Here is a 54,558-nt window from a genome sequence, read left to right as displayed (position 1 = left end):
GGATGCGGGTCACGGACGGCGTGCTCGCCCTCGACGGGCAGGAGTTCCCGCTGCGCGCGGGCACCGAGGACCTTCCACCGGACGAGCTCCTGGACGCCCAGTGGTACCGGCTCTCCTGGTGGCGCCTGGCCCGCACCGAGCTCAACTACCGCCGCTTCTTCACCATTTCCGACCTCATCGGCGTGCGGGTCGAGGACCCGGAGGTGTTCGCCGCGACCCACGCGAAGATCGTCGAACTGGTGGCGGACGGCGTCGTCGACGGACTGCGCATCGACCACCCGGACGGGCTCGCCGATCCGGAGGGCTATCTGGAGCGGCTCGACCAGGCCACCGGCGGGCGGTGCTGGATCGTGGTGGAGAAGATCCTCACCGGCACCGAACCGCTGCCCGCCTCCTGGCCCGTGGCCGGCACCACCGGCTACGACGCGCTCCGCCACATCGACGGGCTCTTCACCGACGCGCCAGGAGCGGACGAACTCGCCGACATCTACCGCGAGTTTGCCGGGCGGGCCGGCGACAGGGGCGGCTACTGGGAGGCGACCGCGCGCCGCGCCGCGTACAAGGTGGTCACCCACGAACTGGCCGCCGAGACCGCCGCGCTGACCCGGCTCGCCGACCGCATCTGCACCGCCGACCCACGGCTGCGCGACCACGCGCCCTGGGCGCTGCACACCGCCATCCGTGAACTCCTCGTCCGCGTCCCGGTCTACCGGACCTACCGCACCGGCGGCGAACAGGTCCTCACTCCCGAGGCGGCGCGCGGCGCGAAGGCGGCGTTCGCCGTGCCGGAGGAGGCGACGGCGGTCGACGTGGTCCGCGACCTCGCCCTCGGCACACTCGGCGACGGCCCCGAACACCGGGCGTTCCAGGCACGGTTCGCGCAGACCTCGTCCGCACTTCGCGCCAAGTCCGTGGAGGACACGGCCTTCTACCGCTACACCCCGCTGCTCTCGGCGAACGAGGTCGGCGGCGACCCGGGCCGGCCCGCGGTCACACCCGACGAGTTCCACGCGTTCTGCGCCCGGCTCGCCCGCGACTGGCCCGCCACCGGCACCGTCCTCACCACCCACGACACCAAGCGCAGCGCGGACGTACGGGCCGGGATCGCCGTCCTGTCCCAGTGCCCACGGCGCTGGGCGGAGCTCCTGGAGGAGGTCGCCGGAGTCCCCGCGCCCGATCCGCACCTGGCGTGGACGGCCTGGCAGACCGCCTTCGGCTTCGGCACGCCGGACCCGGACCGGCTCGGCCCCGCCGTCCTCAAGTCCGTGCGCGAGGCGGGGCTGCACACCTCCTGGACCGAGCCGGACCCGGCCTACGAGCGGGCGGTGACCGAGTTCGTGGCGGCGGGCCCGGGCCGGATCCCGCTGCGCACCGCCTCCGAGTCGGCCTTCGCCCTGGAGCCGCACATCCGCGCCCATGCCCTCGGCGCCGCGCTCGTCCAGCTGACCATGCCGGGCGTGCCCGAGCTGTACCAGAACACCGAGCGGGAGTACCGCGCGCTCGTCGACCCGGACAACCGCGCGCCGTTCGCGCGGGGCCCGGACGACGACAAGACCGCTCTGGTACGGGCCGCGCTGCGGCTGCGCCGCGAGCACCCGGACGCGTTCGGACCCGGCGGCGGCTACCACCCGCTCGCGGCGACCGGCCCGGCCGCCCCGCACTGCCTGGCCTTCCGCCGCGCGGACCGGGTCCTGACGGCGGTGACCCGGCTGCCGCTGCGCCTCGCGGAGGCGGGCGGCTGGCAGGACACGGCGCTCGCGCTGCCGGACGGCCGCTGGCTCGACGTGCTGGACGGAGTACGGGAGTTCACCGGCGGCGCGGACACGCCGGTCAAGCTGGCCGAGCTCTTCGAGGCGCGGCCGGTGGCCCTGCTGGCGAGGGCCTGAAGACGCCCGGTGGCGGCCGGAGGCGGCCCGGGGAAAGAGAGGGTGGGGCGAGGAAAGCGAACGGACTAAGGACGATAGTAATTCGTTTGAGAAGGAAGCCCGTTCATGGCCTCGCCCCGGGAAGAACCTAACACTCAGGCCGGGATCAGGTCGCGCAGATTTTCCGGCGTGATCACCCGAGAGCCGGCGGGCAGCCCCTCCGGCCGCTCCAGACCGATGAAGGTGACCGGTCCGGTGACCGGCTCCTCCGGCGCCGTCCGGCCGTCCCACGTCTCGGTGCGCGCCCCGGCCTGCGCCATCAGCTCCGTGAGGTGCCGGACGGTCAGCGGCGTGCGCTCGACCAGGCCGCGGACCAGGACCGCGAAGGTCACCAGGTTGTCCTCGACCCGGTTCTCCGCCGGCTCGCCCCTGAGGTACAGGTGCAGCCAGCGGGCGTGCCAGCGGCCCTCGTCGTCGCGCTGGAACGCGAGCGGCAGGGCGACCCGGCCGGGCCCGCGCAGGTCGGACTTCATGCGCACGGTGCGCGGTTCGAAGGGCCGGCCGCGCTGGTCGGCCTCGCGCAGCATGAAGCCGAAGAACGACTCCTCGACCGAGTCGAAGTTCTCTCCGCTGTAGACGTGCACCTGCGGCACGATGAAGTCGCCGCGCACCGCGCCGAGCCGCAGGTCGATGAACTCGGAGGCACCGTCGGGCGCTGAGGTGACGTCGCCGGAGTGACAGCCTTCGACGTCGTTGAGCGACGTGTACGACAGCCAGGTGACGGCGTCGTAGCCGGCGTCCATGACGAGCGCGGACAGGTCGTGGTCCGTGGACTCGCGCCGCTCCTTCCAGTAGGTGAAGAAGCGCAGCAGTTCGCCCTCGACCGGCGAGACGGAGCCGCGCGGCAGGACGCCGAGACCGGCCGAGGCGGCCCGTCCGCTCAGCGGCAGCGCCACGTCCAGGACGGCGGGGTCGACGAGCAGCCGCTCGGGCACGGTGAGCCGGCGCCGGGTCTCGGCGTCGAGCAGCGCGACGAGCCGCTCGCGGACGGCGGGCGGCAACGGCCGCCGCACGTCCTCGGTGACCCAGGCACCGCCGCTACGGTTCACGAACACGCGGCGCGGCTCGCCCTGGCTGGTACGGGGCTGATGTGCGGGGGCCTGGTCGGTGGGGGCTTGCTCCGCGCAGTCCTGCGCCGTGCCGGCCTGCTCCTGGCGGCCCTGATCCGTACGGCCCTGCTCCGTGCGGCCCTGCTCGGTACGGCCCTGATCCGCGCGGGCCGGCTCCGTCTCGTTGCCCTCCGTGCGGTTCTGGAAGTGCTCCCGCACGGAGAGCACGACGCGGCCGGAGACGCGGGGCGCGGCCCGCTCGGCGGCGGCGAGGACGGCGTCGGCCTCCTCGCCCTCCTTCGCCGTGCGCAGCAGCCGGTCCAGGGAGCGGAACAGCGCGCCGGGCGCGGCGCCGGCCAGCAGATCGGCCGCCCCGGAGACGTCGCCGTCGCCGAGCAGCTCCTCCACGCGCCGGGCGAGCGACGGCGCCTTCCGCTCGCCGCGGGCGACGGCGAACACCTCGGCCGCGTGCGGCCACTGCGGGTACTCGTGCGGGTGCAGCCGCTCGCCGAGCCGCTTCCAGGCCTCCCGGTGCCGGGGCACGTCGGCGAGCTTGGCCGGGCTGTCGGCGACGACCGCGTCGAGGGCGGCGAGCAGGGCCCGGCGGTGCGGCCGGGACGGCGCACGGAACCGGGTGGACTCGCGCAGGCCCACGTCGCCGCCCGAGAGGGCGCAGGCGAGGCGCAGGACGTCGGTGACGGTGTCGATCAGGAGCCCGGCGCCGGCCCGGAGGCGGGCCCGGTTGATCACGGCGCGGTTCTCCCGGACCGGGATGCTCTCGGGCTGCGGACCGTCGGCGCGGTGCTCGGCGAGCACGCCGAGGTCGGCCAGGTGCTCCTCGCCGAGCGGGGTGCGGCTGCCGGCCAGGGCCAGGTAGAGGGCGGTGACCTCGTCGTCCAGGGGGCCGCCGAGGTGCAGCAGCGTGGTGCGGTCGCCGACCGAGGCGATCAGCTCGTCGTGCGCGGCGAGCAGCTCCTCGTAGGAGTGCTGGTAGCGGCCGTACGCGGGCAGGGTGAGGAGGTCGAGGACGCCCTCGCCGAGGCGCGCGAGCACCGCGGGACGCGCCGCCTCGTCCGCGAGTGCCTTGACGAGGCACTCGGCCCAGAACGCGGCGGTGTCGGGCACGTTGGCGGGGAAGTCGACGAAGTACGTGTTGTGGCGGACGTGGTCGCCGACGAGTTCGCGGACGGTGTCCAGGGTGCGGGCGGCGAGTTCGGCGACGGTCTTCTCGTCGTACGACGAGAGCGCGGCGAACAGTTCGGCCGAGAGCTTGAACCCGACGGACATCAGGGCCACGTCGAACTGCCGTGCGGCGGCGGCACCTTGGGCTCCCGTTCCGCCGGAGGCGGCGGGCTGTGCGGGGACGCGGAGGGTGTGGCGTACGACCAGGCGTTCGAGAGTGTGGACCATACGCGCATGTTCCCAGGGGCCGGCGACGCGGCGCACACGGATTTCGCCGGGCTTCGGTCGGACGCGCATGGGTTGGGCGACAGCGGTTACGCGGACAGGAGGCACACAGCGCAGTCGACGAGAGGAGAGCGACATGTCCGAGCCGCGACGCCGGAACGAGGACGGGCGGGCCGGGTCCGCGACCGATCCCACGGTCGCCCCGTGGCGGACGACGGGCCGCAGGGTGCATGCCGACCTGGAGTTCCCGATCGAGGTGGAGTTCTCCTACGATCCCGGCGACCCGTGGGCGGTCCTGGTCACGTTCGGCCAGTCCGACCACGCGGTCGACTGGACCCTGTCCCGCGAGCTGCTGCACCGCGGCACCCGTACGCCGTGCGGTGAGGGCGACGTCCAGCTGTGGCCGCTGCGGCAGGGCGGCCGGAACGGCCGGCTGCGGATCCGCCTCGGCGGCACGGGAGTTCCGGTCCTCGTCGACGTCGACCGCACGGCGTTCCGCGCCTGGCTTTCGACGACCTTCGAGGCGGTCCCGGCCGGGACGGAGGCGACCCGCATCGACTGGGCGACGGAGGCGGTGCACATAGGGCCGGGCGTGGCGCCGGGCCGGGCGGAGGGGGCGTAGGGCGGGCGGTGGAGTCGACCCAGGCGGAGGGGCCGTAGGGGCGGGCGTGGAGTCGGGCCGGAGGACGGCGCGTGGGGCGGGCCCGCCCGGTCAGCCCTGATCACGACCGGACCACCGCCGATCAGCCGGGCGGCAGCGCCTAGCCGCCGGGCCGGACGATCAGAGTGCGCGGGGCGCGGGTGATGACGCCCGTGCGCTCCGGCCGGAATCCGTTGGCGAGGCGGAGGCGGGGCATGGCGCGGAAGAGGGCGCGCAGGGCGTATTCGGCCTCCAGGGCGGCGAGCGTGACGGCGGGGCACGGGCCGGGGCCGTAGGTGAGCTGGTCCGGGTCCTCGCGGAGGAGGTCGAAGCGGTCGGGGTTGCGGAACCGGTCCGGGTCGCGGCCCGCGGCGCCGACGAGCAGGGCGACCGGGGCACCGGCCGGGAGGACGCCGCCACTGACGTGGATCTCGCCGCGGGTGCGGCGCATCATGATCTGGACCGGCGGCTCACGGCGCAGCGACTCGGCCCAGGCGCGGGCGACGAGCCCGGAGGGCGCGTCGCGCAGGGCCTCGACGAGGTCGGGATCCACGAGCACGTCGGCGAGGAAGCCGGCCAGGGCCTTCTCGCGCACCGCGATCTGCCCCGTGCACTGCCCGGCCAGCGCGGAGGCGGCCCGGCCGCGCACGAGCCGCATCATGTCCCGGTACGGCACGCCCACGGCGGCGGCGACGGTGCCGGCGGGCAGCCAGTGGCAGAAGTCGGCGACGAGGTCGGCGAGCGGCCGTTCGGCGATCCGGCGGGCGAGGACGAACGCGGTGCGTTCGGCGACGGCCCGCAGTTCGGCCTCGTCGACGTCGGTGTGGGTCTCGGCGCACGGCGGGTCGCCGGGCCGGTGGCCGTGGGTGAAGCGCGCGTCGGCGAGGGCGCTCGCCACGTCCGCGTACCGGCTGAGCACCCAGGCCCGCAGCAGCGGGTCGTGGGTGAGCGGGAACTCCTCGCGCAGGACACGGTAGGTGCGGTACGGGTCCCGGGTCGCGCCGGGCTCCAGCGGGCTGGGAGCGACGCGGCGCGCCGGACGCTCGTTGGCGGCGGTGGCGGCCACGGAGCCGGCGGGCGCCATCGCGGGCAACGCGCCCCACTGGCCGCGCCGGGGCGCCCGCGCGGGAGTCGCGTGGACCGGCTCGGGCTTCGTCGGCGGGTGCCCCTTCGGATCCTCGCTCTTCGGCCCGTGGCCCGTCGGACCGTGGCTCGTGGTCTCGTGGGCCTTCGGCCCGTGGCTCGCCGGCCCGTGCCCCTTCGGACCCTCGCTCTTCGGCCCGTGGCTCGCCAGCCCGTCGCCGTCCCGCCGGCCGCTCCTCGGCTCGCTGTCCTGCGGCTCGTCGCTCATCTGGCCCCCTCGTCGGTCGGCGGCGCGCATCACCTCAGCCCACCACCTGGAGGACCAGGTCGCAGCACGTACACCGCCGAACGGGTGATTCGGGGTGCGAGGGCGCAGGGGCCGGAAGGGACCGGTCGAGACCGGGCTGGACGGAACCGGGCCGGACGGGACCGGGCTGGACGGGCGGGACCGGCCGGACGGGCGGGACCGGACAGGCCCCTCCCCGTCCCACCCCCTCCCGTCCCCTCCCCGCCGCTCAGTTCAGCGACAGCCGGAACGACATCTGGCCGAAGCCCACCGCGTCCCCGGCGCGGACCACCACCGCGCCCGTGACGCGGCGCCCGTTGACCGTGGTGCCGTTCGTGGAGCCGAGGTCGCGCAGGATCCACGTGCCGTCCTGCGAGGAGAGTTCGGCGTGCAGCCGGGAGACCGTCTCGTGGCTGAGCCGCAGCCCGTTCACCGGGTCCCGCCCGATCCGCAGCGGATACGGCCCCGGGTGCGGCAGCAGCAGCTTCGGCAGCCGCTCGGCCTGCCAGGCCCGGCCGATCCTGGCCGTGAACGCCGACATCTTCTCGACCGCGCCCACCACCCGCCTGGTCCAGGTCGACTCGGTCGCGAGATCGGCGGTGAGCAGGGCGAGTTCGTCGGAGCGGCGGGCGACCAGCGCCCGCTCCATGCGGAAGAGGAACGTGTCGTGCGACAGACGTCCCTGCGCCGCGCCCTCGCGGAGCACCGCGAGCGCGCGCTCCCGCTCGGCGTCGGTGAGCCGAGGGGTGTCCGGCGGTCCGGCCGGCAGCTCGTAAGGGGTCGTCACATACGTGATTGTCCGCCGCGAGGCCCCGGAGTGTCCAGAAGGGTCCCGCGCCCGCACCCACCACCACCGCCCCGCCACCGCCCGGCACCCTCCTCGCCTCCGCCTCGCCTCCGCCTCGCCCCACGCCACGCGGACCGGAGGCGGGGCGCCGCCGGACAACTCGGGTGCCCCGGGCCCCGATCGTTGCTACGGTCGGCCGCCGAATCGACCACCCTTGGGGGACCCCGTACATGACGCATGACCCTGCGACGCTCGTCGTCCGGCCGCTCGCCGGACCGCAGGAGCTCGACCTCTTCGACCGCCTCGACTACGTGCTCGACCACGAGCTCGCCGACGACCTCGCCACCGGCCGCCGCCGCCCCGAGTGGATGTGGGTGGCCCTGCGCGGTGACCGGCTCGTCGGCCGGATCGGCTGGTGGACCGGACGGCCCGGCACCGGGCCGCAGGCCCTGGACTTCTTCGACCTGGCTCCGGACCTGACGCCCGAGGACGCCGCGACGACCGGGCTGCGCCTGCTGCGCACGGCGAGCGCCGCCGTCCTCCAGGGCGGGGCGCGGCCCGAGTACGGGCGGTTCATGCCGGCGGACTGGCGCGAGGTGCCGGAGACCCGGGCGTATCTGGAGACGCTGTTCGGCGTCCTCGAGGCGAGCGGCGCCCGCCCGCTCGTGGAGCGGCTGCGCCTGGAGTGGCGGCGGGGCACGCCCGTGCCCGAGCCGACGGACCGCCTGGTCTTCCGGCCGGTCCGGGACCGAGAGGACCTGCTCGCGCTGATGACTCCGGTGATGGAGGGCACCCTCGACGCGCACGGGCAGGCGGACCTGGCCTCGGGGCTCTCGCCGCGCGAGGCGGCCGCACTGCACTACGACGAGGAGCTCGCGCACTACGCCACGCCACGCGAGTGGTGGCGGATCGCCGAGCTGCCGGGGACCGGTGAGCCGGTCGGCTTCGTCGTCCCCGCGCGCAACAACTACCACCCGATCATCGCGTACATCGGCGTGCTGCCCGCCCACCGCGGCCGCGGCCACATCGACGAGCTCCTCGCCGAGGGCACCAGGGTGCTCGCCGCCCAGGACGGCGTGGAGCGGATCCGGGCGGCCACCGACGTCGGCAACGTGCCGATGGCGAAGTCCTTCGCCCGGGCGGGGTACGTGAACTTCGAGCGCTCGATCAACTTCGTGTGGGACGCGCCGGGCACGGCGGGCGACTGACTGCCAGGATGGGTCCCGTAGCTGTACGTCCGTAACTGTACGTTCGTGGCCGTACGTCCGTGACCGTGCGTTCGTGGCGTGCGTTCGTGACCGTGCGTTCGTGGCTGTACGTCCGCCCGTACACCCGTCCGTACGCCCGAGCGTGCGCCCGGCCGCGCGAACGGCCGTACGCGCCCGACCGTACGTCCGTCGTCGACGAGGGGACCGTCGCGTGCTGTTCGAGGTGTGGGCGCCCAGCGCCCGTGGCCGGGTGACGCTGGAGCTGAACGGCATCCGGCATCCGCTGGAGCGGGACGCCGAGCGGCCCGACTGGTGGACCGGGGTCGTCCCGGCCGCCGACGGCGACCGCTACGGCTTCGCGCTCGACGACGGCCCCCTTCTGCCCGATCCGCGGGCCCGGCGCCTCCCGGACGGCCCGGACGGGCTCGCGGCGGTCGTCGACCACGACACGTACGCCTGGCGGCACGACACGCCGAAGCTGCGGATGCGCAGTGGCGTCCTGTACGAGCTGCACGTCGGCACCTTCACGCCGGAGGGCACCCTCGACGCGGCGGCCGAGCGGCTCGGGGAGCTGGCGGGCCTCGGCATCACCCATGTGGAGCTGATGCCGCTGTGCCCGTTCCCCGGCGTGAACGGCTGGGGTTACGACGGGGTGGCGCCGTGGGCCGTGCACGAGCCGTACGGCGGGCCGGAGGCGCTCAAGCGTTTCGTGGACGCCGCACACGGGCTCGGCCTCGGCGTGGTCCTGGACGTGGTGCACAACCACCTGGGCCCGTCCGGCAACCATCTGCCGTCCTTCGGGCCGTACTTCACCGACACCCACCACACGCCGTGGGGCGCGGCGGTGAACCTGGACGCGCCGGGCTCGGACGAGGTCAGGGCGTACTTCCTGGGCAGCGCGCTCGCGTGGCTGAGGGACTACCGGATCGACGGCCTGCGGCTCGACGCGGTGCACGCGCTCGCCGACACCCGGGCGCTGACGTTCCTGGAGGAGCTGTCGGCGGCGGTGGACGAGCTGGCCAGGGAGCAGGGCCGGCAGCACTTCCTGATCGCCGAGTCGGACCTGGCCGACCCGCGGATGACCACACCGCGCACGGTCGGCGGGATCGGCATCCACGCGCAGTGGAACGACGACTTCCACCACGCCCTGCACACGGCGCTGACCGGCGAGTCGCAGGGCTACTACGCGGACTTCGCGCGCGCCCCGATGGCCGCGCTGGCCAAGACGCTGACCCGGGTCTTCTTCCACGACGGCACGTACTCGTCCTTCCGCGGCCGGCACCACGGCCGCCCGGTCGACCGGGAGCGTACGCCGGCGCACCGTTTCCTCGGCTACGCGCAGACCCACGACCAGATCGGCAACCGCGCGACGGGCGACCGCCTTTCGGCCTCCTGCTCCCCCGGGCTCCTGGCCTGCGCGGCGGCCCTGGTCCTGACCGGCCCGGCGGTCCCGATGCTGTTCATGGGCGAGGAGTGGGGCGCGACGACGCCGTGGATGTACTTCACGGACCACACCGATCCGGAGCTCGCGGAGGCGGTACGGCGCGGCCGGCGCCGTGAGTTCGCGGCGCACGGCTGGGCGGAGGAGGACGTGCCCGACCCGCAGGAGCAGGCGACGCGCGACCGCTCGGTCCTGGACCGCTCCGAACGCGAACGCGAGCCCCACAAGCGCCTGCTCGCCTGGCACCGCGAACTGATCGCCCTCCGCCGCACCCTCCCGGACCTCACCGACCCGGACCTGGCGGGCGTGAAGGTGGCGTACGACGAGGAGGCCCGCTGGCTGGTGTTCCGCCGCGGCGACATCAGGGTCGCGGTGAACCTGGGCGACCAACCGGCGGACATCGCCCTCGGCTCCAACGGCCGCGACCGCGTCCTCGCCGCCTGGGACCCCACGAAACCCCCGGGCCGAGACGGCCTGCTGACCTTGCCGCCGGAGTCGGCGGTCATCCTGACGGACGGCTGAACACGGCGCGCGCGGCAACCCATCGCTGGAGCTAGAAGCAGACGTCGGCGGTACGGAACCGTCTGCGCCCGCCAGGGCGAAGGTCCCAGAGGCGGAGGTGGCCGCCTATGGGCGCGTCAGTGCACGATCGCCATCTCGTGGGGGGTGTTGTTGAAGCGGTGGCCCGTGCCGGTTTCCGTCAGGGTGACGATGTCTTCGATGCGGACGCCGAAGCGGCCCGGGAGGTAGATGCCCGGTTCGATGGAGAAGCACATGCCGGGGACGATGGGGCGGGTCTCGCCCTCGATCATGTACGGGGGTTCGTGGGTGGTGACGCCGATGCCGTGGCCGGTGCGGTGGATGAAGTACTCGCCGTAGCCCGCGTCCGTGATGACCTTGCGGGCCGCGCGGTCCACGTCCTGGCAGGCGGCCCCGGTGCGGACGGCCTCGAAGCCGGCCTGCTGGGCCTCGCGGACGAGGTCGTGGACGCGGCGCTCCTCGTCCGTCGGCTCGCCGACGTGGACGGTGCGGGTGGTGTCGGAGCCGTAACCGTGCTTGAGGCCGCCGAAGTCGAGGACCACCATGTCGCCGTCCTCGATCGTGCGGTCACCGGCCTCGTGGTGCGGGTTGGCGCCGTTGGGGCCGGATCCGACGACGGTGAAGTCGACCTGGGAGTGGCCGAAGTCCAGAAGCAGCGCGGCCAGGTCGGCGGCCACCTCGGTCTCCTTGCGGCCGGCGAAGCGGACCTTCAGGATCTCGGCGTACGCCTGGTCGGCGGCGGCTCCCGCGGCGGCGATCCGGGCCAGTTCGTGCTCGTCCTTGACGGCCCGCAGCATCGGCAGCGCCTCGGTGAGCGAGACGTACGAGGTGCCGGGCAGGGTCTGCTGGAGGCCGAGCAGGTGAAGGGCCCAGGCGTTGTCGCTGACGCCGAAACGACCGTCCACGTCGAGCAGCGGGGCGGTGACGGCGTACGGGTCCTTGCCGTCGGTCCAGTCGCGCAGGGTGAGCGCCGCGGCGCCCGCGGCCTTCTCCGCGTCCGGTGCCTCCAGGGTGGGGACGACGAGGACCGGCTCCTGGCCGGGGGCGATCACGAGCACGGTGAGCCGCTCGGTGATCGCGGTGGGCTGGTAGCCCGTGAGGTAGACCAGGTCGGGGCCGGGCGCGACCAGGACGCCGGCGAGCCCGGCCTCTGCGGCGGAGTCGGCCGCCCGGGCCATCCGGGCACGGTAGTCCTCGGTGGTGAAGGCGGCGGGCGTGGCGCTCTGGGACATGGTGGTCTCCTCCTCGACGTACAGCATCCTGCCGGGCACGGGCACGGGCCGCGACCTGCCCGCCCTCTCAGCCCTGGTCCGGGTTCCGGACGATCAGGCGTTCGAGCAGGGCCTGGAACTCGTCGCCGACGACGATCCGCAGCTGGCCGTCCTCCTCGGCGTGCTCGCTGAGCTGGGTGAGCGTGCCGGCCCGCCACCAGAACACGTACGGGCTGATGGCGCCCGGCGTGTCCTCGTAGCCGGACGCGGCGAACGACGCCATCGCACCGAGCGCGGGCACGATCGTGGTGTCCCGGATGGCGTGGAAGGCGAGCTGGTGCCGGAACGGCATGGCGACGAGGGCGCCGTCCTCGGTGAGCGGGCGTCCGGTGACGCGGCGCACGACGGCGTCGAGGTCGAGGACCCGGCTCGCCGTGTAGAACGAGTCGCCGAGGATGACCTCGAAGCGCATGCCGTCGGCGTCCTTGACGGTCTCGTGGCCCTCCACGGGCAGCCCGCGCAGGTTGTCGATGGCCCGCTCCCGCAGTCGTACGGGGTCGCCGAGCCGTTCCAGCGCCTCGTCGGTGAGCGTCATCACGCTTTCCGGCAGGTCGAGGGCGAGGACCTCGTAGAGGCCCGGCGCGACGGTCCGCGCGTAACCGAACGTGCCGGGGTCGATGCCCTCGCCGCTCACGACCCGCGGGTAGAGCTGGGCCCGGATCTGCTCGGGCGGCAGGGTGTCCAGGGCGGAGGGCCCCTCCAGGGCCCGGACCACGAGCCGCACGTGACGGTCGATCAGCCGCGGCCAGATACGGGTGCCGCGCGGGTCCTGGTGGCAGACGGCGGCGAGGTTGCCGAGTCCGAAGCGGCGTCCGGCGTCGTCGGTCACGGAGTCGGCGTAGACGGTGACCTCGAGGCCGAGCTCGGCGAAGGCCTCGCGGACCTGCCTGCGGAAGAGCGCGGCCTCGCGCTCGGAGAAGTACGTGAACTCGGGGTCCCGCGGCGCGTCCTCGTGGTCGCGCCTGGGCCCTCGCCGGAACCACCCCACGTCGTCCCGCCTTTCGTCGCCGTTCCCGCCGTTTCGGTCCCTGGTGGCCAGATTAGCGACCGGCCGCCGTACGGGTGCCGAGTCGCCGGGCCAACTCCGCTGCGGGCCCGGCCGGTTCGCGCCCGCCGTGCAGCAGCTCGGTGCGGTGGACCAGGCGTGGCGCGGCGAGCGGGAGGAAGGCGGCGCCGGGGACCCCGAGGCCCGCGGCGGAGGCGGGCAGCAGGGCGAGGCCGTGCCCCGCGGCGGCCAGCGCGGTGAGGGTACGGGCGTCGGTGCCCTCGTAGCGCAGTGCGGTGCGGAAGCCGCGCCCGGCGGGGCCGCCGTGGGCGGCGCGCAGCCGGTCGAGCGGGAAGGCGTCGGGTGCGTCGAGCCAGCGGGCGTCGACGAGGTCGGCCAGGTCGAGGCCGGGGAGGGCGCGGTCGGGGAGGGCACGATCGGGGAGGCCGCGGCCGGGGATGTCGAGGTCGTCGCCGCCTGCGTGGGTCGCGCGGGTCGCGCGGGCCGCGAGTGGATGGTCCGCGGGCAGGACCACCACCAACTGCTCCTCGGCGACCGGGCGGGCCGTGAGCGGGGCGACGTCCGGGAGCCGTAGCGGGTCGCTGGGCGCGGTGAGGCCGTCGACCAGGCCCAGGTCGGCGGCGCCGGTGGCGACGGCGGCCGGCACCTCGTCGCGCGGCAGGGTGCGCACGGTGACGCCGGTGGCGGGCAGGGCGTCGAGGATCCACGGGTGGAGCGCGAGCGGCGCGGCGGCGAGGGTGAGCGTCTCGCGCGGCGGCGCGGCGAAGCGGGCGAGGTCGGCGCGGGCCGCGTCGAGCCGCAGCAGCAGCGAACCGGCGTGTTCGAGCAGCCGCTCGCCGGCCGGAGTGGGCGCGACGGGCCGGCGGCTGAGCAGCGGCATGCCGAGGTCCGCCTCGAGCGCGGCGACGTGCTGGGAGACGGCCGACTGGGTGTAGCCGAGTTCCCGGGCCGCCGCGGAGAAGGAGGCGAGCCGGGCCACGGAGACGTACGTACGGAGCAGGTGCGGGTCCACCGGTGGAGTCAGGCCTTCTCAGGAGCCCTGTCGGGTCTTCAGCAGGTCCTTGGCGTAGAAGGCGAGGGACCGGTTGTAGCGGGGCAGCAGCGGGGCGAGGGCGCCGAGCGCGAGGGAGGCGGCTTCGCGCTCGCGGCCGGTGTCGGCGAGGGCGAGGGCGAGGAAGGCGTCGACGGCGGCGGTCAGGGCGGTCTCGTCGGCGTCCAGCCTGTCGGCGGGGATCGCCCGCTCCTCGGTGAGGAGTTCGACGCTGACGTCGGGCCGGCCCAGGTTGCGCAGGCTGCTGGCGAGCTGGATGACGGCGCGGCGGCGGCGCAGCCCGGTGAGGCCGCCGTCGAGGGCGCGCCGGTAGAGGCGTACGGCCTGCTCGGGCTCTCCGGTGGAGTCGTGGGCGGCGCCCTGCTCGAAGAGGGCGACGGGGTCGTCGTCGGGGCGTTCGGCGGCGAGCTCCGCGATCCGGGTGCGGAAGCCGGCGGGGTCGTTCTCGTAGGCGTCGAGCTCGGCCCAGGCGGCGGCGAGCCGCAGTTCCCAGTCACTGCTGCTGTCGCCGCCGTTGTCGCCTCTGTTGTCGCGGCCGTCGTCGCCGCTGGCGTCGCTGCTGATGTCTCCGCTGATGTCGCTGCTGCTCATGGCGGCACCCTACCTCCGTAGCTCATAAGCATTCGCGATGGAGAGTCCATGAATCATCGTTGGACGTGAACGGCCGGGGCTGCCCAGGATGGTCGGCATGAACACGCACCTCCACATCCCCCGGATCGCCCTGGTCGGCGACCGTTCCCCGCACGTGAAGTCCCATGTCCGCATCCCGATGCTGCTCGACGCGCTGGCGGAGCGGGACGGGCTCGTCCTCGACGCGTACTGGATCCCCAGCGGCGACGCGGAGGCGCCGGACGCGGTCAAGGGCTTCGACGCGGTGTGGCTGCTGCCGGGCAGCCCGTACGCGAGCGAGGCGGGCGCGCTGGCCGCGATCCGTACGGCGCGCGAGGACGGGATCCCGTTCCTCGGGACCTGCGCGGGCTTCCAGCACGCGCTGCTCGAGTTCGCGCGGGACGTCTGCGGCCTGGAGCGTGCGGCGCACGCCGAGAACGACCCGGAGGCCGACGAGGCCGACCTGCTGCTCGCGCCGCTGGCCTGCTCGCTGGTGGGACACGAGGGCGGGGTACGGGTGACGCCGGGCTCCCTCGCGGAGTCGGTCCTGGGCGCCGAGCTGACGACCGAGCGCTACCACTGCAACTACGGCCCCGACAGCCGCCATCTGGACACGCTGGAGGCGCATGGCCTGCGGTTCACGGGCGTGGACGAGGACGGCCAGGTACGGATCGCGGAACTGCCGGGGCACCCCTTCTTCCTGGCCACTCTCTTCCAGCCGGAACTCGCGGGCGACGGCACCCGCCCGCACCCGATCGTCCGCGCCCTGGCGCGGGCGGCGGTCACGCGGGCGGACGCCACGCGGACGGCGGAGGTCGCGTAGCCGGCGGCGGAGGTCACGCGGACGGCGGACGTCACGTAGCCGGCGGCGGAGGTCACGCGGACGGCGGACGTCACGTAGCCGGCGGCGGAGGTCACGCGGACGGCGGACGTCACGTAGCCGGCGGCGGGCCGAAGTCCACGTCGGCGCCCGCCAGTACGCGGATGCTGCGGCCGGGGAAGTCCAGGTTGCGGAAGATCTCGTTGTGGTGGGCGACGGACGCGTCGGGCTCGGCGTAGGGGCCGCCGCCCGCCTCCCGTACGGACGTGGTGTGACCGTCGGCGACGAGGACGAGGTCGTAGCGGCGGCTGAGGGCCTGGCGGGCGGTGGTGTCGACGCAGATCTCGGTGGCGAAGCCGGTGACGAGGACCTCGGTGGTGCCGAGGGCGGTGAGAGCGGCGTCGAGGCCGGTGTCGAGGAAGCTGTCGGCGCTGGTCTTCGCGATGACGTACTCGCCTTCCCCTGGGGCGAGTTCGGGTACGACACGCCAGCCGTCGGTGCCGGGTTCGAGTCCGTTGCCGTGGTGCTGGACGGTGATGACGGGAACGCCGGCGGCGCGGGCGCGGGCCTGGAGCCCGGCGATGACGGCGACGGTCTCGCGGGCCCGGTGCGCGAGGGCGGCGAGGGCGTTCTGCATGTCGATGACGAGGAGCGCCGGCGCGTGATTCATGGCGCACACGCTAGCCGTCCCGCGTCCGGCGGCGCGTGTCAGTCCATCCGTACGACGAGATGGGCGCGGTCCCGGCCGAGCGCCACGAGACGGGCGTTGGCCTCGTCGGACTCGGCGACCCAGCGCTCGGCGTGGTCCTGCTCCTTGCCGAAGCGGACGTGCCGCGCGACGAGCCGGGGCACGCGGCTCCGGTCGTCGAGGTCCAGGTACCAGGCCTCGTCGAGGAGCGGGCGGACGGCGGCCCACGGGCCCTCGTCGTGGAGCAGGTAGTTGCCCTCGGTGATCACGAGCGGGACCTCGGGCGGTACGGGTATCGCGCCGGCGACCGGCTCCTCAAGGGCGCGGTCGAAGGCGGGCGCGTAGACGGTGACGCCGGGTTCGGCGGCGCGCAGCCGCGCGAGCAGGGCGGTGTAGCCGGCGGCGTCGAAGGTGTCGGGCGCGCCTTTCCGCGCGGCGAGCCCGAGCCGTTCCAGCTCGGCCTGCGCCAGGTGGAAGCCGTCCATGGGGACGAGCGCGGCGAGCCCGTCGAGCCGCGCGACGAGCCGCGCGGCCAGCGTCGACTTCCCGGCTCCGGGCGGCCCGGCGATCCCGAGCACGCGCCGCCGCCCGTCCGCCACGAGCCCCCGCGCCCGCCCGACGAGCCGCTCCACTTCCCGCGCGTCCATGCGAGGCATTCTCCCCCACCGCACCGCACCGCACCGCCGAGCCGAGCTCGGCGGCGGGACCCCTCTTCGTTCTCGGCTGCGCCGTCTTCGCGTTCCCCTTCACATGCTGGGTGGCCTCCCCGCCGCCCGAACGTCGAAAGTCTCCCTCGTTCCCGGGGCGGGGATCTTCGGGCCCGGGATCGAAGGCATGTATCCCATGGAGCGCCGCATGGCGTTGGCGACGTCCGTGGCCAATGCGGCGATGTTCGTTCCGCTGGGCGTCTTCTGGTGGAAGCGCCGTGCCGCGGTCACCCGAGCGCGGTGAGGACCAGCCGCCGACGCCCCTCGGCGACTCCGTTGGCGCCGCTCCATCATACGTATTACGTTGCTCCCATGTCCGCCACTCCCCCGCCCGGTCCGCAGACCGGGCCCCAGCCCACCGCACCCGCGACCGCACTCCCCGCGCTCGCGCTCGTCACCCTCGTCGTGCGTGACTACGACGAGGCCGTCGACTTCTACACCCGCGCCCTCGGCTTCGAGCTCGTCGAGGACACCGACCGGGGCGACGGCAGTCGCTGGGTGGTCGTGCGGCCGCGGGGCGGGCAGGGCGGCACCGGGTTGCTGCTCGCTCGCGCCAAGGGAGAGGCGCAGGTGGCGGCCGTCGGGGCGCAGACCGGCGGGCGGGTCGGGTTCTTCCTGCACACCGACGACTTCGCGCGCGACCACGCCCGGATGACCGCCGCCGGCGTGCGCTTCCTGGAGGAGCCGCGCCACGAGCCGTACGGCTCGGTCGCCGTCTTCGAGGACCTGTACGGCAACCGCTGGGACCTGCTCCAGCCCGCGTGAAAACCCCTGGCCCCGGACTCGGGGCCACCGATACGGTCACGGCTCCACCCTCCGACCTCACGGCAAGAGAGAGCGAAGCCATGACCAGCCGCCGCGCGACCACCACCCTCTGGCGACCCACCGGTCCCGAGGAGCTGGAGCTCGTGCGCGCGTCGGAGTGGCGGGCGTGGCCGCCGCGACTGCCGGAGCAGCCGATCTTCTACCCGGTCCTCAACGAGGACTACGCGATCCGGATCGCCCGCGACTGGAACGTGAAGCACAGCGGCGTCGGCTACGTGACCCGCTTCGAGGTCGACACGGCCTTCCTGGCCCGCTATCCGGTCCAGCAGGCCGGCGGCAGGACGATCCTGGAGCTGTGGGTGCCCGCCGAGGAGCTGGACGAGTTCAACGCCCACATCGTCGGCACGATCGACGTCGTCCACGAGTTCCGCTAGGGCCTGTTGCGAAAGTGGATCTTGTTCGTTGATGATCACGTCTTGCGGGACGTGGGGATCTGACGAACGGCCAGTGGACCCGGCTTGAGCCGCTGCTGCCGATAGGCATCCAGCCGGGCCGGCCGCAGGTGTGGACGCGGCGGCAGCTGATAGACGGAACACGGTGGCGGACCCGGACCGGTGCTCCGCGGCGGGATGTGCCCGAGCGTCATGGGCCGTGGGACCGGGTCTATGAGCTGTTCCGGCGCTGGCAGCGAGACGGCACCTGGGCCCGCATCCTGACCCAGTTCCAGGCCGAGGCAGACGCGAAGGGTCTGATCACCTGGGACGTGAATGTCGACTCCACCGTCTGCCGGGCCCATCAGCACGCTGCCGGAGCGGCGAAAAAGGGAATCTCCAGAAGGAACCGCCCGGCGGGATCTTCGTCGAGCCGGCCGACCACGGCCTCGGCCGGTCCCGTGGCGGACTGACCAGCAAGATCCACCTCGCGGTCGAGCAGGGACAGAAGCCCTTGTCCGTGGTGATCACGGCCGGGCAGCGGGGCGACTCCCCGCAGTTCGAGCCGGTCCTGGAAGCCATCCGGGTTGCCCAGCTGGGTCTCGGCAGACCACGCTAGCGTCCTGACCGAGTCCGGGCCGACAAGGCGCACGACGCCCGCGGGAATGGCTCCTACCTGCGCAGACGCGGGATCAAGGCCACCATCCCAGTGCCGGCGGACCGGGTCCGCAACCGCCTCAAGCGCGGATCGCGTGGCGGGCGGCCGCCGGCGTTCGACAAGGACGACTACGAGCAGCGAGACGCGGTCGAGCGCGGCATCAACCGACTCAAGCGCCACCGCGCGGTCGCCACCAGATACGACAAGCTTGCCATCCGCTACGAGGCGACCGTGCTGGTCGCAGTCCTTGACGAGTGGTTGTGACAGGCGCCCTGCTGAGACCATGCGCCGGTGAATTCAGGACTCCCCGCTGGATGGACGATCGAACGCGTGCGCGCTCTCTCCGGAGATCCAAGCGCCGTCGCGCTCTCCTGTGATCGGCTCGTAGTCGTCGAGGCGGCCGGCCACGACGACTACGAGCCGCTCCGGCCCGATGCGATTCTCGCGTTCCACGAGTTGTGTCTCGTGAGAGACGACGGCGAGTGGTTCATGGGGCAGCTCGACGACAACGGCTCCGTGATCTGCTGGGCTTCCTACGGATCCGACCTGACCGAGGCCATCCACAGTCTCTGAACGCCACCCTGCATCTCCAGCCACTTTCGCAACAGGCCCTAGCGCCGGAGCGCCGGAGCGCCTGTGGTTGGTGGTGGTCACGGCGCGTGCCGCACATCGATCACGACTCGACGCGCGCCGCGGAAGCCGTGCCGGCCTCGTGCGGCGCGCTCTCGCGGCGCCTGGCGCGCCGGGCTCCGGCGAGCAGCAGGCCGGCCGCGACCAGGAGGACCAGCAAGGGCGAGGGCCCGTCGACCACGAAGCCCACGACGACCCACGCCGCCACGGCCCACGGGATGAACAGAGGCGGCGTCACACCTCGGCGCTCCAGCCACAGCACGGTCAGGCCGATCAGGAGGAGCGGCGGTCCGAAGCTGTACATCGAATACCACCAGGCGACGGTGGCGTCGCTCATCTCCGGGTATGCCCCCGAGTTCCAGAGGCCGTCGAACCATGTTCCCGCGTGGTCCGGGGCTGCCTGGAGGAGGCTGCCCAGCGTGTGCCCGATTCCGGCGAGGGTGATCATCCAACCTGCCCACTTGACCATCGGATTTCCCCGTTCTCACGTCGAACTCGGCCCAGCGATCTGAGGGTTATACAGTCATGTACAAGCAGAGGCTAGGCCGGTTATACAGACATGTACAACCGGTCGGAACGCGAAGTGGATCACAACGATGGGCAGTCTGCGCACACCGCGCGGCATGTGGGTCGAAGAGGGACTGCGGGCGCTGGCCACGGGCGGCGTGGACGCGGTGCGCGTCGACGCCCTGGCCAAGGCACTGGGCGTCACCAGGGGTGGGTTCTACGGCTACTTCGCCAGCCGTGACGCGCTGCTGAGCGAGATGCTCGACGTCTGGGAGCGGGAGAGCGTCGACGACGTCCTCGACAGGATCGAGCACGAGCGCGGCGACGCTCTGGACAAGGTCCGGCTGGCGGGGCAACTCACCTTCTCCGGCGACCGCCTGCTGCCCATCGACCTGGCCGTCCGCGACTGGGCCCGCCGCGACCGGACGGTCGCCGACCGCCTGCGCCGTGTGGACAACCGGCGCATGCAGCTGCTCCGTGACGCCTTCAGCACCCTCTGCGCGGACCCCGACGAGGTCGAGGCCCGCAGCCTGCTCGCCTTCTGCATGGCCATCGGCAGCCACTTCCTCGCCGCCGACCACCCCGGCCGCACCCGGGCCCAGGTACGCGCCCTCGCCGGCGACTTCCTCGTCGACCGCCCGCTGGTCCGCACTCCCCGAACGGATAAGCCGGTTGCCCGGGCTGCCGGCCCGTCCGCAGACTCGCGATCATGATGTCTCACGCACGCGGTCCGGTCCTCGAGCACTTCCGCTGGATCGGCGGCCAGGCCGACGTCTGGCAGATCTTCCGCGACCCCGGGGCTCTCGCCGCGGTGGTCCGCGGACTGGCCGGACCGTTCAGGGACGACGGCGTCACGGCCGTCTGCGGCATCGAGTCGCGGGGATTCCTGCTCGGCGCGGCGGTGGCCGTCGAGCTCGGCGTCGGCTTCGTCGCGGTACGCAAGGGCGAGGGGATCTTCCCGGGGGAGAAGGTCACCCGGCGCAGCGACCCCGACTACCGGGGCACCCACCAGGAGCTGCGTCTGCAGCGGGCGGCGGTGGGCCCCGGGGAGCGGGTGCTGCTGGTCGACGACTGGATCGAGACGGGCAGCCGGGCGTCGGCCGTGCGGTCGATGGTCGAGGAGTGCGGGGGGCAGTGGGCCGGCTGCTCCGTCGTCGTTGACGAGACGGCCCCGGCCCGGCGGGCGGACCTGGGCGTCCGTGGCCTCGTCACCGCTGCCGAACTTCCGGCGTGGGGCGGGCAGTCCTGACGCGTGCCGGCCTGGCAACCGGCTGAAGCCGGTGGCGCGGCCCGGACTCGCGGCGGACGGACGGGCTCGCGGCGGACGGACCGGCCCGCCATCGCCTGCCGGGCCGGACAGGGCCGGACCGGACCGGACCGGGCCGCGCCGGCCGCACCGGGCCGCGCCGGCCGCACCGGGCCACACCACAAGGCCCTATGCGGGCTTCCGCGGGCGGAAGCCCGGGCGGTTCGCCAGGAAGTCCTCGAACGAGGTGCGGCCCACCGCCCGTTCCGGTGTCAGGTGGCCGCCCTCGCGGAAGGCCGCGAAGGTCTTGCCCGGGAGGCGTACGGGCAGGAGGGTGCGGCGGCGGCCGGTCGTGGTCAGGTAGGTGCGGGTCAGGTCGTTGAAGGTGCGGATCTCGGGGCCGCCCATGTCCGGGACCCGGCCCGCGGGCCCGCCGGTGGCCAGTTCGCGGAGGCGGTCGGCGACCTCCGCCACGTCGATCGGCTGGTCGGAGATCCCGGCCGGGACCGGCATCAGCGGGACCTTCGCCAGGGTCTCCAGGATCTGGACGACCAGGTCGTGGAACTGGGTGGTGCGCAGGATCGTCCAGCCGAGGCCCGACTCCTCGACGATCCGCTCGACCGCGAGCTTCGTCCGGTAGTACGGGAGCGGCACCCGGTCGACGCCGACGATCGAGATGTACACCAGGTGCCCAACCCCGGCCCGGCGGGCCGCGTCGACGAGCACGCGCGCCGCCTTCTCGTCCCCTCCGGTCGGCGTGGACGCGCAGTGCACGACCGTGTCCACGCCGTCCATCGCCGCGTCCAGCACCCGCCCGCCCTTTCGCAGGTCGACCGCGTACGGCTGGGTGCGCCTGCTCAGCACCCGCACCTGGTGCCCGTCCCCGCGCAGTCGCTCGGTGACGAGCCGGCCGAGGGTGCCGGTGCCGCCGGTCACCAGGATCGTGCTCGTGGTCGTGGTCATCGTTGGGATCGCCCCTTTCCTTCTCTCGCGGCGTCGGGCCGCCAAGAAGGGACGGACGCGAGGACCCGGACTGTGACATCGCCACGGGCGACCCCCGGATCTTCGTGGCTTCTGCCAGTACGGGCGGCCGCCGCGACCCGTAGAGACTGCCGACACGAGTCGGACACGACCCGACGACCGAACACGGGGAGGCGGCACCATGAGCGTGCAGCAGTACGACGAGATCGGTGAGGCGTTCGAGGGCTTCAAGTCCCTGCCACTGACACAGTACGGGGAGGTGCCGAGCTTCCTCGCGATGGTCGGGGACGTGCGCGGCAAGTCCGTGCTGGACCTGGCGTCCGGCACCGGCTTCTACAGCCGGGAGTTCAGGCGGCGCGGCGCCACGGAGGTGTTCGGCGTCGACATCTCCGGTGAAATGGTCGCCGTGGCAAGGGCGTTCGAAGAGAACGAGCCGCTGGGCATCACCTACGAGGTGGGTGACGTCGCCGAACTGCCCACCCTCGACCGGGCCTTCGACATCGCCCTCGCCGTCCAGTGTCTCAACTACGCGCCGGACGTCGCCGCCATGGAGCGGATGTGCCGCAACGTGTACAAGAACCTGAAGCCCGGCGGCGAGTTCTTCGTCTTCGCCCAGTCGCCCGACTTCCGTTTCGACGGGCCGCCGCTGGACAAGTACGGCTTCCGCTGCGAGCCGACCGGCGAGGCGATCGAGACCGGTCCGCGCGTGCGGATCACGGCGCTCCTCGACCCGCCGATCTCGTTCGTCGGCGCGGCGCCCCGCCGCGAGGTGTACGAGCAGAGCCTGCGTACGGCCGGGTTCACCGACCTGACCTGGGTCCCGCTGACGATCTCCGAGGCCGGCGTGCGCGCGTACGGCGAGGAGTTCTGGGCGGACTTCCACGGCAACCCGCCGCTGGAGATGCTCCGCTGCCGCCGCGCCACCGCCTGACGAACCGCCGGCCCGGCCGGGAGCCCCGGCCGGGCCGCCTGGGCGGCGAGGGGCCCGGCCGGCGGTGGCCGTTCCCCGCCGTCGTGTCGGAGCCTGCCGATAGCGTGCCCCCATGCCTTTTGACGTGCCCTCTGACGTGTCTTCTGACGTGTCTTCTGACGTGTCTTGTGACGTGCCCTCTGACGGCGATCTGACCGCCCGCATGGCAGAGCCGGACTTCTGGCCTCTGTACTTCTTCGACGACCAGGCGCTGGAGGCGTACGAGGAGGCGCAGGAGGACGAGGAGGACGAGGAGGCGGAGGAAGAGGTCTTCCGGGCGGACTTCTTCCTGGATCGCGGTCTCGGTCTGCGGCTCGCGTTCGAGCCGGGCGTCAGCTACGTCGACCTGGCCGTCCTGTCGCCGGAGTCCACGGAGGCCGAGACCGTGGGCTGGGACGACCTGGCGCACTTCCACCCGCACGTCATGCCCTGGCGGGAACTCGACCTGCTGTGCCGCGCGGCGGCCCTGCACGACCCGGCGCTGCGCCATCCCGGCCCGATGCTGGCGTTGCTGCTGCGCTTCGCCTTCCTGTCCGAGGACGAGGACCTGGACGCGATCGGCCCGGCGGTGGACGCGGCCTTCGCCGCGGTACGGCCCGCGAAGGCCTGCGGCGGTGCGGTCTCCGGTGCGGTGGGTGTGCGGGAGGAGACGCGGGACTGGTTCGACCTGCGGGATCTTCGCGGCGCGGGGATCGAGTGGACGGTTCGGCCCGACGGCTGCCGGGCAGTGACGCAGCACGATCCGGACGGGGCTCCGCTGTACTCCCTGCGGGACCCCGCATCGGACGAGTTCCCGTTCACGGCGTGGGCCCGGCTGCTGGCTCGCGCTGCGGAACTGCTGGACGCCGTACGGGCGGATCCCGCCGTCCGCACCGCCGAGGTGCGGGCGGCACTCGCCCGCTGCACCGGGCCGGACGGTCACCGGCACCTCGGCCCGCTCTCCGAGGCGCTGTCCCGGGCGGGCTTCACCCGGACCGGGCTGCTCCGCGCCGTGTCCGAGCCGGTCACGAAGGCGGAGGCGGCCTGGGCCGTGGAGACCCTGGCGGGGCTGGAGCAAGGCAGTCTGGCAGCCGCCTGGTTCGGCCGCAGCCCGCTGGCCGGCAGCCGCTCGTGGCAGCTGTCCCTGACCCTGCCCGCCGCCGGGCGCCCACGGCGCTTCGGGCAGGAGTTCGCCGGGGAACTCTCCACCGCGCTCCAGGAAGCCGGCCTGGGCCGGGCGGAGGTCGACGGCAGCACGTCCGTGCGGGGCGAAGACGGCGGTTACGTCCACCACGCCGACCACCTGGACGTGCTGATCCGTGACGATCTGCCGGGCGGCGTGCGCGTGATCTCGGAGCTGCTGCACCGCCACCAGGCGGCGGCGACGGCCGAACTCAAGCACGCCGAGAAGCCGTACGACCACATCCCTCTCGACGGTCCTCCCGTCGGTCCTCCCGTCGGTCCGTCGACCTGACGCCACGCCCCGGACGCGGGGGCGGCCCGGCGACCAGCACCGCCCCGCCCCTCACCGCTCCTCCCCGCCGCCCGCAGTCGGTCTCACGCCACGAAGGACTCCGGCCCGAAGCGGCCCCACGCCACGAACACCAGCAGCACCAGGTACGCCACGTCCACCACGACCAGCTTGTACTCACGCCGCCGCAGACGTACGACCGCCGCCCCCACCATCACCAGGGCGAGGCCGGTCGCCGCCACCGGTACGAGGCCCGGGGCGATGTCGAGGACGGCGGGGAGGATCAGGCCCAGCGCGCCCAGTACCTCCAGGGCGCCGATGCCCTTGATGCTCGCCGCGGCGAAATCCTCGACCCACGCCGCGGAAGGCCCCTGGGCGGCTATCTTCTCCTTCGTCATGATCAGCTTCAGACCGCCGCCGAAGAAGAAGGCGGTGGCGAGCAGTCCGGTCACGATCCACAGCGCGATGTTCATGGGAGTCCACTCTCTTCCGGAGCCGTTGTCGCCCTTACAGACAGAGCAGCCCCGCGCGTTGTGACAGATCGAGCCCCGAGACGAGGAAAAAGTGATGGAGACGAAGAACGACACGGCCGTGGCGGCGGCCGCCGGCTACCGGCCGCTGCTGTTCTCCCTCGCCTACGGCATGACCGGCTCGGTCGGCGACGCCGAGGACATCGTCCAGGACGCCTTCCTCGGCATGACCCGCGCCCACAACGCCGGCACGGCCATCACCGCGCCCAAGGCGTATCTGACGACGGCCGTGACCCGCCTCGGCATCAACCACCTCGGCTCGGCCCGCGTCCGCCGCGAGACGTACGTCGGCGACTGGCTGCCCGAGCCGGTCGTGGTGCCCGCCGACGGCACCGCCGGCGGCCAGGGACCGGCCGAGCACGCCGAGTTGGCCGACTCGCTCTCCATGGCCTTCCTCGTGCTCCTCGAAGCGCTTTCGCCCGTCGAACGGGCCGTGTTCGTGCTGCGCGAGGTCTTCGGCCACGACTACGCGGACATCGCCCGCATCACCGACAAGTCCGAGGCGAACTGCCGCCAGATCTTCGCCCGTGCCCGCCGCCGCATCCCCGCCGGCGCCGAGGCCCGCGCCCGGGCCGGGGAGGGCGCGGCACTCCCCCGCGAGCGCAGGGCCGAGGGCGCCGAACTCGCCCGCCGCTTCTTCACCGCCGCCCAGGGCGGCGACCTGGACGCGCTGCTCGGCATGCTCGCCCCCGACGTCGTCTTCCACGGCGACGGCGGGGGCAAGGCGCAGGCCATGAGCCGTACGGTGCGCGAGGCCGAGCAGGCCGCCCGGCTGCTGCTCGGCGGCTTCCGCCGCATCCGCTCGCTCGGCGCGAGCCTCCGGCCCGCGTGGGTCAACGGCAACCCCGGCGCGGTCCTCCACGACACCGAGGACCGCGTCCTCAGCGTCATCGAACTCCACGTCGTGGACGGCGAGATCCGGACGATCCACTCCCTCACCAACCCCGACAAGCTGGCGCACCTGGGCCCGGTCTCCGACCAGGGCCTGCTGCCGGGCCGCAGGGCGTGAGCCCTGGCTCTCCCGCCATGGCCGGCCCGGCGGCGCCGGCCGCCTGGGGCCTGTCCGGCGGGACCCGGCCGTGATCCGCCGGACAGGCCCTGGGGGGTGTCCCGCCCCCTAGGACCGCACCCCGAACCACTGGTCGGCGCCGTACTCCTCGAACCTGTCCGCCTCCGCGAACCCCAGCCTCGCCGCGAGCCGCATCGCGCGGTCGTTGGCGAGCTGGGTGGTCAACACCACGGGCTCGCCGGGCCGCGCGGCCGCGAACCAGTCGAGCGCGGCCGCGCACGCCTCCGCGGCGTAGCCGTGTCCCCACGCCTCCGGCAGGAACATGTAACCGAGTTCTGCCTCGCCACCCTCCGGCCGGACGTGCCCCCGACGCCCGGCGTCCCGCCGGTCGAGCGTGATCATGCCGATCATCGCTCCGTCGAGTTCGACCACGAAGAGGCCGGGGCGCCGCCCGGGCACCTCGGGCATCGCGCGTTCGACCTCGTCACGCGGCCGCGCGCCACCGACGTAGGCGCCCACCTCCGGCGAGGCGAACAGCGCGACGAACGCCGCGCGGTCGCGGGCCTCGGACTCGCGCAGCACGAGCCGTTCGGTCTTCAGCGGAGCGGGAGGCCATACGTCGGGGCCGAGTTCGGTCATGGCGGGCAACCTATCCCCTCACCTGGACATGATGAAGTCCAGGGCCGCGCCCTCCGCGGTCGTCCAGTACGTGACGAGCTGGCCGTCGTCCGCGTACAGCGTCGCGACGGGCATGGGCACGTCGATCGGCTTGCTTGCCCTGGTGCCGGGCTTGCGGCCCTGGAGGGTGAGCGTGAGGCTTCGCGCCTCGTACTCGTCCCGCTTGCCGCCGGCGACGAGGAGAGCGGCGTACGCCTCCTCGCCCGGAGCGATCGTGACGGGCCTGCCCGGGTCCGGGTCGCTGTCCTTGATGACCGGAGCCGTGGCCTGGGCGTCCGCGCCGACCAGCACGTACGGGAAGTTCCAGAGGTTGCACTTCTTGTCGCCGGCGTTCTGGACCGTGATCAGGAGGTGCCTGGACTCCTTGCTGTCCGCCGGCTCCTTCACGGCGGAGACCCCGAGGTCGGCGGCAGTGCAGTCGGCCACGGTGTTCGGCTTCGACGACGCCGTCGCGCCCGGCTTCGACGAGGGCGTGGCGCTCGGCGCGTACGACTCGGACGGCGACCCGGACGGCGTCGCGGACGGCGAGCCCGTCGTCGGCACCGACGTCGGCGCCGTCGTGGGCGTGCCCTCGCCCGCTCCCTCGTCGCCGCTCGGCCCGCACGCCGTGGACGTGAGCAGCGCGCCGACCACCGCGGCGCCGGCCATGTAGGACTTCCAGCCAGTGTTCATGAATGTTTCCCCCGTCAACTCTTGCCCTCGGGCAGAGTGTGCACCGCGAACTCCCCTGGAATTCCTGCCGTACGGAGCTGTTACGGAGCAGGTACAGGGAACAGTCGATTCCGGCCGCCGACGCGCGACGGCCGCCGTTGTGCGGGGCTTCTAGAGGTCGATCTCCGCCCGGACCGTCTTGCCCACGGGCAGGCGGTCCACGACGTCCCAGCGGCTCGCGAGCGCGTCCACCAGGAGCAGCCCGCGACCGGTGTCGGAGAGCGGGGCGGTCGGCGGTACGAAGGCGGGGCGGCGTTCGGTACGGGTGTCGGCGACGTCGATGCGGAGGCGGCCCTCCGGCTCGTACGCGAGCGTCAGCTCGAAGTCCCGGCCGGGCACGCGGCCGTGGGTGACGGCGTTCGCGGCGAGCTCGGCGACGATCTGGGCGACCGTGTCGGCGAGCTCGCTGCCGTACGTCGCGAGGCCCCAGCGTTCGAGCTGGTGCAGGGCGAGCCGGCGGGCCAGGCGCGCGCCGCGCGGCGTCGAGCTGAAGCGCTGGGTGAACACACGTACGGTGACCGGCGCTTGGCGGGTCTGAGGGGGAGTCATGGGGCCAATGTGGCGAGCCCGAGGGCCGGTTCCCAGGTCGGGAACTCGTACGCTCCGTAAGCGTACGAGCTCGGAGGGTGGACAGTACTCATCACGGCCCGTGACGATGTGCGCACGAACCACGAGGAAGGTGCGCGATGACAGACGGCGACGCGGAGCCGGAGATCTCGGACAGCCTGAAGGCCTTCGGAGAGGTGGTCAAGGCATTCCGCAAACGGGCGGGGCTCACCCAGGAGCAGTTCGCCCCGCAGGTGGGGTACTCGGTGGAGACGGTTTCGTCCGTCGAACAGGGACGGCGGTTCCCGTCGCCGAAGTTCGTGGACCGGTCGGAGGAGTTCTTCGACGCCTTCGGGGCGATCAAGGGTCCGGCGAAGCACCTGTCGCGGGAGCCCGTGGCCAACTGGTTCCGCCGCTGGGCGGCGCTGGAGGCGAAGGCGCTGTGCCTCTACACGTACGAGAACCGCCTGATCCCCGGTCTGCTCCAGATCGAGGCGTACCAACGCGTCCTCTTTGAGGAGCAGTTGCCGCCGTTGGGCGACGCTGAGATCGAGGAGAACATCGCCTTTCGCGTGAAGCGGCAGAAGTTGCTCACCGAGCGGGTCAACACCGCGTACAGCTTCATCATCGAGGAGCACGTGCTGCGGAGGGAGACGGGCGGCCCGGAGGTCCACCAGGCACAGATCGAGCACATCCTGCGGATGTCCGAGCGGCGCAGCATCGAGATCCAAGTGATGGAGCAGCGGCGGGGCAACCACGCGGGGCTCGCCGGATCCATGCAGTTACTGGAAACCCCCGACAACCGCTGGTACGGGTACGTCGAGGCACAGCGAGCCGGCCTACTCATCTCCGACGCAAAGGAAGTCGGCATCCTCCAGATGCGGTATGCCAGGATGCGGTCACAGGCTCTTACGCTGGAAGACTCCCAGAGCCTGTTGCGGCAGATGCGAGGAGCGACATGAGCACCACTGACCTGGCCTGGTTCAAGAGCAGCTACAGCAGCAGCGGCGACGGCGACTGCGTCGAAGTCGCCGCCTGTCCCACCACCGTCCACGTCCGCGACTCCAAGCGGCCCGAGGACGCCCGGCTCGCGCTCGCGCCCGCCGCCTGGAGCGCGTTCGTCGCCGGCTGCGAGCAGCTGTAATGGCCTACCTGGACGATCTGTTCTCCCTCGCCGGGCGCAACGCCCTCGTCACCGGCGGAAGTTCGGGCATCGGCAAGGCCATCGCCCGTGCGCTCGCCCGGGCCGGTGCGTCCGTGGTCGTCGTCGCGCGGCGCGAGGCGGAGTTGAAGGAGACGGTCGACGAGCTGACCGGGTTCGGCGCCACGGCCGCCTGGGTGAGCGGGGATCTGTCCACCCGGGACGGCGTACGGGCGGCTGCCGAGGGAGCCGTTCAGGCGTTCGGCGGCGCCGAGCCGGACATCCTCGTCAACTCGGCCGGGATCAACCTGCGTCCGCCGATGTCCGAGCTCACGGACGACGTGTGGGACCGGACGATGGCGGTGAACCTGGAGGCGCCGTTCCTGCTCGGGCAGCGCTTCGGGCCCGGGATGGCCGAGCGGGGCTTCGGGCGGATCATCCACGTGAGCTCCCAGCAGGCGCACCGTGCGTTCGTGCAGTCGGGGGCGTACGGGGTGTCGAAGGGCGGCCTGGAGTCGCTGGCGCGGTCGCAGGCCGAGGCCTGGTCGCCGTACGGCGTGACCGCGAACACCCTCGTGCCCGGCTTCGTGATGACGCCGCTCAACGAGCGGCTGTCCTCGGATCCCGCCAGGGTCGCCGAGCTCGCCGCCCGCACGATGGTCGGGCGGAACGGGCTCGCCGAGGACTTCGAGGGCGCGGCCGTCTTCCTGGCGAGCCGCGCCTCGGCGTACGTCACGGGGCAGGCGGTCTTCGTGGACGGCGGCCTGTCCGTCCACTGACGGCCCCCGGAGGGGCCGGTGGTGCTACTGCCCCGGCTCCCCCGGCGCCGTGCCGCCCGAGAACCACTGCTCGCCCGACGCGTCCGCGGCCTCGTGGGCGGCGTCCTGGGCGGGCGTCGCCTCGACCGGCATCTCCTGGGGCGGGACGGCCTGCGGGGGCACGCCCGCCGGCGCGGCGAGCCGGGCCTTGAGGGCCGTGTTCTCGGCCTCCAGGTTCGCTATGCGCTTGCGGGCGAAGTAGAGCTCGACGACCGCGTCCTGGAACTCGGCGATCAATTCGTCCGGGGTGAGCTGCACCATCTGTGCGGTTTTCCTCTCCTATGCGGGGGCGATACGGGTGGGGGTTCCGGCGCCGCCGCGCCACCACAGTTCGCCGTTCACGGCGTACAGGGTGCCACCCCCGGCCGCGGACACCGTCTCGGTGGGTGGGGTGGCGGTGTTGCCGATCTCGACGGTGCCGTCGACGAGGAGGCCGGGCTTGGCGGTGCGCTGCACGATGTGGACCTGGCCGCGCGGGGTGGCGCCGCGGTCGATGCCGATGCCGATGAGGCCGGTGCCCTTCACCGTGAGGTCTTCCAGGCCCGCGTTGTTGCGCAGGACGAGCAGGGCGCCGGAGGTCGGGCCCTGCGTCGCGGTGAGGTAGATGCCCTGGGAGGCGGTGCCCTTGGTCTGGAGGTCGATGGAGAGCGCGGAGGCGCCGGTGTCGGAGCCGTCGGCCTGGCCGACGTGGGCGATCTTGAGGGTGCCGCGGCTGGTGCGTTCCTTGCCCCTCAGGTACATCGCGGAGCTCTCGGTGTTGTCCGAGATGACGTTGAGGGCGGAGCCGCCGCCGGTGGCGGCCTCCAGGTAGACGGTCGCCGCGTGGTCGACGGTGTTCGTCGACTTCACGTACAGGCCCTCGCCGGTCGTCGACGCGTAGAACCTGGGCGCCGTCACCTGCCCCTGGGCGACCACGGGGCCGGTGAACGTCGTCGTCTCCCCCGCCGCCTCGGCCGCCTCTGCCGCCTCGGCCGCGGGCGAGGTCGCCCCGACGGCCACGGTCACGGCCCCGGCGGTGAAGCCGCCCATGAACAGTCTCCTGCTGACGCCCATGCGTCGCCCCTCCCCTGTCGACGGAACGATCGGCTGATCGTTTCCCGGGGCGTCATTCAAGCAGGGGGCAGCACCGACGGGGAGTTGGCCCCCGGGACGAGCATCCGCGGGCTGCCGGTGCCGTCCGCGGCGACGGTCCAGACGTCGTTGGTGCCGTCGCCGCGCTGGAGGGCGTACGCGACGGTGCGGTCGTCCAGCCAGGCCGCCTGGTCGTCGACGTTCCGGGTCTCGGACAGTTCCGTGCGGCGGAGGGTGGCCAGGTCCAGGACGGCGAGCCGCCAGCCCTTGGCTGGGTCGGCGCCCACGGCCTGCTTGAACGCGATCCGCCTGCCGTCGGGCGACAGCGAGGGGCACTCGACGTTGTCCGCGAGCGTCCGCAGGGTCCCGGCGGCGAAGTCGCCCTCCACCAGGGAGCGGACGCCGGCGCTGGACACGGTCGCGTAGAAGCGGTTGTCGTCGGCGGCGAAGGTGACGCCCCAGACGTTGATGTCCGCGGCCCGGTAGCGGCGGCCCTGCTTGTAGACGGCGAACTCCTCCAGGGAGGTGACGAGTCGGCCGGTGCGCGTGTCGAGGATGCCGGTGCGGGTGGAGAAGCCGCCGCCGGCGTACGAGTCGCCGCCCACGAACAGGGTCCAGGCGATCATGCGGCCGTCGGCCGAGACCCGGGTCCGGTTGGGCAGGCCGGTGAGCGGGACGGTGCGCCGGGTGCGCTGCTTCTCGTCGAGGACGAGGAGGCGGGGGCCGCTGAGCGCGCCGGTGGGCGTCAGGCAGGCGGTGGTGCCGCCCGCCGTGTAGGCGCGGTCGCAGCGCTGCTCGGTGACCGTGCGCGGGCCGGTGGGATCGGCCAGGGACAGGGTGGAGAGCAGGCCGTTGCTGAGCACGCGCAGGCGCGGCCCCGCCGCGGGCTTCCGGCCGGCTCCGTCGGCGGGGCCCGCCGGGTCGGTGGCGACCGTCGGCGCTCCGGTCTCGCCGGAGGCGGCGCGGGCCCGTACGACGGCGGTCGTCGCCAGGGCGGCGAGCAGGACGGCGGCGATCACGGTGACGAGGATCTTGGTGCGCTGGGAGGTGTCGTGCGAACCGTTCACGAGGACGTACCGGTTCCTTCCTTGTCGAGGCCGAGCAGGAGCACCGTCGTCACGGCCGCCGCCACCGCGACGCCGGCCGCGACCAGGACCGCCGTCCCGGAGCCCCAGATCTGCCAGACGACGCCGAACAGCGCGGAGGAGCCGAGGTAGGCGAGCGCCTGGCCGCTCTGGACGAGGGCGATGCCGGTGGTGCGGAGCCGTTCCGGCAGGACGGGGCCCGCGAGGGCCAGGAGGACGCCTTCGGTCGCGGCGTAGAAGAAGCCGTACAGGCCGAGGACGGCGACCAGCAGGCCCGTCCCGCGCAGCGGGCCGTCGAGGAGCAGGTAGACGAGGACCAGGGCCGCGTAGCCGCCGAGCATGACGGGCATGCGGCCGATCCGGTCGGCCAGCGCGCCCAGCGGCGCCGCCAGGAGCAGGTAGGCGAGGCTGGTGCCGACGGCGAGCAGCGGGAACCAGCCGACGGACAGGTCCTCGCGCCGCTGGAGCAGCAGGTAGACGAAGCCGTCGCCGATGGTGGCGAAGCCCAGGAGGCAGGCGGCGCCCACGAGCCGGCGTACGGGCGCGGTCCGCAGCAGGCCGCCGACGGCCTTGGCGGAGACGCTGCCGGCGGGTGGCCGTGGGCCCCGGTGGTCGCGGACGAAGAGGAGGAGGATCACGACGCCGAGCGCCGCGACGGAGAAGCTGGTGACGAAGACGGCGTCGAAGGACTGCCCGGCGAGCGCGAGCACGGCGAGCGCGGCCAGCGGGCCCGCGAAGGCGCCGACGCTGTCCATGGCGCGGTGCACGCCGAAGGCGCGGCCGAGGGCGTGCGCGGGCGCCGACAGGGTGATCAGGGCGTCGCGGGGCGCGGTGCGCAGGCCCTTGCCGGCCCGGTCGGCGGCGAGGACCAGGGCGATGGGGGTGGCGGAGCCGCCGGCCGCGGGCAGGGCGAGCTTGCAGAGCGCCGAGAGGCCGTAGCCGACGGCGGCGACCGCCTTGCGCCGGCTGATCCGGTCGGCGACGTATCCGCCGACGATCCGGAGCAGGGCCGTGGCGCCGGTGTGGAGGCCGTCGAGGAGGCCGTACGCGGCCGGGGACAGGCTCAGGCCGACGACGAGGTAGAGCGGGAGGACGGCGGTGACCATCTCCGCGGAGACGTCGGTGACGAGGCTGACGGTGCCGAGCGCGAGGACGTTGCCGCCCACCGCCTTCCACCGGCCCCGGCGGCCCGGCCCGGCGGGGCCGGCCGAGGAGGCCTGCCTGCCGATGGTGGAGAGATACACGGGGAACGACCTCCGGACGGGGGCGCCGGGACGCCGCCCCGGCCGCGCGGAGAGGCGGCGGGACGGCGTCCTGGCGGAAAGGGGATGGCGACGGCTCAGTGGCAGGTGCCGGTGCCGCTGTCGTTGTACGTCTTGCCCGACTGCGGGACGAACTGCCAGTCGTAGCTGCCCGCGTGGAGGGTGAGCTTCAGGACGCCGAAGGTGTCGTTGTTGCGGGCCTCGCTGTTCGGCTGGATGGTGCCGAAGCCGTAGAGGCTCGCGCCGCCCATGCCGGCGACGAACTGGCGCAGGCCGCGGGCGGTGTCGAGCTGTCCGCTTGGGTTCTGCGGGGCGAAGCGCTCGTACTGGTGGTTGTGGCCGGTGAGGATGACCTCGGCGTTGTTGTCGTACAGGGCCTGCACCAGCGGCCCGGTGGAGCTGTCGGGGCCGTGGGCGGAGCTGGACGTCCAGCGCGGGCGGTGCCAGTAGGCGAGGGTGCAGGACTTGGCGCTCGCGGCGAGGTCGGCGCGCAGCCACTGCTCCTGGGCCGAGCCGGCGGCCATGCTGATCTCGGAGTTGAGCGCGACGACGTGCCACTCGCCGAGGTCGTACGAGTAGTAGCCCTTGCCGGCGGTGCCGGCGTTGGCGCCGAAGTAGCTGTAGTACGCCGAGGCGCCCGAGGTGACGTAGTCGTGGTTGCCGGGGGCCGGCTTGGTGCGGGCCTTGTGGCGGCCCCAGGTCGGCTCGTAGTAGGTGCTGAAGTCGGAGGCGCTGCCGTTCGGGTAGGCGTTGTCGCCGATGGTGAACACGGTGCCGGGGATGCCGTCGAGCAGGCTGGCGGTGGCGCTGTCGCCGGAGCCGGAGGTGGCGATGTCGCCGGCGCCGACGAGGACCGGGTCGCCGGTCGGCGGCGGCGTGGTGGTGGTCGGGGTGGGCGTCGGCGTGGGCTCGCCGCCGGTCTCGAGGACGAGCTGCGGCCCGGTGGCGCCGGTCTCGCGGGAGTCGTAGTCGGCGCCGTTGCTGCTGGTGGACGTGACGCCGATGCCGAAGGTGCCGTTGCCCTTGACGTACGAGGTGACGTCGACCTCGTACCAGGCGTTGCGGGCGACCGAGCCGAGCGAGCCGAGGACGGCCCCGTCGATGGCCGGCTTGTTGTTGTACGTGACGGACGTCTCGGACCAGCTGGTGTTGGACATGGCCCGGAAGGTGCCGCCGTTGGTGCTCTCCGCGCCGGACACGTCGTCGGTGTGGAGGCGCAGCGTCGCCCGGGTCACGGGCTGGGTGACGCCGGAGACGTCGAACTTCAGCAGCATCTGCTTGACGGGGCTGTTGTCGACGCCGAGCTGCTGCGAGGCGCCGTAGTTCGTCGAGGCCAGGCTGCTGTCGACGTGGGTGTCGGCGGTGGCCGTGAAGGTGGTGCTCGCGGCCGCGGCCGTGGGTGCGATGTCGGTCAGTGCCGTGGCGACCACGGCGGCCGAGGTGAGCACACCGAGCAGGGCCACCGTGGTGGTGGCCTTCCGAGTGGGCATGAGATCCCCTTCTCATGAGGGACGAGGGCGCCACGCAAGGTAAGGGTGCCGGGGTGCGGTCGCGTGTTGCCCCGACGTGGTTTCGGTTGCGCGCCGGTGAACGTCTGGCCATGAGCACATCAAGACGTTTCCGGCCACCGCATCCTGACGACCCGTCATGCCGCCCGGAAGGCGAAAACGCGCCAGCCCCCCGGCGGAATACCGCCGGGGGGCTGGCAGAGGGCAACGGGTGCCGGTCAGCGCGGGCGCATCAGCGCAGGTCGAACCGGTCCAGGTCCATGACCTTGGCCCAGGCCGAGACGAAGTCCGACACGAACTTCTCCTTCGCGTCGTCCGAGGCGTACACCTCGGCGACGGCGCGCAGCTCGGAGTTCGAGCCGAAGACCAGGTCGGCACGGGTGCCGGTCCACTTGACCGCGCCGGTGGCCAGGTCGCGGCCCTCGAACGTGGTCTGGTCCTCGGAGGTGGACTTCCAGGCGGTGCCGAGGTCGAGCAGGTTGACGAAGAAGTCGTTCGTCAGCTTGCCCGGGGTCTCGGTGAACACGCCCAGCGAGGTCTGCGGCTGGGTCACGCCCAGGGCGCGCAGACCGCCGACGAGGACCGTGGTCTCGGGCGCGGAGAGGGTGAGCAGGTTCGCCTTGTCGATCAGCAGGTACTCGGCGGGGAGGCGGTGGCCCTTGCCCAGGTAGTTGCGGAAGCCGTCGGCGGTGGGCTCCAGGGCGGCGAAGGACTCGACGTCCGTCTGCTCGGCGGAGGCATCCACACGGCCGGCCGAGAACGGCACCTCGACGTCGAAGCCGGCGTCCTTGGCCGCCTTCTCGACGGCCGCGCTGCCCGCGAGGACGACGAGGTCGGCGAGGGAGACCTGCTTGCCGTCGGCGCGGCCCGCGTTGAAGGACTCCTGCACGCCCTCCAGGACGCGCAGCACCTGGGCGAGCTCGTCCGGGTTGTTGACCTCCCAGTTGCGCTGCGGCTCCAGGCGGATGCGGCCGCCGTTGGCGCCACCGCGCTTGTCGCTGCCGCGGAAGGAGGAGGCGGCGGCCCAGGCGGCGGAGACCAGCTGGGTGACGGTGAGGTCCGAGCCGAGGATCTGCTCCTTGAGGGAGGCGATGTCCGCGGCGTCCACCAGCTCGTACGTGCGGGCCGGCAGCGGGTCCTGCCAGATGAGCTCCTCGGAGGGGACCTCGGGGCCCAGGTAGCGCACGACCGGACCGAGGTCACGGTGCGTCAGCTTGAACCAGGCGCGGGCGAAGGCGTCCGCGAACTGGTCGGGGTTCTCGTAGAAGCGGCGCGAGATCTGCTCGTAGACCGGGTCGAAGCGCAGCGACAGGTCGGTGGTGAGCATCGTCGGGCGGTGCTTCTTCGACGCGTCGTGGGCGTCGGGGATGATCTCCTCGGAGTCCTTGGCGACCCACTGGTGGGCGCCGGCCGGGCTCTTGGTGAGCTCGTAGTCGTACTCGAAGAGGTGCTTGAAGAAGTCGTGGCTCCACGCCGCAGGCGTGGTGGTCCAGGTGACCTCGAGGCCGGAGGTGATCGCGTCGGCGCCCTTGCCGGTGCCGTACGAGTTCTTCCAGCCGAGGCCCTGCTGCTCCAGCGGGGCGGCCTCGGGGTCGGCGCCGACGTTGTCCGCCGGGCCGGCGCCGTGCGCCTTGCCGAAGGTGTGGCCACCGGCGATGAGGGCGACGGTCTCCTCGTCGTTCATCGCCATGCGGCGGAAGGTCTCGCGGATGTCGCGGGCCGCGGCGATCGGGTCCGGGTTGCCGTTGGGGCCCTCCGGGTTGACGTAGATGAGACCCATCTGCACGGCGCCGAGCGGGCTCTCCAGCTCGCGGTCGCCGGTGTAGCGCTCGTCGCCGAGCCAGGTGGTCTCGGGGCCCCAGTAGACGTCCTCGTCGGGCTCCCACACGTCGGCGCGGCCGCCGGCGAAGCCGAAGGTCTTGAAGCCCATGGTCTCCAGGGCGACGTTGCCGGTGAGGATCATGAGGTCGGCCCAGGAGATGTTCTGGCCGTACTTCTTCTTGACCGGCCACAGCAGACGGCGGGCCTTGTCGAGGTTGCCGTTGTCCGGCCAGCTGTTCAGCGGGGCGAAGCGCTGCTGGCCGGCGCCGGCGCCGCCGCGGCCGTCGCTGATGCGGTACGTGCCGGCGCTGTGCCAGGCCATGCGGATCATCAGCGGGCCGTAGTTGCCGAAGTCGGCGGGCCACCAGTCCTGCGAGGTGGTGAGCACCTCGGCGATGTCGCGCTTCACGGCCGCCAGGTCGAGGGCCTTGAAGGCCTCGGCGTAGTCGAACTCCTCGCCGAGCGGGTTCGCCACGGCGGGGTTCTTGGCGAGGATCTTCAGGTTGAGGCGCTCCGGCCACCACTGGCGGTTGCCGCCGCCCTGCGTCGGGTGCGCGGCGCGGCCGTGCGCGACCGGGCAGCCGCCCTTGCCTTCCGCCGCCGCCTCGTCCTCGGTGACCAGGGGATCGTGCTTCTGCTCAGACATCGGTCTTTCCTTCCGCGCCCTCTTGGCTACTACTGGAGTCGATCCTATGGTGGACTCAGTCCAAGTCAATACGACAGCCGGACTCGTACGGATTGACCGCACGGAGTACTCGCAGGCTTACTCGCACAGCAAGGCTGGTGACCATGAGCGATCTGCTGGAACGGCTGCGCCGACGCGGCTGGCGGATGACCGCGCAGCGGCGGGTGGTCGCCGAGGTGCTCGACGGCGAGCACATCCACCTCACCGCGGACGAGGTGCTGGCCCGGGCCACCGCGCGGCTGCCGGAGATCTCGCGGGCGACGGTCTACAACACGCTGGGCGAGCTGGTCTCGCTCGGCGAGGTGATCGAGGTCTCCAGCGTGGGCCGCGCCAAGCGCTACGACCCGAACGCCCACCGGGACCACCAGCACCTGGTCTGCGCGGGCTGCGGCACGGTCCGCGACGTCCACCCGGAGGGCGACCCGCTGGCGGGTCTGCCGGAGGAGGAACGCTTCGGCTTCACGGTGACGGAGGTGGAGGTCACGTACCGGGGGCTGTGTCCGGTGTGCGGCGCGGCGGAGGCGGTGGCCGGAAACGACTGAGCCGGCCGGCGCGGCGGAGACCGTGGCCGGAAACGACCGAGCCGACCGGTGCGCCAGGCGCCGGTCGGCTCGGGTGGTGGAGCGGGAGGCTCAGCTCTCGTCCGGCTCCAGCCGCAGCGAGATCGAGTTGATGCAGTACCGCTGGTCGGTCGGGGTCGGGTAGCCCTCTCCCTCGAAGACATGTCCGAGGTGGGAACCGCAGCGTGCGCAGCGGACCTCGGTGCGGATCATGCCGTGGGAGGTGTCGGCGACCAGCTCGACGGCGGAGCTGTCCTTCGGGTCGTAGAAGGACGGCCAGCCGCAGTGCGACTCGAACTTCTCGCGGGACGTGAAGAGCTCGGCGCCGCACGCCCGGCAGGAGTAGACGCCCTTGGTCTTCGTGTCCGTGTACTCACCGCGGAAGGCGGGCTCGGTGCCGGCCAGCCGGAGCACCTGGTACTCCAACGGGGTCAGCTCGGCCTGCCATTCCTCGTCGGTCTTCTCGACCTCGTACGCCATCGCTCGCTCCTCAGCTCGACAGGCGGGCCAGGATCTCCGGACCCAGGTCCGTGACGTCGCCCGCGCCCATGGTGAGAACGAGATCGCCGGGCTTCGCCATTCCCGCGATCACGTCCGCCACCTCGGCCTTGTCGTGGACGGCGGTGACGTCGGCGCCGGCCGCACGGGCGGCCTCGATGATCAGCTCGCTGGTGACGCCCGGGATCGGGTCCTCGCGGGCCGGGTAGATGTCCAGGACCACGGAGCCGTCGGCGAGCGTCAGGGCCTCGCCCATCTCGCGGCCCAGCTCCTGGGTGCGGGAGAACAGGTGCGGCTGGAAGACGACCAGGAGGCGGGAGGCCCCGGCGGCGCCGCGCATGGCCTCCAGGTCGGCCGTCATCTCGGTCGGGTGGTGCGCGTACGAGTCGATGACCTGCACGCCCGCGGCCTCGCCCTTGAGCTGGAGGCGGCGGCCGACGCCGGTGTACGCGGTGAGGGCCTGGGCCAGCTCGGCCGGGTCGACGCCCGCGCGGGCACCGGCGGCGAGCGCGGCGGCGGCGTTGTGGGCGTAGTGGCGGCCGGGCACGGAGACGGTGAAGACGTGCTCGACGCCGTCCATCACCACGGCGACCTCGCTGGTCATGCCCTTCGGCGTGATCCGGCGGATCCACACGTCGGCGGCCTCGTCCTCGCCGACGGTCAGCACGCGCAGGTCCTTGTTCCCGGAGACCCGGCCGGCCAGCTCGCGGGCGCCCGCGTGCTCGCCGACGACGAGGGTGCCGCCGGGGCGGATCTTCGCGGCGAAGGCCTCGAAGGACTCGTAGATCTCGTCCATGGAGGCGTAGTTGGCGTGGTGGTCCAGCTCGACGTTGAGGACGATCGCCACGGCCGGGTCGTACTTCTGGAAGCTGCGGTCGCTCTCGTCGGCCTCGGCGACGAAGATCGTGCCCTCGCCGTGCCGGGCGTTGGTGCCGGGGCCCGCGAGGTCGCCGCCGATGGCGTACGAGGGGTCGAGGCCGAGCTCGCCGAGCGCGACGGCCAGCATCGAGGTGGTCGTGGTCTTGCCGTGGGTGCCGGCGACCGCGATGGCGCTCAGGCCGTCCATGAGCGAGGCGAGCGCGTCGGAGCGGTGCACGACCGGGATGCCCAGCTCGGCGGCGCGGGCCAGCTCGGGGTTGTCGGCGCGGATGGCGCTGGAGACGACGACGGCGGACGCGTCGTCGGCGAGGTGCTCGGCGGCGTGGCCGATGTGGACGGTGACGCCGAGGGCGCGCAGGGACTCGGCGGTCGCCGACTCCCTGGCGTCGCTGCCGGCGACCTTGGCGCCGCGCTGGGCGAGGATCTTCGCGATGCCCGACATTCCGGCACCGCCGATGCCGATGAAGTGCGGCCGTTCCATGGCGGCAGGGATGGCGGGTGCCATGCGGTTCTCTCCCCTGGTACGTGACGGTGGTGAGGCTCCAGCCTAGTGGTTCGGTCCGGCCGGACCGGGCACGGCGCCCGGCCCGGCCGGCCCGCGGCGGGTCACGCGCGGGCCATCCTTGTCGTCACTCCCGTGAGCCGGTCACTCGCTGTGAGCGAAGAGCTTCAGGACGGGCACGCCGACCTTGTGGCGGGCCCGGGAGGCCCAGTCCCGGTGGAAGAACTCCTCCACGTAGTGCGGCGCGGTCAGCACGATCACCTCGTCGGCATCGGACTCCTCGACCACGGTCTTCATCTTGTCCAGCGGATGGTCCTCGACCACGTGTCCGACGGCCTCGCAGCCGGCGTTTCTCAGTGCCTGCAAGGAGACGTCCAAGGCCTGTTCGGCGAGCGGCCTGGCCGCCTTGCCCTCGGGCTCGTCACCCTCGTGGGCCGCTTCCTTCAGCTCACCCATGGCGACGTCGTCGATGGCACGCAGCAGTACGTCCGCCTGGTCACCACGCGGCTGCATCAACACGATGAACGCGACCCGCTCGTCACCGTGCAGGGTGGTGACGAAGTCCACGTCGACGGACGTGAGGGGCTTCTCGATCATCAGAACGCTTGTGAACACCTCAGGAGCCCTTCTGCGGAAACCATCCTTCCCCGTGGCCCCACGGGGACTGCGAGAGTAAGTGTGCCCAGCGGACGCTAAGCGGAACGACAAATTCCGCCGATTGTCAGATCCGACGGTAGCGGGTGAAGAGGAAGCCGTCCTGCTCCAGCACCGACGCCACGGCGAAGCGCTTCGGAACCTCCACCGAGGGCCCTCCGGCGATCCGCTGCGCGGTGCCCGCCGTCATGGTCGGAGACAGCGTCAGACACAGCTCGTCGAGCACGCCCGCGGCCACGAACTGGCCGAGGAGACGGGGCCCGCCCTCGGTCAGCAGGCGCCGCATCCCCCGCTCGGCGAGCGCCGCCACCGCGCGCTCCGGCTCCACGCCCGGCCCGTCGCCCGCGATCACCACCTCCGCGCCCGCCCGCTCGGCCTCCGCCCGGCGCTCCGGGGAGGACGCGGCGCCGGTGAGGACCAGGGTCGGCACCGGCGCCTCGGTGAAAAGCGGAAGCGAGAAGTCCAGGTCCAGCGAGGCGGTCACGACCGCCATGGCCGGAGCCGGGGTCTGCCCCGCCGCCGCCCGGCGGGCCGCGAAGACCTCCCGCGCCCGGCCCGGGCTGTAGTCCTCCGTCCGTACCGTCTCGGCGCCGACGACGACCACGTCCGCGAGCGCCCGCAGGGTCCCGAAGATCCGCATGTCGGTCTCCGAGGACAGCGGCTGGGAGTGGCCGCCGTGCTGGCCGGCCCCGTCGAGCGAGGAGACCATGTTGGCCCGCAGCCAGGGCCCGGACTCCGCCTCGGGCGGGTAGGCGTAGGCGTCGGCCAGCTCGTCGAGGGACCACTTCCGGTCCGAGGTGTCCGTGATCGTGTCCGTGGTCGTGTCCAGGGCCGCGTCCATGTCCGCGCCCGCCGCGCCGCGGGCACGGTGGAGGGCTGTCATGTCCGTCACAGGGAACAGGCGTCGCATCCCGGCAGTCTGACACGGCGCTTACAGTGGATAACTGTGTCGACCCGTGCCATGACCGAAGCGGCTTCCACCGGAGCCGCCCCGCTCTCGCTCTGCTCCCGAGAGCCCCACGTCCCCGCCGACCGTCTGGTGGCGGAGATGGTGCCGCCCCCGCGGTTCGACTCCGTGCGCTTCGACACGTACATACCGGACCCGAACCAGCCCAGCCAGATCGACGCCGTCAAGGTGCTCGGCGGCTTCGCCGAGACCCTGGGCGGCGCCCACGCCACCGGCGCGGGCAAGCGCCGCTGGTTCTCCAAGGCCCCGAAGAAGACGGTGCCGGCGGGCCCGCGCGGCGTCTACCTCGACGGCGGCTACGGCGTCGGCAAGACCCACCTCCTCGCCTCCCTCTGGCACGCCACCCCGGCCGAGCCCGCGCTCAAGGCCTTCGGCACCTTCGTGGAGCTGACGAACCTGGTGGGCGCCCTCGGCTTCCAGCAGACCGTGCAGACCCTCAGCGGACACCGGCTCCTCTGCATCGACGAGTTCGAGCTGGACGACCCGGGCGACACCGTCCTGGTGTCCTCGCTGCTCAGTCGCCTGGTCGAGAACGGCGTGGCGCTCGCCGCGACCTCCAACACGCTGCCCGGCAAGCTCGGCGAGGGCCGCTTCGCCGCCGCCGACTTCCTGCGCGAGATCCAGGGCCTGTCGGCGCACTTCCGGCCGCTGCGCATCGACGGCGAGGACTACCGCCACCGCGGCCTGCCGGAGGCCCCGGCCCCGTACGACGACGAGACCGTCGCCAAGACGGCGTACGCCACGCCCGGCGCCTCCCTCGACGACTTCCCGCACCTGCTCGAACACCTGGCCAGGGTTCACCCGAGCCGGTACGGCGCGCTGACCGACGACCTGACCGCGGTCTGCCTGACCGATGTCCGGCCGGTCCCCGACCAGTCGACGGCGCTGCGGCTCGTCGTGCTCGCCGACCGCCTCTACGACCGCGAGATACCCGTGCTCGCCTCCGGCCTGCCCTTCGACAAGCTGTTCAGCGACGAGATGCTGAACGGCGGGTACAAGAAGAAGTACTTCCGGGCGATCTCCCGGCTCACCGCCCTGGCGCGGGACGCGAAGGGACTCGTGGAGCAGTAGCTTGGGGGCCATACCCGATCGAAAGGGATGCACCATGGCCGCTACGCGTACCGCCCACAACGTCTGGCAGGGCGACCTGCTCAAGGGATCCGGCGTCGTGTCGCTCGACTCCTCCGGCATCGGCTCGTACCCGGTCTCCTGGCCGGCCCGCACCGAGGAGCCGAACGGCGTGACCAGCCCGGAGGAGCTGATCGCCGCCGCGCACTCGTCCTGCTACAACATGGCGTTCTCGAACATCCTCGCCAAGAACGACACCCCGCCCACCCGTCTGGAGACCAAGGCCGAGGTCACCTTCGTGCCCGGCCAGGGCATCACGGGCAGCCACCTCACCGTGCGCGGCGAGGTGCCCGGGGTGGACGCCGAGCAGTTCCAGGCGCTCGCCGAGGACGCCAAGAAGAACTGCCCGGTGAGCCAGGCGCTGACGGGCACGACGATCACGCTGACGGCCGAGCTGGTTTCCTGAGCCGCTTCCCCGTCCCGGGATCCTCCCGCTCCACCGGCTCCACCGGCTCCACCAGCTCCACCGGCTCCACCAGCTCCTCCCGCTCCTCCTGAGGCAACGTGTGACCCGCATGGTTCACGTGTCACCGCCGTGCGTGGTACACACATGCGGGTCACACGTCACACCACACATGCAGTCCTGGAACATCCAGCCCTGACCCATGCAGTCCTGGAAGGTCCAGTCCTGACACATGCCGTCCTGTCCGCCAGCAGGAAGTGGGTTGCCTCATGTCCGCAACACGACGTCAGATCCTCGCCGCCACCGCCGGCATCGCCTTCACCGGCGCGATCTCCGAACTCTTCACGGGAAGCGCCGCCGCCTCCGCCGCGCTCGGCCGGCACGCCGGGTACGGACCGCTGGTCCCCGACCCACACGGCCTGCTCGACCTCCCGGCCGGCTTCCGCTACAAGGTCCTGTCCCGGCAGGGCGAACCGCTGCGCTCCGGCGAGGGCCTGGTCCCGAGCAACCACGACGGCATGGGCGCCTTCGCCGGCCGCGGCGGCCGGGTGCACCTCGTGCGGAACCACGAGAACCGCGTCACCGGGAAGATCGGCGTGCCGGTCGTCGACGGGCTGACCTACGATCCGGCGGCCAAGGGCGGCTGCACCGCCCTCACGCTCGACCGCCGCGACAACGTCCTCGACGAGCGCGTCGCCATCGCGGGCACGGCCGTCAACTGCGCGGGCGGGCCAACCCCGTGGCGCACCTGGCTGACCTGCGAGGAGACCGAGGACAAGGCCGGCACCAACGGCTACACCAAGGACCACGGCTTCGTCTTCGAGGTCGACGGCGCCGACCCGCGCCGCACCGGGGCCGTCCCGCTCACCGCGATGGGCCGCTTCCAGCACGAGGCCGTCGCGGTCGACCCGTACAGCGGGATCGTGTACGAGACGGAGGACGCCTTCCAGCATCCCTTCGGCCTCTTCTACCGCTTCCTGCCCGAGAAGCCGCTCGGCGGCACCGGTTCGCTGCGCGCGGGCGGTGCCCTGGAGGCGATGCGGGTGCCGGGCGTGCCCGACCTGTCGGTGGTGCAGGAGGCGGGCACGCGCTTCGAGGGCGTCGAGTGGGTGCCCGTACCCGACCCGTCGGCGGCCGGGACCCCGATCAGACTCCAGGACTTCGGCCCGAAGGGCATCACGCACGCGCAGAAGCTGGAGGGCTGTTACTGGGGCGGCTGTTCCGTCTACTTCGTGTCCTCGTTCGCCCGCGTGAAGGACGGCTCGGGCGCCACGCACTTCGGCCAGGTGTGGAAGTACGAGCCGGACCGGGGCTGCCTCACGCTCGTCGTCGTCTTCGGCCCGGACACCGACATCCAGCTCCCGGGCGAGTCCCCGGACAACATCTGTCTGGCGCCGTCCGGCGGCCTGATGGTCTGCGAGGACGGCAACGGCGCCCAGCACGTCTTCGGCGTGAGCCGGAAGGGCGAGGTGTACGCGGTCGCGCGCGGGGCGCAGAACATCGGCACGCCGGAGGAACCGGAGTGGGGCGAGTTCGCGGGCGTCACCTTCTCGCCGGACGGCGCGACGATGTACGTGAACTGCTACACGCCGGGCACGACGTTCGCGGTGCGGGGCCCGTGGCGCTGATCCGCGCTCAGCCCAGCTCGTCACGGACGCCGGTGAGCCGTTCGGACAGCTCCCACAGGCGGCGGCCGGTCTCCGGACCGGTCGCCGCCGGCGCGTACCGGACCGGTTGAGGCGCCGCCTTCGACGCCGCTCGACCGGGCGTTCGCGGTGGTGCGACCGGCGCCGGACGCGCAGGATCGGTAGCAGGAGCAGCGGCGGGAGGCGGGCGGATGCCGAAGAAGAAGCGTGCGGGCGCGGCGGGGCGGCAGTCGCTGCGCGAGCTGCTGCGGCTCCCCGTCGGCGAGCCCGTCGACCTCTCGGCGTACGACGCCGCCGGCACGCCCGGCGGCCCCGCCGACAAGAAGGCCGGGCTCAGCGCCGTCGCCGGCCTGGCCCCGCGCCTGGCGGACCTCCAGGAACGGCTGTACGCGGCGAGCACGGCGGGCGACCGGCGCCGGCTGCTCCTCGTCCTCCAGGGCATGGACACCAGCGGCAAGGGCGGCACGGTCAAGCACGTCATCAGTCACTTCAACCCGTCGGGCTGCCGCATCCGCGCCTTCAAGGCGCCGACGGAGGAGGAGTCCGCCCACCCCTTCCTGTGGCGCGTCGCCCGGGCGCTCCCCGAGCCGGGCGAGATCGGCATCTTCGACCGCTCCCACTACGAGGACGTCCTGATCGCCCGGGTGCGCGAGCTGGCCCCGCGCACCGAGATCGAGAACCGCTACGGCGAGATCGCCGGCTTCGAGAAGTCCCTCGCGGACGGCGGCGTCACCGTCGTGAAGGTCTTCCTCCACATCTCGTACGAGGAACAGCGCACCCGCCTCCTGCAACGCCTCGACAACCCGGAGAAGCACTGGAAGTTCAACCAGGGCGACATCGAGGAGCGGGCCCTGTGGCCCGCGTACCAGGAGGCGTACGAGATCGCCCTGCAACGGTGCGCGACGGACCGGACGCCGTGGTACCTGGTCCCGGCGGACCGGAAGTGGTACCGGAACTGGGCGATCAGCAGGCTGCTGCTGGAGCACCTGGAGGAGCTGGATCCGGCGTACCCGAAGGGGACCTTCGACGTGGCGGAGTGCAGGGCGAGGCTACTGGCGTCGTGAGGCGCGCCGGTCGGTGAGCGTGCTTCCGGCGGGACCGGCCGTGCACGCTCAGGCCATGGTGCGTCAGCTCACCGCGTGGACTCGGGCGCTGCTGCTGTCGAGCCGCGAACGATAGGCCTATCTGATCGGATATTTTCCGTGGGTGACCATTCCTGCACGAAAGCTGTCGGCGCTCGCTCTGCTGGGCGCCGTCCTGGTCGGCTGCGGCGGGGGCGCGGCCGACTCACCGGCGCCCGCCTCGCCCGCCTCGCCGGCCTCCGCGAAGCCCGCCTCGCCGGCACAGCCCTCCTCGGCCGGGCCCGGTGCCAAGGCCGCCCCGCCCGCCCCCGGGCACCAGGCCGCGCCTGCCCAGCCCGCCCGCAAGGCCCCGCCGACGCTCGCCCCGGCCGCCGGCGGGCTCACGGCCGTCTACAGCCACCGGGCGAAGAGCGCCGAGAAGGTCGTCGCGCTCACCTTCGACGCCGACATGACCGCGGACCAGGGCCCGCGCGCGGCCCGCGGCGAGCACTTCGACAACCCGCAGCTCATCGCGACGCTGCGCCGGCTGAAGGTGGACGCGACCGTCTTCATGACGGGACGGTGGGCGGAGGAGTACCCGGACCAGGCCCGGTCCATCGGCAACGACCCGCTCTTCGAGATCGCCAACCACTCCTACAGCCACTACGCCTTCGCCGAGCCCTGCTACGGGCTGCCGACCGTCGCCCGGCCCGACATGGCGGCCGACGTCCAGCGGGCCTTCGACGCCTTCCGCGACGCCGGCGCCACCAACGTCGTGCCGTACTTCCGCTTCCCCGGCGGCTGCTACGACGACGCCGCCCGCCGCGCCCTCGCCCCGGCCGGCGTCACCGCCGTCCAGTGGGACGTGGTCAGCGGCGACGCCTTCGCGAAGGACGCGGACGCGGTCGCCGACCAGGTCCTCGACGGCGTCAGGCCAGGCTCCCTCGTCGTCATGCACTGCACCCGCAGCGCCGCCCCGGTGACCGAGCAGGCGATCCGCCGCATCGTCCCGGGGCTCCGGGCGAAGGGCTACCGCTTCGTGAAGGTCTCGGAGCTGATGTCCTGACCCCATCTACCAGGAGGACGGGTTCAGTCGCGCCAGGCCGTGGCCCTGCACGCCAGGGCCACGGCCGCCGTCGTGAGGGCCGCGGCGCCCGCCAGGGCGGGCCACGGGTACGGGACCGCGCCCGAGCCCGCGGCGGTGACCAGGGACGAGACGGCCGAGGCGGCCGGGGAGCCCGTCGTCACCAGGCCGAGGAGCGAGGCGAGGAGCAGGGTCGTCAGGGACCGGCCGCGGGCCCGGATCAGCGGGCGGGTGGTCAGGGCGCCGATCGCCGTGCCCGTCAGGACGCACACGGCCGCGCCCAGCACGCCCGCCACGGCGGCCGCGAGCGGCGCGACCCGGCGGTGGTCGCCCATCGCCGTGACCGCCAGGACGGCGATGACAGCGACGAGGAACGTGGCGCCGACGGCGGTGAGGACCGCCGCCAGATGGGCCCGGGCGCGGCCGGCCGCCGCCGCGGTCACGGCGCGGGCGGCCGGCGGCTCCTGGTTCAGACAGATGCGGACCGCCCAGGCGGTCACCGGGACCAGGCCCGCCACCGCGTAACCGAGGGCGCCCAGTACCGGTTCGCCCGCCTGGACGCCGATGCCGACGAAGACGGCGTAGAGGAGGAAGGGCGCGAGCCAGCGCTGGGAGCGCAGCAGCAGCGCGGCCTGGTAGCGGAGCAGCGCGGTCATCTCCGTACGCCTCCCGTGACGCGGGCGGTGCTGCCGGTGCCGTCGGCAAGGTCGGTGCTCTCGGTCGCCCGCAGGTCCTCTACGTGCCAGCCAGCGTCGAGCAGCGACCGCAGCACCGCGTCGGAGCGGGCGGCGTCGGCGGTGACGGTCAGACGGCCGTCGCCGCCCAGGTGTCCGACCGTGAGGTCACCGATCCCCGGTGGCGGCTCGGCGCCCCCGGACGCGGTGATGCGGACCCGGGGGCGCGGAGGTCCCGCCGCCGGGTCCGCCGTCGGTTCCGCTCGCCGTACGCGGCCCGCCGCGACGGCGTACTCCGCGTCCGCCTCGTCCGCGAGCCGTCGTGGGTCGTGGTCGACGAAGACGACCCGGCCGCCCGCCGCGACGCGCTCGCGCACCGCGCGGTCGAGTTCGGCGCGGGCTCCGGTGTCGAGGCCGGTCCAGGCCTCGTCGAGGACGAGCAGCCCCGGCGCGGCGAGCAGCGCCTGCGCGACGGCCACCTTCTGGCTCGTGCCCTTGGAGAGTTCGGCGAGCGGCGTGTCCCGGTACGCGGCCGCGCCGAAGCGCTCCAGCCACTCCCCCGCCCGCGCCCGGGCTTCCCGTCCGCCCAGGCCCTGGATCCGGCCGAGGTGGACGAGGTAGCCGGCCGCGGTGAGCGGCAGCGCGGCGGGAAAGCGCTCGGGGACGTACGCGGTACGGGCCGGGCGGCCGCTGATCCGGCCCGCGCTGGGCGCGTCGACGCCCGCGACGAGGCGCAGCAGGGTCGACTTGCCGGTGCCGTTGCCGCCGGTGAACCGGGCCAGGGTGCCCGCGGGCAGGGTGAGCCCCACCTCGCGCAGCACCCACGGCCCGCGCGGGCCGTAACGCCGCCCGACGCCTTCGAGGATCATGCCGGGTTCCGGTCCGGTGCCCCGGTCAGTTGGAGACCTTCTGCGGGACGGCCTCGCTCGGGCGGACGATGACGAAGCCCTGGCCGTCCAGGCGCAGCTGGACCGCCTCGCCGGAACCGCCGCGCATCATCGAGCCGAAGGACTGCGAGCGGTGCAGCGAGGTCTGGAGCTGTGCGCTCCAGCCGACGACGGCGTCGGTGTCGACGCACACCGGGGCCTGCGGGCTGACCGGTATGACGATCGGGTTGCCCTCGCACATCAGGGCGAGCTTGCCGTAACCGGTGAAGACGCTGTTGAACAGGCCGCCGCCGGTCATGCCGGCGCCCTTCACCGTCTTGATCTCGTACTGCAGGGTCGGGTCGAAGCAGAGCACGTTGCGGCCGTTGACGGTCAGCGCGTCGCCCTGCTCGATCTCCACGATGAAGCAGTTCTGCGCCTCGTGCGCGAACCACGCCTCGCCCTGGCCACGCACGGCCATCAGGGCCAGGCCCTCGCCGGTCACCGCACGCTTGAGCAGGCCGCCGAGGCCCTGGCTCTTGTGCTCGAACTGCAGGTTCCCCCGGAAGGCGATCATCGAGCCCTGTCGGGCGTGCATCTCCCCGTTCACGGTGTACTTGACCGACTTGGCGTTCTGGAGGGTCATCCCCGGTACCGGCGCCGCCTCGGCGAGGTGTTCCTTGTTGAAAAGATCGCTCTTCATGAGGGGCATCCTGTCCCGGAAGGTCCCGTTCCGACAAGGAACGCGTCTCCGGTGCGATGGCAGACTTGCCGGGTGAGCAGCAACGACCCCCGTGACGAGAAGCCGCAGTACGTCCTCCCGCTCGTGGTCCGCATCGAGCGGGCCGCGCCCCCGGCCCGTACCGACGCCCTGGAGACCGCCGCCCGTGCGGTCCTGGAGATCCTGGCCGACGAGCGGTCCCTCGGCGAGGGCGAGTGGGCACGGGCCATGACGGACTGGCAGGACGCCCGGATCCGCAAGGTGGTGCGGCGGGCGCGGGGCGCGGAGTGGCGCAAGGCCTCGGCGCTCCCCGGCATCACGGTGACGAGTCCCCAGGACACGGAGGTACGGGTCTTCCCGCCGGTCCCGCTGGACGGCTGGCCCAAGGACCTCGTCAAGCTCCAGGTGTCGGGCACCGATCTGGACGACCCGGTCGGACCGGGGCCGGTCCCGGAGGGTGCGGCCGTGCTGTGGCTCAACCCGGAACTCGACATGTCGGCGGGCAAGACGATGGCGCAGACCGGGCACGGCGCCCAGCTGCTGTGGTGGGAGCTGTCGGAGGCCGACCGCAAGACCTGGCGCGCGGCCGGCTTCCCGCTGGCGGTCCGCACGGCGGACCCGGAGCGCTGGGCGCGGCTCACGACGAGCGGGCTTCCGGTCGTACGGGACGCGGGCTTCACGGAGATCGCGCCGGGCTCGTGCACGGTGGTCTCGGAGTTCCCGGCCTTCGGGTTCCTCGCGCGCTGAAACCTCAAATCAAGCTCTGAACGTCTCCCCGGCCGGATTCGAACGGCCGCTTCGGGGCCATCACGTGAGGGACCGAAGGAGGGGGACATGGGGGACATGAAGGAACTCGGGGTCGGCATCGGCTGGCGACCGGAGATCGCGGACGCGGTCGAGGCGCTGCCGGGAGTCGACTGGGTCGAGGTCGTCGCGGAGAACGTCTGCGCCGACCACCTGCCCGACTCCCTGGCACGGCTGCGGGCGCGCGGGGTGACCGTCGTGCCGCACGGGGTCTCGCTGGGGCTCGGCGGTGCCGACCGGCCCGACGCCGGGCGGCTCGCCGCGCTCGCGGCGAAGGCGGAGGCGCTCGGCGCGCCGCTGGTGACGGAGCACATCGCGTTCGTACGGGCCGGCGGGCCGCTCACCGCGACGCCCCTGCTCGAGGCCGGGCACCTGCTGCCCGTGCCCCGCACCTGGGACGCCCTCGACGTGCTCTGCGAGAACGTGCGGATCGCGCAGGACGCGCTGCCGGTGCCGCTGGCCCTGGAGAACATCGCCGCCCTGGTCTCCTGGCCGGGCGAGGAACTGACGGAGGGCCAGTTCCTGGCGGAGCTGGTGGAGCGCACGGGGGTGCGGCTCCTCATCGACGTCGCCAACCTCCACACCAACCGGGTCAACCGGGGCGAGGACCCGGCGGAGGCGCTGTCCGCGCTGCCCGTCGAGGCCCTCGCGTACGTGCACGTGGCGGGCGGCCTGGAGCGCGACGGGGTCTGGCACGACACCCACGCCCACCCGGTGCCGCGTCCGGTCCTGGACATCCTGGCGGATCTCGCGTCCCGGATCTCGCCGCCGGGCGTGCTCCTGGAGCGGGACGACCGCTTCCCGGCTCCGGAGGAGCTGGCCGCCGAACTCGACGCGATCCGTACGACCCTGGCCACCGCCACGCCCGCCGCCGGACGCGCCGTCGCCGCGCCGGCCACCGCGGCCACCGCCGCCACTTCCGCGCCCGGCGAGCCCGGCGTCGCCACCGTGGAGGCGCCCGCGCGGCCCCGGCCGCTGCTCATCGGCGCGGGCGCCCGGGTCTCGGGCGGCGTGATGCCGGTACGGTCGCCCGAGCGGGTCCCTGCGCAGGCCTCCGCGCCCGCACCGACGCCCGCACGGGCACCCGCACCCGCAGCGCGCCCCTCCCTCGACGCCGCCCGTCAGCGGGTCGGCGTCGCCGAAGTGGCGCTGCTCTCCGCCCTGGTCGCCGGGACGCCCGCGCCCGAGGGCTTCGACGTGCGGCGGCTCGGCGTGCAGCGGCGCGCCCTCGCGGCCAAGCGGGCCGACGTGGTGGCGAAGGTGGCGCCCGAGCTGCCGGAGATCCTGGGCGAGGGCTACCGGCCCGCGTTCCTCTCGTACGCCAGGAACCGGCCCATGACGGACGGCTACCGGCACGACGCCCTCGACTTCGCCGAGGAACTGCTGATCGCCGGGCGGCCCGAGGACCCGGCGGCGCGCAGGCGGCTCACCGCCTGGTGGCGGGAGCGGGCGGGCGTCCGGCCGCCGGGCCCGGCGGCCCGGCTCGGGCACCGGATCCGTACGGCCCTGGGAAGGGGATGAGGCAGCCATGACCGGTTTCGTGCTCTTCTACTACCTGATCGGCGTGCCGGCCGCGGCCGTGCTCTTCGTCAAGCTGAGCCGGCTGGGGCGCGGTCCCGGCGGCCGGATCCACGACCGTTACGAGGCCGCGTTCCTGAACGGCGGCCCTGCCCGGGTCGTCGACACCGCGATCGCCTCGCTGCAGGCCGACGGCCGCCTGGCCGTCGGCGGCCCCGGCATCGTGCGGGTGCTGCGGCCGACCGCGCACGACCCGGTCGAACGGGCCGTGCTCCAGGAGCTGGCCGGCGCCGCGAGCGGGGCGCTCGGCCCGCTGCGGTTCGCCGTGATGCGGCACCCCGCCGTGCAGGAGACCGGCGACGCCCTCGCGGCACGCGGGCTGCTCATGGAGCCCGGGCCGCGCCGCTCGGCGCGGACGTGGAGCTCGTTCCTCGGGACGCTCGGCGTGATGGCCACGCTGTTCGCCCTGATGTTCACGCTGCCGGACCTCATCGACCCGGGCCGGAACCTGCCGTTCGTCGTGCTGGTGCTGCCGGTGCTCGCCGCCTGGCTGACCGGCGCGATCCTGTGCGGGGCCAGGGCGCGGCGGCGGATCACCCCCGCCGGGTACGCCGCGGTGGCGGCGTTCGGGCGGGCCCAGGCCCACGTGGACCCGGGGCTGCTCGTCGCCCTGCAGGGCCTTCGCTCGCTGCCGGACCCGGTGCTGCGCGAGCAGCTGGCCACGGCGGCGCGGACCTACCGGCCGGCCCGGCCGGTCACCCGCTCCGCCGCCCCCTCGTCGTCCTCGTCCTCCTCGCAGGACGCGGCCCTGCTGCCCGTCATGTGGTGCGCGGCGGCGGCCGGCGGTGAGGGCGGCGGAGGCGGCTGCGGGGGCGGCAGCTCGTGTTCCGGGAGCAGCTCGTGCTCCGGAGGCGGGTCGTCGTGCTCCTCGTCGTCGGGCTCCTGTTCCTCGTCGTCGAGTTCCTGCTCCTCCTCGTCCAGCTCCTGCTCCTCCTCCAGCAGCAGTTCCTGCTCGTCCAGCAGCAGTTCCTGAGGCCGTCGTTCCGGTGGCGGGCGGGTCCGCCCTCCCGTACAACCGGATCATGGTGTGGGTTCCCTTGCTCCTGGTCTCGCTCGTGGTCACCGGAGTCGCCTGTGCGCGGGTGTGCCGGGACGCGGTCCTGGTCGACGCGCGGGAGCCGGCCGAGGGCGGGGAGGAGCTGACCGTCGTCGAGGCCGCGTATCTCGCGGGCGGGCCGCTGCGGGTGGCCGACCTGGCACTGGTGAGCCTCCACCAGGCCCGGCTGGTGCTGCTCGCGCACACCGGCTGGGCGACGGTCGTGGACGGGACCGGCGGCCGGGACGAGCTGGAGCGGGCGGTGCTCCGGGCGATCGGGCCCGGCGGCCAGTCCCCGATCCCGGAGGTACGGCCGCTGGTCGCGGGCACCGCGTGCGTACGGGAGCTCGCGGACGGGCTGGTGGCGCGCGGGCTCGCGCTGCCGGAGCCCGAGCGGCGCACCACGGCGGCGGGCGGCCGCGCGCTGTCCGGCGCGTTCCTGCTGACCCTGGGCCTGGCCGCGGCCGCGGTGCTGCTCGTGCCGGAGGGCGTGCGCCTACCGGTGGCGGCCTGGTTCGCGATGCCGCTGCTGGCGGGCGGGCTGTGTCTGCTGGTCGCGCGGGCCGGCGGAACCGGCTGCTGGGCCTCGCCCGCCGGGCGGCGGCTGCTCGCCGGACTCTCGCCGGCCGACCCCATGACGGCGCTCGCGCGGCGGGGCACAGAGGTCCTGGAGCCCGCGCTTCGTGCCGCCTTTCGGGGACATGACAGCCGACACCCGTCGTAGTTCCTTTACTTGGCCGCGTCGGCCGCCAACCATCCCCTTTGTCGCCCCGTGCCGCCCCCGCCCGCCCGGGCCCGCCAAGAGAAGGGGACGCGCAGATGAAGTCCGTCGCCCTGCTGCTGTCCGCCCTCGTCACCCCCACCGCCCTCCTCGGCCCCGCCACCGCTCCCGCGGCCGTGGCTCCCCCGGCCGATGCGCCGCCCGCCGAGAGCCGCGGCGTCGCCGCCGCGGCGAGGACGGCCGCCGCCGAGGGCATCCGGTTCGGGCCGTGCCCGGCGGTCGAGCGGCTGCCCGCTCCGGTGGAGTGCGGCACCGTACGCGTCCCGCTCGACTACGCGCACCCCGACGGCACGCGCATCCCGCTCACCGTGAGCCGGGTGCGGGCCTCGGGCCCGGCGGCCGACCGGCAGGGCGCGCTGGTGCACAACCCCGGCGGCCCCGGCGCCTCCTCCACCTGGTTCCCGCTCGCCGCCGAGCTGCCCGCCTGGCGGCGCATCGCCGCCGCGTACGACCTCGTCGGCTACGCGCCGCGCGGGGTGGGCCGCTCGGCGCCGGTCTCCTGCCAGGACCCGGCCGACCGCGCCAAGGGCCCGACGCTCGCGCCGACGGTGCCCTCCGAGGTCTTCAAGCAGGAGCGGGTCGCCCGCGCCAGGACGTACGCGCAGGGCTGTGCCCGCCGCACCGGTCCGGCCCTGCGGCACTACCACTCGCTGAACAACGCGCGCGACCTGGAGGTGCTGCGGGCCGCGCTCGGCGAGCGGCGCCTGACGTACATGGGCGCCTCCTACGGCACGTACTTCGGCGCGCTGTACGCGACGCTGTTCCCGCACCGGGTGCGCCGGATGGTGTTCGACGCGCCCGTGAACCCGGCGCCGCGGCAGATCTGGTACGTCAACAACCTCGACCAGTCGCTCGCCTTCGAGCGCCGCTGGGCGGACTTCCGCACCTGGGCGGCGAAGCACGACAAGGTGTACGGCCTGGGCGCGACGTCCGGCGAGGTGGGCGAGAACTACGAGAAGGTGCGGGCCGAGCTGGCCGCGACACCGGCGGGCGGGAGGGTCGGCCCCGGGCAGCTGCACGCGGCGATGCTCCAGGCGCTGTACGACGACCGGTTCTGGCCCGCGCGGGCGGGCGCCCTCGGGGCGTATCTGAAGGGCGATCCGAAGCCGCTGGTCGCCCAGGCCGCGCCGGTCACGCCCGCGTCCGGTCCGGCCCGCGACCAGCAGTCCGAGGGCACCGACCCGGGCAACGCGCAGGCCGTCTACACGGCGGTGGAGTGCAACGACGCGCCCTGGCCCGAGGACTTCGCGCTGTGGGACCGGGACAACACCCGGCTCGCGAAGCTCGCCCCGTTCGAGACCTGGGACAACGTGTGGGCGAACCTGCCCTGCGCGTACTGGAAGGCGCCCCGGCAGAAGCCGCTGGACGTGCGGACCGGGCCGGGAGTGCTGCCGCCGGTGCTGGTCCTGGCGGCCGAGCGGGACGCGGCGGCGCCGTACGAAGGAGCCCGGGAGCTGCAGCGCAGGCTGTCGGGCGCGGCGCTCGTGACCGAGCGGGACGCCGGGACGCACGGCATCGGGGGCGGGGCGAACGCCTGCGTGAACGGCTACCTGGAGCGCTATCTGCTCACGGGTGCCGTGCCGCCCGCAGGGAAGGCGGGCGAGGAGGAAGGGACGCCGGTGCGGGGGGGGGCGGGTGGGCCGCCCCCCGAGACGGAGCCAGTGTTGCTTGGGGGGTCGGAGGGGATTCTCCCCT

General features: G+C 73.3%; 56 protein-coding genes and 1 pseudogene (1 of these 57 running past the window's edge). 29 read left to right on the top strand and 28 right to left on the bottom strand.

The window, feature by feature from the left end; translation table 11 throughout:
- Window positions 1-1,886 carry the 3' portion of a malto-oligosyltrehalose synthase gene (gene treY, locus ACFWJO_RS05235; protein ID WP_386863464.1) on the top strand. The gene continues 466 nt to the left of window position 1, outside the view, so the window shows 1,886 of its 2,352 coding nt (coding positions 467-2,352); its start codon lies off the left edge, out of view; the stop codon is at window positions 1,884-1,886.
- Window positions 1,887-2,020: 134 nt separating this feature from the next.
- Here the strand turns inward: treY and ACFWJO_RS05230 are convergent, their stop codons facing one another.
- Window positions 2,021-4,384 (bottom strand): hypothetical protein, encoded by a 2,364-nt coding sequence (locus ACFWJO_RS05230; RefSeq protein WP_386863463.1) that lies wholly within the window; start codon window positions 4,382-4,384, stop codon window positions 2,021-2,023.
- A 133-nt stretch (window positions 4,385-4,517) separates the two neighbouring features.
- Between ACFWJO_RS05230 and ACFWJO_RS05225 the strand changes: the two genes are divergently transcribed.
- Window positions 4,518-5,003: an SsgA family sporulation/cell division regulator gene (locus ACFWJO_RS05225; RefSeq protein ID WP_386863462.1), complete on the top strand. Its 486-nt coding sequence runs from the start codon at window positions 4,518-4,520 to the stop codon at window positions 5,001-5,003.
- Window positions 5,004-5,142: 139 nt separating this feature from the next.
- On the opposite strand, the gene ACFWJO_RS05220 is transcribed toward ACFWJO_RS05225, so the two are convergent.
- Window positions 5,143-6,372 (bottom strand): cytochrome P450, encoded by a 1,230-nt coding sequence (locus ACFWJO_RS05220; protein ID WP_386863461.1) that lies wholly within the window; start codon window positions 6,370-6,372, stop codon window positions 5,143-5,145.
- Between the two features lie 247 nt (window positions 6,373-6,619).
- Window positions 6,620-7,177, bottom strand: coding sequence for an FHA domain-containing protein (locus ACFWJO_RS05215; RefSeq protein WP_384420434.1), 558 nt, complete (start codon window positions 7,175-7,177; stop codon window positions 6,620-6,622).
- Between the two features lie 230 nt (window positions 7,178-7,407).
- Between ACFWJO_RS05215 and ACFWJO_RS05210 the strand changes: the two genes are divergently transcribed.
- Together ACFWJO_RS05210 and treZ are read left to right on the top strand one after the other, a co-directional pair.
- Window positions 7,408-8,385, top strand: coding sequence for a GNAT family N-acetyltransferase (locus ACFWJO_RS05210; RefSeq protein WP_386863460.1), 978 nt, complete (start codon window positions 7,408-7,410; stop codon window positions 8,383-8,385).
- A gap of 211 nt (window positions 8,386-8,596) precedes the next feature.
- Window positions 8,597-10,348, top strand: a complete 1,752-nt coding sequence (gene treZ / locus ACFWJO_RS05205; protein ID WP_386863459.1) for a malto-oligosyltrehalose trehalohydrolase — start codon at window positions 8,597-8,599, stop codon at window positions 10,346-10,348.
- A 116-nt stretch (window positions 10,349-10,464) separates the two neighbouring features.
- Here treZ and ACFWJO_RS05200 read toward each other — a convergent pair whose 3' ends face one another.
- The 4 genes from ACFWJO_RS05200 to ACFWJO_RS05185 all read right to left on the bottom strand — a co-directional run bounded on the left by ACFWJO_RS05200 (window position 10,465) and on the right by ACFWJO_RS05185 (window position 14,285).
- Window positions 10,465-11,598, bottom strand: a complete 1,134-nt coding sequence (locus tag ACFWJO_RS05200; RefSeq protein WP_386863531.1) for an aminopeptidase P family protein — start codon at window positions 11,596-11,598, stop codon at window positions 10,465-10,467.
- Window positions 11,599-11,665: 67 nt separating this feature from the next.
- The gene (locus tag ACFWJO_RS05195) at window positions 11,666-12,625 is read right to left on the bottom strand and encodes a hypothetical protein (protein ID WP_384420440.1); all 960 of its coding nucleotides are present in this window, start codon (window positions 12,623-12,625) and stop codon (window positions 11,666-11,668) included.
- Window positions 12,626-12,677: 52 nt separating this feature from the next.
- Window positions 12,678-13,655, bottom strand: a complete 978-nt coding sequence (locus ACFWJO_RS05190) for a LysR family transcriptional regulator (RefSeq protein ID WP_386863458.1) — start codon at window positions 13,653-13,655, stop codon at window positions 12,678-12,680.
- A gap of 18 nt (window positions 13,656-13,673) precedes the next feature.
- Window positions 13,674-14,285, bottom strand: coding sequence for a tetratricopeptide repeat protein (locus ACFWJO_RS05185; protein ID WP_386863457.1), 612 nt, complete (start codon window positions 14,283-14,285; stop codon window positions 13,674-13,676).
- 97 nt (window positions 14,286-14,382) lie between these two features.
- On the opposite strand from ACFWJO_RS05185, the gene ACFWJO_RS05180 reads away from it, so the two are divergent.
- The gene (locus ACFWJO_RS05180) at window positions 14,383-15,126 is read left to right on the top strand and encodes a hypothetical protein (protein WP_386863456.1); all 744 of its coding nucleotides are present in this window, start codon (window positions 14,383-14,385) and stop codon (window positions 15,124-15,126) included.
- Between the two features lie 109 nt (window positions 15,127-15,235).
- Here ACFWJO_RS05180 and ACFWJO_RS05175 read toward each other — a convergent pair whose 3' ends face one another.
- Together ACFWJO_RS05175 and ACFWJO_RS05170 are read right to left on the bottom strand one after the other, a co-directional pair.
- Window positions 15,236-15,793: an isochorismatase family protein gene (locus ACFWJO_RS05175; RefSeq protein WP_386863455.1), complete on the bottom strand. Its 558-nt coding sequence runs from the start codon at window positions 15,791-15,793 to the stop codon at window positions 15,236-15,238.
- A gap of 38 nt (window positions 15,794-15,831) precedes the next feature.
- Window positions 15,832-16,467, bottom strand: coding sequence for a nucleoside/nucleotide kinase family protein (locus tag ACFWJO_RS05170; protein WP_386863454.1), 636 nt, complete (start codon window positions 16,465-16,467; stop codon window positions 15,832-15,834).
- A gap of 363 nt (window positions 16,468-16,830) precedes the next feature.
- Between ACFWJO_RS05170 and ACFWJO_RS05165 the strand changes: the two genes are divergently transcribed.
- The 4 genes and pseudogenes from ACFWJO_RS05165 to ACFWJO_RS05150 all read left to right on the top strand — a co-directional run bounded on the left by ACFWJO_RS05165 (window position 16,831) and on the right by ACFWJO_RS05150 (window position 18,945).
- Entirely contained in the window at window positions 16,831-17,283 is a 453-nt protein-coding gene (locus tag ACFWJO_RS05165; RefSeq protein ID WP_386863453.1) for a VOC family protein, read from the top strand.
- Window positions 17,284-17,363: 80 nt separating this feature from the next.
- Complete coding sequence (locus tag ACFWJO_RS05160) at window positions 17,364-17,717, top strand: hypothetical protein (RefSeq protein ID WP_386863452.1); 354 nt, start codon at window positions 17,364-17,366, stop codon at window positions 17,715-17,717.
- 59 nt (window positions 17,718-17,776) lie between these two features.
- A pseudogene (locus tag ACFWJO_RS05155) lies at window positions 17,777-18,636 on the top strand (IS5 family transposase).
- A 66-nt stretch (window positions 18,637-18,702) separates the two neighbouring features.
- Complete coding sequence (locus tag ACFWJO_RS05150) at window positions 18,703-18,945, top strand: hypothetical protein (protein WP_386863451.1); 243 nt, start codon at window positions 18,703-18,705, stop codon at window positions 18,943-18,945.
- A 100-nt stretch (window positions 18,946-19,045) separates the two neighbouring features.
- On the opposite strand, the gene ACFWJO_RS05145 is transcribed toward ACFWJO_RS05150, so the two are convergent.
- A complete protein-coding gene (locus ACFWJO_RS05145; protein WP_386863450.1) occupies window positions 19,046-19,471 on the bottom strand; it encodes a DUF6463 family protein in 426 nt (141 codons plus the stop codon).
- A 127-nt stretch (window positions 19,472-19,598) separates the two neighbouring features.
- Between ACFWJO_RS05145 and ACFWJO_RS05140 the strand changes: the two genes are divergently transcribed.
- Window positions 19,599-20,222, top strand: coding sequence for a TetR family transcriptional regulator (locus ACFWJO_RS05140; RefSeq protein ID WP_386863449.1), 624 nt, complete (start codon window positions 19,599-19,601; stop codon window positions 20,220-20,222).
- Window positions 20,219-20,758 carry a phosphoribosyltransferase family protein gene (locus ACFWJO_RS05135; protein ID WP_386863448.1) on the top strand — a complete coding sequence of 180 codons (540 nt, stop codon included), beginning with the start codon at window positions 20,219-20,221 and terminating at the stop codon, window positions 20,756-20,758. Before ACFWJO_RS05140 ends, ACFWJO_RS05135 begins: the two co-directional genes overlap by 4 nt.
- A gap of 186 nt (window positions 20,759-20,944) precedes the next feature.
- Here ACFWJO_RS05135 and ACFWJO_RS05130 read toward each other — a convergent pair whose 3' ends face one another.
- On the bottom strand, window positions 20,945-21,718 hold the full coding sequence (locus tag ACFWJO_RS05130) for an SDR family oxidoreductase (protein WP_386863447.1): 774 nt from the start codon (window positions 21,716-21,718) through the stop codon (window positions 20,945-20,947).
- 199 nt (window positions 21,719-21,917) lie between these two features.
- Here ACFWJO_RS05130 and ACFWJO_RS05125 point away from each other — a divergent pair, with 199 nt between their 5' ends.
- Window positions 21,918-22,667, top strand: a complete 750-nt coding sequence (locus tag ACFWJO_RS05125) for a class I SAM-dependent methyltransferase (protein WP_386863446.1) — start codon at window positions 21,918-21,920, stop codon at window positions 22,665-22,667.
- A 202-nt stretch (window positions 22,668-22,869) separates the two neighbouring features.
- Window positions 22,870-24,159, top strand: coding sequence for a hypothetical protein (locus ACFWJO_RS05120; protein ID WP_386863445.1), 1,290 nt, complete (start codon window positions 22,870-22,872; stop codon window positions 24,157-24,159).
- 83 nt (window positions 24,160-24,242) lie between these two features.
- On the opposite strand, the gene ACFWJO_RS05115 is transcribed toward ACFWJO_RS05120, so the two are convergent.
- Complete coding sequence (locus ACFWJO_RS05115; protein WP_386863444.1) at window positions 24,243-24,629, bottom strand: DoxX family protein; 387 nt, start codon at window positions 24,627-24,629, stop codon at window positions 24,243-24,245.
- A gap of 94 nt (window positions 24,630-24,723) precedes the next feature.
- Between ACFWJO_RS05115 and sigJ the strand changes: the two genes are divergently transcribed.
- Window positions 24,724-25,695, top strand: a complete 972-nt coding sequence (gene sigJ / locus ACFWJO_RS05110; protein WP_386863443.1) for an RNA polymerase sigma factor SigJ — start codon at window positions 24,724-24,726, stop codon at window positions 25,693-25,695.
- A 108-nt stretch (window positions 25,696-25,803) separates the two neighbouring features.
- On the opposite strand, the gene ACFWJO_RS05105 is transcribed toward sigJ, so the two are convergent.
- Together ACFWJO_RS05105 and ACFWJO_RS05100 are read right to left on the bottom strand one after the other, a co-directional pair.
- A complete protein-coding gene (locus ACFWJO_RS05105; protein ID WP_386863442.1) occupies window positions 25,804-26,334 on the bottom strand; it encodes a GNAT family N-acetyltransferase in 531 nt (176 codons plus the stop codon).
- A gap of 18 nt (window positions 26,335-26,352) precedes the next feature.
- A complete protein-coding gene (locus ACFWJO_RS05100; protein WP_386863441.1) occupies window positions 26,353-26,799 on the bottom strand; it encodes a DUF4232 domain-containing protein in 447 nt (148 codons plus the stop codon).
- On the opposite strand from ACFWJO_RS05100, the gene ACFWJO_RS05095 reads away from it, so the two are divergent.
- Window positions 26,786-27,025, top strand: coding sequence for a hypothetical protein (locus ACFWJO_RS05095; RefSeq protein WP_386863440.1), 240 nt, complete (start codon window positions 26,786-26,788; stop codon window positions 27,023-27,025). The genes ACFWJO_RS05100 and ACFWJO_RS05095 overlap by 14 nt on opposite strands.
- A gap of 170 nt (window positions 27,026-27,195) precedes the next feature.
- On the opposite strand, the gene ACFWJO_RS05090 is transcribed toward ACFWJO_RS05095, so the two are convergent.
- A complete protein-coding gene (locus tag ACFWJO_RS05090; protein ID WP_386863439.1) occupies window positions 27,196-27,633 on the bottom strand; it encodes an ATP-binding protein in 438 nt (145 codons plus the stop codon).
- Window positions 27,634-27,770: 137 nt separating this feature from the next.
- Here ACFWJO_RS05090 and ACFWJO_RS05085 point away from each other — a divergent pair, with 137 nt between their 5' ends.
- The 3 genes from ACFWJO_RS05085 to ACFWJO_RS05075 are packed head-to-tail and all read left to right on the top strand — an operon-like array spanning window position 27,771 to window position 29,550.
- Complete coding sequence (locus ACFWJO_RS05085) at window positions 27,771-28,592, top strand: helix-turn-helix domain-containing protein (RefSeq protein WP_386863438.1); 822 nt, start codon at window positions 27,771-27,773, stop codon at window positions 28,590-28,592.
- Window positions 28,589-28,774, top strand: a complete 186-nt coding sequence (locus tag ACFWJO_RS05080) for a DUF397 domain-containing protein (protein ID WP_386863437.1) — start codon at window positions 28,589-28,591, stop codon at window positions 28,772-28,774. Before ACFWJO_RS05085 ends, ACFWJO_RS05080 begins: the two co-directional genes overlap by 4 nt.
- Window positions 28,774-29,550, top strand: a complete 777-nt coding sequence (locus tag ACFWJO_RS05075) for an SDR family NAD(P)-dependent oxidoreductase (protein WP_386863436.1) — start codon at window positions 28,774-28,776, stop codon at window positions 29,548-29,550. Before ACFWJO_RS05080 ends, ACFWJO_RS05075 begins: the two co-directional genes overlap by 1 nt.
- A 24-nt stretch (window positions 29,551-29,574) precedes the next feature.
- Here the strand turns inward: ACFWJO_RS05075 and ACFWJO_RS05070 are convergent, their stop codons facing one another.
- The 6 genes from ACFWJO_RS05070 to katG all read right to left on the bottom strand — a co-directional run bounded on the left by ACFWJO_RS05070 (window position 29,575) and on the right by katG (window position 36,982).
- Complete coding sequence (locus tag ACFWJO_RS05070; protein WP_386863435.1) at window positions 29,575-29,850, bottom strand: hypothetical protein; 276 nt, start codon at window positions 29,848-29,850, stop codon at window positions 29,575-29,577.
- A gap of 18 nt (window positions 29,851-29,868) precedes the next feature.
- Window positions 29,869-30,642, bottom strand: a complete 774-nt coding sequence (locus tag ACFWJO_RS05065; protein WP_386863434.1) for a hyaluronoglucosaminidase — start codon at window positions 30,640-30,642, stop codon at window positions 29,869-29,871.
- 56 nt (window positions 30,643-30,698) lie between these two features.
- Window positions 30,699-31,727, bottom strand: coding sequence for a TolB family protein (locus ACFWJO_RS05060; protein WP_386863433.1), 1,029 nt, complete (start codon window positions 31,725-31,727; stop codon window positions 30,699-30,701).
- Window positions 31,724-32,989: an MFS transporter gene (locus tag ACFWJO_RS05055; RefSeq protein WP_386863432.1), complete on the bottom strand. Its 1,266-nt coding sequence runs from the start codon at window positions 32,987-32,989 to the stop codon at window positions 31,724-31,726. The genes ACFWJO_RS05060 and ACFWJO_RS05055 overlap by 4 nt, the downstream gene beginning before the upstream one ends.
- Window positions 32,990-33,084: 95 nt before the next feature.
- The gene (locus tag ACFWJO_RS05050) at window positions 33,085-34,497 is read right to left on the bottom strand and encodes a DNRLRE domain-containing protein (RefSeq protein ID WP_386863431.1); all 1,413 of its coding nucleotides are present in this window, start codon (window positions 34,495-34,497) and stop codon (window positions 33,085-33,087) included.
- 250 nt (window positions 34,498-34,747) lie between these two features.
- Window positions 34,748-36,982, bottom strand: a complete 2,235-nt coding sequence (gene katG / locus ACFWJO_RS05045; protein ID WP_386863430.1) for a catalase/peroxidase HPI — start codon at window positions 36,980-36,982, stop codon at window positions 34,748-34,750.
- Between the two features lie 143 nt (window positions 36,983-37,125).
- Between katG and ACFWJO_RS05040 the strand changes: the two genes are divergently transcribed.
- Entirely contained in the window at window positions 37,126-37,563 is a 438-nt protein-coding gene (locus ACFWJO_RS05040) for a Fur family transcriptional regulator (RefSeq protein WP_384420492.1), read from the top strand.
- Window positions 37,564-37,653: 90 nt separating this feature from the next.
- Here the strand turns inward: ACFWJO_RS05040 and msrB are convergent, their stop codons facing one another.
- The 4 genes from msrB to ACFWJO_RS05020 all read right to left on the bottom strand — a co-directional run bounded on the left by msrB (window position 37,654) and on the right by ACFWJO_RS05020 (window position 40,955).
- On the bottom strand, window positions 37,654-38,061 hold the full coding sequence (gene msrB / locus ACFWJO_RS05035) for a peptide-methionine (R)-S-oxide reductase MsrB (RefSeq protein ID WP_386863429.1): 408 nt from the start codon (window positions 38,059-38,061) through the stop codon (window positions 37,654-37,656).
- A 10-nt stretch (window positions 38,062-38,071) separates the two neighbouring features.
- A complete protein-coding gene (gene murC / locus ACFWJO_RS05030; protein ID WP_386863428.1) occupies window positions 38,072-39,463 on the bottom strand; it encodes a UDP-N-acetylmuramate--L-alanine ligase in 1,392 nt (463 codons plus the stop codon).
- Window positions 39,464-39,604: 141 nt separating this feature from the next.
- Complete coding sequence (locus tag ACFWJO_RS05025) at window positions 39,605-40,075, bottom strand: indole-3-glycerol phosphate synthase (protein ID WP_386863427.1); 471 nt, start codon at window positions 40,073-40,075, stop codon at window positions 39,605-39,607.
- 106 nt (window positions 40,076-40,181) lie between these two features.
- Window positions 40,182-40,955 (bottom strand): pyrimidine reductase family protein, encoded by a 774-nt coding sequence (locus ACFWJO_RS05020; protein WP_386863530.1) that lies wholly within the window; start codon window positions 40,953-40,955, stop codon window positions 40,182-40,184.
- A gap of 120 nt (window positions 40,956-41,075) precedes the next feature.
- Here ACFWJO_RS05020 and zapE point away from each other — a divergent pair, with 120 nt between their 5' ends.
- From zapE to ACFWJO_RS04995, 5 genes are all read left to right on the top strand, one after another.
- A complete protein-coding gene (zapE, locus tag ACFWJO_RS05015) occupies window positions 41,076-42,152 on the top strand; it encodes a cell division protein ZapE (protein ID WP_386863426.1) in 1,077 nt (358 codons plus the stop codon).
- Window positions 42,153-42,186: 34 nt separating this feature from the next.
- A complete protein-coding gene (locus ACFWJO_RS05010) occupies window positions 42,187-42,615 on the top strand; it encodes an OsmC family protein (RefSeq protein WP_386863425.1) in 429 nt (142 codons plus the stop codon).
- A gap of 266 nt (window positions 42,616-42,881) precedes the next feature.
- Window positions 42,882-44,240 carry an alkaline phosphatase PhoX gene (locus ACFWJO_RS05005; protein ID WP_386863424.1) on the top strand — a complete coding sequence of 453 codons (1,359 nt, stop codon included), beginning with the start codon at window positions 42,882-42,884 and terminating at the stop codon, window positions 44,238-44,240.
- A gap of 209 nt (window positions 44,241-44,449) precedes the next feature.
- Window positions 44,450-45,322: a PPK2 family polyphosphate kinase gene (locus tag ACFWJO_RS05000; protein WP_386863423.1), complete on the top strand. Its 873-nt coding sequence runs from the start codon at window positions 44,450-44,452 to the stop codon at window positions 45,320-45,322.
- Between the two features lie 142 nt (window positions 45,323-45,464).
- The gene (locus ACFWJO_RS04995; protein ID WP_386863422.1) at window positions 45,465-46,385 is read left to right on the top strand and encodes a polysaccharide deacetylase family protein; all 921 of its coding nucleotides are present in this window, start codon (window positions 45,465-45,467) and stop codon (window positions 46,383-46,385) included.
- A 23-nt stretch (window positions 46,386-46,408) separates the two neighbouring features.
- On the opposite strand, the gene ACFWJO_RS04990 is transcribed toward ACFWJO_RS04995, so the two are convergent.
- Genes ACFWJO_RS04990 through ACFWJO_RS04980 form a run of 3 tightly spaced genes read right to left on the bottom strand, consistent with a single transcriptional unit; the run spans window position 46,409 to window position 48,646 of the window.
- A complete protein-coding gene (locus ACFWJO_RS04990; protein ID WP_386863421.1) occupies window positions 46,409-47,059 on the bottom strand; it encodes an ABC transporter in 651 nt (216 codons plus the stop codon).
- Window positions 47,056-47,946: an ATP-binding cassette domain-containing protein gene (locus ACFWJO_RS04985; RefSeq protein WP_386863420.1), complete on the bottom strand. Its 891-nt coding sequence runs from the start codon at window positions 47,944-47,946 to the stop codon at window positions 47,056-47,058. The genes ACFWJO_RS04990 and ACFWJO_RS04985 overlap by 4 nt, the downstream gene beginning before the upstream one ends.
- A gap of 25 nt (window positions 47,947-47,971) precedes the next feature.
- Window positions 47,972-48,646 carry an AIM24 family protein gene (locus tag ACFWJO_RS04980; RefSeq protein ID WP_386863419.1) on the bottom strand — a complete coding sequence of 225 codons (675 nt, stop codon included), beginning with the start codon at window positions 48,644-48,646 and terminating at the stop codon, window positions 47,972-47,974.
- 51 nt (window positions 48,647-48,697) lie between these two features.
- Between ACFWJO_RS04980 and ACFWJO_RS04975 the strand changes: the two genes are divergently transcribed.
- From ACFWJO_RS04975 to ACFWJO_RS04955, 5 genes are all read left to right on the top strand, one after another.
- Window positions 48,698-49,411, top strand: coding sequence for a peptidyl-tRNA hydrolase (locus ACFWJO_RS04975; protein WP_386863418.1), 714 nt, complete (start codon window positions 48,698-48,700; stop codon window positions 49,409-49,411).
- Between the two features lie 87 nt (window positions 49,412-49,498).
- On the top strand, window positions 49,499-50,989 hold the full coding sequence (locus ACFWJO_RS04970) for a DUF692 family multinuclear iron-containing protein (protein WP_386863417.1): 1,491 nt from the start codon (window positions 49,499-49,501) through the stop codon (window positions 50,987-50,989).
- Between the two features lie 7 nt (window positions 50,990-50,996).
- Window positions 50,997-52,019 carry a TIGR04222 domain-containing membrane protein gene (locus ACFWJO_RS04965; protein WP_386863416.1) on the top strand — a complete coding sequence of 341 codons (1,023 nt, stop codon included), beginning with the start codon at window positions 50,997-50,999 and terminating at the stop codon, window positions 52,017-52,019.
- A gap of 49 nt (window positions 52,020-52,068) precedes the next feature.
- Window positions 52,069-52,806, top strand: coding sequence for a TIGR04222 domain-containing membrane protein (locus ACFWJO_RS04960; RefSeq protein ID WP_386863415.1), 738 nt, complete (start codon window positions 52,069-52,071; stop codon window positions 52,804-52,806).
- A 95-nt stretch (window positions 52,807-52,901) separates the two neighbouring features.
- Window positions 52,902-54,558 (top strand): alpha/beta hydrolase (locus ACFWJO_RS04955; protein ID WP_386863414.1); only part of this gene is annotated, 1,657 nt, incomplete at its 3' end.

This window comes from Streptomyces sp. NPDC127092, from assembly GCF_042722475.1.
Taxonomy (GTDB): Bacteria; Actinomycetota; Actinomycetes; order Streptomycetales; family Streptomycetaceae; genus Streptomyces.
This window is presented reverse-complemented; position numbering and strand designations above follow the sequence as displayed.

Coding starts and splice junctions, on each gene's coding strand:
- ACFWJO_RS05065 (WP_386863434.1), bottom strand. CDS start 30,642: ATGGGCGTCAGCAGGAGACTGTTCATGGGCGGCTTCACCGCCGGGGCC.
- ACFWJO_RS05160 (WP_386863452.1), top strand. CDS start 17,364: ATGACCAGCCGCCGCGCGACCACCACCCTCTGGCGACCCACCGGTCCC.
- ACFWJO_RS05135 (WP_386863448.1), top strand. CDS start 20,219: ATGATGTCTCACGCACGCGGTCCGGTCCTCGAGCACTTCCGCTGGATC.
- ACFWJO_RS05125 (WP_386863446.1), top strand. CDS start 21,918: ATGAGCGTGCAGCAGTACGACGAGATCGGTGAGGCGTTCGAGGGCTTC.
- ACFWJO_RS05080 (WP_386863437.1), top strand. CDS start 28,589: ATGAGCACCACTGACCTGGCCTGGTTCAAGAGCAGCTACAGCAGCAGC.
- ACFWJO_RS05085 (WP_386863438.1), top strand. CDS start 27,771: ATGACAGACGGCGACGCGGAGCCGGAGATCTCGGACAGCCTGAAGGCC.
- ACFWJO_RS05145 (WP_386863450.1), bottom strand. CDS start 19,471: ATGGTCAAGTGGGCAGGTTGGATGATCACCCTCGCCGGAATCGGGCAC.
- ACFWJO_RS05170 (WP_386863454.1), bottom strand. CDS start 16,467: ATGCCTCGCATGGACGCGCGGGAAGTGGAGCGGCTCGTCGGGCGGGCG.
- ACFWJO_RS05165 (WP_386863453.1), top strand. CDS start 16,831: ATGTCCGCCACTCCCCCGCCCGGTCCGCAGACCGGGCCCCAGCCCACC.
- ACFWJO_RS05175 (WP_386863455.1), bottom strand. CDS start 15,793: ATGAATCACGCGCCGGCGCTCCTCGTCATCGACATGCAGAACGCCCTC.
- ACFWJO_RS05185 (WP_386863457.1), bottom strand. CDS start 14,285: ATGAGCAGCAGCGACATCAGCGGAGACATCAGCAGCGACGCCAGCGGC.
- ACFWJO_RS05005 (WP_386863424.1), top strand. CDS start 42,882: ATGTCCGCAACACGACGTCAGATCCTCGCCGCCACCGCCGGCATCGCC.
- ACFWJO_RS05050 (WP_386863431.1), bottom strand. CDS start 34,497: ATGCCCACTCGGAAGGCCACCACCACGGTGGCCCTGCTCGGTGTGCTC.
- ACFWJO_RS05230 (WP_386863463.1), bottom strand. CDS start 4,384: ATGGTCCACACTCTCGAACGCCTGGTCGTACGCCACACCCTCCGCGTC.
- ACFWJO_RS05020 (WP_386863530.1), bottom strand. CDS start 40,955: ATGGACGCGGCCCTGGACACGACCACGGACACGATCACGGACACCTCG.
- zapE (WP_386863426.1), top strand. CDS start 41,076: ATGACCGAAGCGGCTTCCACCGGAGCCGCCCCGCTCTCGCTCTGCTCC.
- msrB (WP_386863429.1), bottom strand. CDS start 38,061: ATGGCGTACGAGGTCGAGAAGACCGACGAGGAATGGCAGGCCGAGCTG.
- ACFWJO_RS05120 (WP_386863445.1), top strand. CDS start 22,870: ATGGCAGAGCCGGACTTCTGGCCTCTGTACTTCTTCGACGACCAGGCG.
- ACFWJO_RS04970 (WP_386863417.1), top strand. CDS start 49,499: ATGGGGGACATGAAGGAACTCGGGGTCGGCATCGGCTGGCGACCGGAG.
- ACFWJO_RS04980 (WP_386863419.1), bottom strand. CDS start 48,646: ATGAAGAGCGATCTTTTCAACAAGGAACACCTCGCCGAGGCGGCGCCG.
- ACFWJO_RS05225 (WP_386863462.1), top strand. CDS start 4,518: ATGTCCGAGCCGCGACGCCGGAACGAGGACGGGCGGGCCGGGTCCGCG.
- ACFWJO_RS05130 (WP_386863447.1), bottom strand. CDS start 21,718: ATGACCACGACCACGAGCACGATCCTGGTGACCGGCGGCACCGGCACC.
- ACFWJO_RS05140 (WP_386863449.1), top strand. CDS start 19,599: ATGGGCAGTCTGCGCACACCGCGCGGCATGTGGGTCGAAGAGGGACTG.
- ACFWJO_RS05200 (WP_386863531.1), bottom strand. CDS start 11,598: ATGTCCCAGAGCGCCACGCCCGCCGCCTTCACCACCGAGGACTACCGT.
- ACFWJO_RS05220 (WP_386863461.1), bottom strand. CDS start 6,372: ATGAGCGACGAGCCGCAGGACAGCGAGCCGAGGAGCGGCCGGCGGGAC.
- ACFWJO_RS05010 (WP_386863425.1), top strand. CDS start 42,187: ATGGCCGCTACGCGTACCGCCCACAACGTCTGGCAGGGCGACCTGCTC.
- ACFWJO_RS05000 (WP_386863423.1), top strand. CDS start 44,450: ATGCCGAAGAAGAAGCGTGCGGGCGCGGCGGGGCGGCAGTCGCTGCGC.
- katG (WP_386863430.1), bottom strand. CDS start 36,982: ATGTCTGAGCAGAAGCACGATCCCCTGGTCACCGAGGACGAGGCGGCG.
- ACFWJO_RS05105 (WP_386863442.1), bottom strand. CDS start 26,334: ATGACCGAACTCGGCCCCGACGTATGGCCTCCCGCTCCGCTGAAGACC.
- ACFWJO_RS05210 (WP_386863460.1), top strand. CDS start 7,408: ATGACGCATGACCCTGCGACGCTCGTCGTCCGGCCGCTCGCCGGACCG.
- ACFWJO_RS05075 (WP_386863436.1), top strand. CDS start 28,774: ATGGCCTACCTGGACGATCTGTTCTCCCTCGCCGGGCGCAACGCCCTC.
- murC (WP_386863428.1), bottom strand. CDS start 39,463: ATGGCACCCGCCATCCCTGCCGCCATGGAACGGCCGCACTTCATCGGC.
- ACFWJO_RS05040 (WP_384420492.1), top strand. CDS start 37,126: ATGAGCGATCTGCTGGAACGGCTGCGCCGACGCGGCTGGCGGATGACC.
- ACFWJO_RS05070 (WP_386863435.1), bottom strand. CDS start 29,850: ATGGTGCAGCTCACCCCGGACGAATTGATCGCCGAGTTCCAGGACGCG.
- ACFWJO_RS04985 (WP_386863420.1), bottom strand. CDS start 47,946: ATGATCCTCGAAGGCGTCGGGCGGCGTTACGGCCCGCGCGGGCCGTGG.
- ACFWJO_RS05180 (WP_386863456.1), top strand. CDS start 14,383: ATGAACACGCACCTCCACATCCCCCGGATCGCCCTGGTCGGCGACCGT.
- ACFWJO_RS04960 (WP_386863415.1), top strand. CDS start 52,069: ATGGTGTGGGTTCCCTTGCTCCTGGTCTCGCTCGTGGTCACCGGAGTC.
- ACFWJO_RS05115 (WP_386863444.1), bottom strand. CDS start 24,629: ATGAACATCGCGCTGTGGATCGTGACCGGACTGCTCGCCACCGCCTTC.
- ACFWJO_RS04990 (WP_386863421.1), bottom strand. CDS start 47,059: ATGACCGCGCTGCTCCGCTACCAGGCCGCGCTGCTGCTGCGCTCCCAG.
- sigJ (WP_386863443.1), top strand. CDS start 24,724: ATGGAGACGAAGAACGACACGGCCGTGGCGGCGGCCGCCGGCTACCGG.
- ACFWJO_RS04965 (WP_386863416.1), top strand. CDS start 50,997: ATGACCGGTTTCGTGCTCTTCTACTACCTGATCGGCGTGCCGGCCGCG.
- ACFWJO_RS05090 (WP_386863439.1), bottom strand. CDS start 27,633: ATGACTCCCCCTCAGACCCGCCAAGCGCCGGTCACCGTACGTGTGTTC.